Here is a 57,671-nt window from a genome sequence, read left to right on the forward strand (position 1 = left end):
CGGACGGTTTCGGCGTAGAGCCAGACGCCTTCGTCTGCGAGGTCGTCGCGGGCGACGCCGGTGACGGTGGCGTAGCGCAGGGCCATGGACTGGACGGAGCGGGCGACCTTGGTGGGTTCGAAGAGGTCCACGGGGGAGGGTTTGCCGGTGTCGATCTGGCAGAAGTCGCAGCGGCGGGTGCATTCGGAGCCGCCGATCAGGAAGGTCGCTTCCTTGTCTTCCCAGCATTCGAAGATGTTCGGGCAGCCGGCCTCTTCGCAGACGGTGTGCAGGCCTTCTTTTTTGACGAGGTTTTTGAGTTGGACGAATTCCGGGCCCATCTGGACCTTGGCCTTGATCCATTCCGGTTTGCGTTCGACCGGTACTGCCGCGTTGCGCTGCTCGATGCGCAGCAACTTCCGGCCTTCTGGTGCCAAGGTCACAGGAGAGCTCCTTCAGGGGTGTAAACGAGTGCTTCTTCGTGCTTGCGGAATTCTTCCACGAAACGGTCGACGATATCGGCAGGGTCGATCACCCTGCCGGTTTCCAGGGACATGGTGGTGACGCTGGCGTCGGTGATTCCGCACGCGATGATCTGCGCATAGGGGGCGAGATCGTTGTTGCAGTTGATCGCCACGCCGTGCATCGTGACGCCGTCCAGGACACGGATGCCGATTGCGGCGATCTTGCGGTCCGGGCCCTTGTCATCGGCCAGAACCCAGACGCCTGCCCGGCCCTTGACCCGCACGGCTTTGATCCCGTAATCCTCCATGACCGCGATCATGACGGCCTCGAGGCGCTCGACGTAGTCCCGGATGCCGGCACGGTTCTTCAGTTTCAGGATGGGATAGGCAATGAGCTGTCCCGGGCCGTGCCAGGTCAGTTTGCCGCCGCGGTCAACCGCGACGACGGGCGTCCCGTCGAACGGGCGCTCGTGGTCTTCCGTGAGCTTGCCTGCCGTATACACGGCGGCGTGTTCCAGAAGCAGTACGGTGCTGGGTTTCTCGCCGGCAACAACCTTGTTGTGGATTTCGCGTTGGATATCCCAGCCGCGCGTGTAATCGACGAAGTCCGGGGCAAGACCCAGCTGTTGGAACTCAAGAGTCATGCCATCCAGCTTAGACCTCGCCCGGCGTCGTTCCCGATTGTGTGCTTAAGCTCTCACTTCCTGTGGATAACTTCTGCACGTTCGTCCGGGATCGGCTATTGATTGGGTATGGAGGATTTCGCGCAGGCCGGCGGTCCGGCCCCCACAGTGGACGGATACGACGTCGGCCGCTTCCTGGGGCGCGGGGGCGACGCCACCGTGTGGCTCGTGAACGAGCGGGCCACGGGCGCCGAGTACGCCCTGAAGTGCTTTCACCCGGGCAGCGGGCCGGTCGGCGGCGGAGGGAGCGGGCAGGCCACGGAGACGATCGAGGCGATGCGGCGAGAGGTCCGTATCCTCGCGGCGCTTGAACACGAGCACCTCCTGCGGTCCCACGCCGTGCTGCGGCTCGCCGCCCCCGCAGCGGGTCCGGACGTCCATGACGAACTGGCGTTGCTGCTGGAATACGCCGCCGGGGGAGCCCTCGCCGACGTCGTCGCCGGCCGGGGAACGCTGACGGCGGGCGAGACGGTGACCGTGCTGACACCGATCGCCCAGGCGCTGGCGTACCTGCATGCGCGCGGCGTCACCCATGGCGACGTGTCCCCCGGGAACGTGCTGTTCACGGCCCAAGGAAAGCCGCTGCTGGCCGACCTCGGTGTGGGGCGGATGGTGGGCGACGCCGGTGCGGGCACAGAGGCCGGGACCGACGGCTTCCGCGATCCCTCACCGGTGGACGCTGTCAGGGCAGGGCTCCAGCCGGAACGCGACGTCTATTCGCTGGCCGCAATCGGCTGGTACTGCCTGGCCGGGCGGCCCCCGGCGCCGGGGAGCCACAGGCCGCCGCTGCCCTTCCTCGTTCCCGATGTCCCGGCGAGCCTGGCCGCAGCCTTGGAGGCCGGACTCAACGAGGACCGGCGGTTGCGGCCCACAGCCGGCGAGCTGGCCGCGGCGGTCTACCGCAGCGCAGCCGCCGAGGCCGTGGATCTCTCGCTAACCGCCCACCCCACGGTGGCGCCGCAGCTCCTGACCCGCCGTGCCTCGCCCGCGAGTGCCCGCCCGGGCCGGATGGGAAGGACCGGCAGGTGTTTTCCAAGTGGTCGACCCGCCAAGGGTGCGCGGTCCGGCGCACACCAGCGGACGGCGGACGGCGGGACAGGACGCCACGCGGCGGGCACCGGCGGGGCGCGCCACCTGGCTCCGGAAGCGGGCCCGGGGCCGGGCGCGCGGCGGGAAACGGCGGCGCCGTCCGGGCGTCACAGCGTGCCGGCCCTCGGCCTGCGCCGTGACGGACAGCCGCGGAGCAACCGAAATCCGAGGGGCGGGACGTACGCAGCGGGCCGGCGGCGGGATACGGCGCGGGCTGGTGCGGCGATGGTGGCCTTGCTCGCGGTGCTGGGCGTCGGGGCCGTCGTGTCGGCGGTGCTGCGGCCCGCGGTTACGGAACAGCCCACGGCGGGGACCACAGCGCAGACTGCCGAACCGGCCACAGCGCAGGCCACGGCGCAGGCCACGGAACAGTCCGCAGGGGCCGGCGCGGACCCGGCCGCCGCCGTCGTGCCCCGTGAACTCGGGGAGCAGCTGGAGTCCGCCGACCCCGCGGATGCTGTCCGCGGACTGGCCGCGCTCCGCGCGCAGGCCTTCAGTACCGGCAACTTCGCGCTCCTGGACCAGGTCAATGCGCCGTCCTCGCCGGCCGCGGATGCAGACGGCAGGATCGCCGCTGAGCTGGCGGCCACCGGTCACGTCCTGGCCGGGTTTTCGACCGGCCTGATGAGTGTCCGGAATACCCCGGACCGCGCCCCGGGGCGGGCGGTGGTGGCTGTCAGTGCGGCATCGGAGCCCTATCAGGAACGCGATGCCGCAGGGTCAGTGTTGGCCGAGGCCCCCGCCGGGCAGGAAACCCGGGTACGCCTTGTCCTCACCGTTGTCGGCGGCCGCTGGAAAATTGCGGAAATCCTGCCGTCCGGTCCCTGGGACGCAGCGGAGTAGAGGATGCCTTGCGCACCCGCGGCAGCGGAAATCCCGGTGCCCGCCGGGCCGGACCCGAAATGGCGCAGGGTTCCGCAGCCCCGGGGCGCAGTGGTAGCCTCCGTGCGAGGCCGCCCGCCAGGGCCTGAGGACGGGAAGGTGCGCCATGTCGACCACGGTTCCGAAGAAGCAGATGACCGTGATGCAAGCGGCATTCATCGGGGTGGGCTCGATGGTGGGCGCGGGGATCTTCGCGCTGCTGGGAGCGGCGGGTGCGGTCGCCGGATCGGCCGTGTGGGTGTCATTCCTGGTAGCCGGAGCGATCGCCGGCCTGCAGGGCTATTCGTTCGCGAAGCTCGGCGCCACCTACCCTTCGGGCGGCGGCATGCTTGCCTACCTGTCCCGCGGGTTTGGCGAGGGCCACATCACGGGGATCGTATCGTGGCTGTTCTATGTGACCGGGGCGATCGTTGGGGCAATGGTGGCCTCGTCCTTTGGCGGGTATGCCAGCGCAGTCCTCGCCGGCCGCGATCCGGGCTGGGCCAAGGTGTTTGCGGTCCTGCTCATCCTCGTCATGACATTCCTGAACGCAGTTGGCTCCACGGCCGTCGCAAGAGTCCAGTCCGTGATCGTGAAAGTGGTGCTGGCGATCCTGTCCGTGTTCGCGATCGTCACGATCGTGAACTGGAATCCCTCGCTCCTGGCCCCGTCCGGCTACCCCGGTATCCGCGAGATCATCGCGAGTGTGGCGTTGACGTTCTTCGCTTTCCTCGGGTTCGGTGTCATCACTTTCACGGCAAAGGACCTGCCCGATCCGTCGCATCAGCTGCCCCGCGCCATGTACCTCGCGCTGGCAATCGCCACCACGGTGTACGTCGGGGTCTCGCTGGGCGTATTTGGAACCCTCACCGCAGACCAGGTCGTCGAATACGGCGCCACGGCGCTCGCCGAGGCAGCCAAGCCCACGCTGGGCCAGTTCGGATACGTGCTGATGGTGATCACGGCCCTGTTCTCCACTGCGGGTGCCGTGAATGCAAGCCTCTACCCCTCTGTAGGGATGACCCGGCACCTCGCCTCGGTCGGGCAGTTTCCGCCGGTGTTCGGACATTCCCTCGGGCGCCGGCAGGTACCGGTCGGGCTGCTCGTGATGGCCGGCCTCGCTGCTCTCATGGTGGTGGCATTCAACCTGAACAGCATTGCCTCGCTCGGCAGCGCCGTCGCCCTGCTCATTTTCTCTGCGGTCACCGTGGCCCACTTCAGGGTGTACCGGCAGACCGGTGCCAGCCTTCCGGTGCTTATCATCGCCCTGGTGGCGACGCTGGGAACGTTTGTGGTTTTTTGCACCACCACGCTCGTCAATGAACCTGCCACCGCCGCCGCGCTGGTGGCCATCCTCGCACTGGCCCTGATCGTCGATCTGCTGTGGAAACGCAGCCGCAAACGCCCGTCTAGCACCGCGACGGCCTGAAGTAAAGAGGAAATGGAGCCTAGCTTGGCAGAATTGATGGGTCCAAGCTGTAGGCATCGGGCGCATTATGTGATAAGGGGCTGTGGGACATGGTGTACTTTTCGATTCCTCGCCTCGAGCGGCAGAGCACGGGACGGTGCGCCGCCGGGCCCGCGGTGCCTCCTACGGCGGATTCAGGGATGTGGCCGGCGTGAGCGAACAAGCAGCCACTTTGCCCAAGGCGCCGCCAGCCGTGTGGATCTCCTGGGTGGCTCTCGCGCTGATGACCACCAGTTCGGTGGCGAGTCTCCGTGCGGCCCCGACCATGGCCGTCTACGGCCTCGCTTCTGTCTTCCTCTACGTTGTTCCGGCGATCGTCTTCCTGCTGCCGACCTCGCTCGTGTCCGCCGAGCTGGCGTCCGGATGGAAGGGCGGCATCTACAAGTGGGTCGCGACCGGCATCTCCAAGCCGATGGGATTCCTGGCGGTATGGTGCCAGTTCGCGATGACCATCTTCTACTATCCGACGCTGCTGGGATTCGTCGCGAGCACGCTCGCCTACGTCTTCAATCCGGCGCTGGCCAGCAGCGGCGTGTGGACGGCAGTGGTCATTGTGGTGTTCTACTGGGCCGGCGTCTACGTGTCATCCCGGGGAACGAAGGGCGTGGCCGGTTTGGCCGGCGGCGGCCTGATCATTGGCACGCTGATTCCGGGCGCCCTGCTGGTGACGCTGGGTGTCGTATTCCTCGGCCAGGGCAATCCGTCCGCCGCCCCGATGACCGCGGCGAACTTCTTCCCTGAATGGGCCGGGCTGGCCAGCCTGGTGCTGATCGTGAACAACTTCCTGTCCTACAGCGGCATGGAGATGAACGCCGTGCACGTGTCGTCGCTGAAGAACCCGGGCAAGGAGTACCCCAAGTCGATGTTCCTGGCCATGGGACTCGTACTGCTGATCTTCATCCTGCCGGCGCTGGCGATCAGTTGGATCGTCCCGGCGGAAGAGCTCTCGCTGACGGCGGGTGTCATGCAGGCCTTTGACGCGGTGCTGGCCTCGTTCAACATGCAAGGCCTCACGCCCATCCTTGGAATCATGCTGGTCGCCGCCTCCCTCGGCGGCATGCTGACCTGGCTGGCCGGCCCGTCCAAGGGCCTGCTGCTGATCTCGCGGGAGGAAGGCTACCTTCCACCGTTCCTGCAAAAGCTGAACAAGAACGGGATCCAGCAGAACCTCCTGGTCATCCAGGGGCTCATCACCACTGTGATCGCCCTCGGCTATGCACTCATCCCGGATGTCTCCAGTGCGTACTGGATCTTCTCGGTGATCACCACCCAGGTCTACCTGATCATGTACCTGCTGATGTTCGTGGCCGCAATCCGGCTCCGCCGCAATGACCCCGGCCATCCCAGGGGCTACCGGGCGCCCATGCTGGTGGGACTGTGCGGTGTCGGATTCGCAGCCTCCCTGGCCGCCCTGCTTGTCGGGTTTATCCCGCCGTCGCAATTCGGCAACGGCAATCCGGCCGTCTATTTCCTGATCGTCGGCGGCGGCGCGCTGGGGCTCGGCCTGCTTGTGCCGTTCCTCTTCTACAAGATGCGCAAACCGGCGTGGAAGCTGCCCGCGCAAGAAGAGCAGACGGAGGCGGAAAGCTCATGAGCACGCACATGGAGTCCTCAACCAAACGCGGCCGCTCGGTCCTGTACATCGTCTCGGTGATCCTTCTGGTTGTGTTCGCTGTGACCGGCCTGGTGATGTTCCGGCAGGCGAGGCAGACCCAGCAGTCCCTGGCCAAAGCCGACCAGCTGATCGCGGAGATCAACGCGTCCGGGGGAACCGCCCCCTCTCGTGAGCAGATCGCCCGGGTGCTCGGCGACGACGGCGGCGCGGTCTGCGCGAACCCGAATGACGCACTCAGCCGGGCCACGTTCCTGAATCAGATTGCCAACGGCGCCACCGGGCCCGGCTACAGGCCGGTGATCGCGAACGCGCGCATCGCCCAAGGCGAGCTCCAGATCATCAAGGTTTACTGCCCGGACCAGCTGGCCGGATTCCAGCAATTTATTAATAGCCTCAACACCTACAGCACGGGCGGTGCATGAGCGTGGACCTTCGCTCGCGCATCGCCGGGCTGATGCAGGCGGCCCGGGGGGAACTCGCCGAGTTCGTCGCCATCAGGTCCGTGGCCGACCCGCGGCAGTTTCCCCCCGAAGAGTGCGCCAGAGCGGCGCACTGGGTGCTCGACAAATTCGCCGAACTCGGATTTTCGGACGCCCGCCTCGAGCGCACGCCGGATGGCTCGGACGCGGTGGTCGGCTCGCGACCGGGGCCCCGCCCGGACGCGCCCACCGTGCTCCTCTATGCGCACTACGATGTGCAGCCGCCCCTGGACGACGCCGCCTGGCGCACCCCGCCGTTTGAACTCGCCGAGGTGGAGGGCCGCTGGTACGGCCGCGGAGCCGCCGACTGCAAAGGCAACATCCTCGCCCACTTGCTCGCCCTGAGGGCGCTCGGCGACGACGTGCCGGTGAACCTGAAGCTCGTGGTGGAAGGCTCGGAGGAGCAGGGCACCGGCGGGCTCGAAGCGTTCGTGGCGGCCCATCCGGGGATGCTCCGTGCCGACGCCATCCTGGTCTGCGACACCGGCAACGCCGCCGTGGGCGTGCCCGCGGCGACCGTAACACTGCGCGGGATGGTCAACGTGGTGGTGCGGGTGGAGGCTATGGCCTCCGAACTTCACTCCGGAATGTTCGGCGGTGCGGCCCCGGACGCGCTCGCCGCGCTGATCGCGATGCTGGCCTCACTGCGGGACCAGCGAGGCAACACCTCGATCACGGGACTGGACAACACGCAGACTTGGACAGGCGCACCGTATCCGCCCGAGCAGTTCCGCTCGGACGCCGGCGTGCTTGACGGCGTCATGCTGCTGGGTGACGGCAGCGTGTCCGACATGATCTGGGCACGCCCGGCTGTCACCGTGCTGGGCATTGACTGCCCCCAGGTGGTGGGTTCGACGGCGGCGATCGTGCCGCGGGCTGCCGCGCGGCTTAACCTGCGGGTCCCGCCGGGTATGGACTCCGCTGAGGCCCACACGGCGTTGGCCGGGCACCTGAAAGGTGCCGCCCCTTGGGGAGTCCATGTCGAGGTGGAGCTGGAAGCCATGGGGTCGCCGTTCCAGGCGCCGGTCGGTGGCCCCGCCTTCGAAGCCATGAGTGCCGCGATGCGCGAGGCGTACGGCCGGCCCATGACCACCCTGGGGCAAGGAGGGTCGATCCCGCTCTGCAACGTCTTCGCCGACACGTACCCGGAGGCGGAGATCATCCTCCTCGGGGTGGAGGAACCCGCCGCGCTCATCCATGCACCGAACGAGAGCGTCGCCCCGGGAGAAATCAGTGCCTTGGCCGAGTCCTTGGCCTTGTTCTTCCAGAACTACCCGGCCCGGCGCGGCTAGGCGTGCCGCGTCGGCGAGGCCCCTCGAGCAGTCTGTCCGGCACGCTAGTCCCGGCCGCTGACCCATGCCGCGGCCTGCGCCAGGGACGGGTGCTCCCATTCGAATCCGAGGTCGGCCAGGACGGCCGGCTCCAGTCGCTGGCTCGCCAGCAGGAGTTCGTCGGCCAGCCGTGCCATCACCAGGCGGAGCACCGGTGACGGGACCCGAAGCACGGCGGGCCGGTGCAGGGCCCGGGCCAGCTGGGTGACGATCGAGTTCACGTCGGCGGTCTCGGGGGCGCAGAGGTTCACCGGGCCGGCAATGGGCGCGGCAAGAAGGAAGGACAAGGCTCGCGTCACATCCGGCAGCGTGATCCAAGGCCAGAACTGGCGGCCGTTGCCCAGCGGTCCGCCGACGCCCAGCCGCAGCAGCGGCATCAACCGGCCCAGCGCGCCGCCGGAACGGCTCAGGACCACGCCGGTGCGGGGGGTGATGACGCGGACGCCGGCAGGGGCCTCGTGCGCGGCGGCCTCCCAGTCGACGCAGAGCCGGGCCAGGATGCCCGTGCCGGCGGGTGCGTTTTCCCTCAGGACCGCGGGTCCGGCGTCGCCGTAGTAGCCGGACGCCGACTGGCTGAGGAAGACGGACGGCGGCGTATCCATCCGGGCCATCGCGCTCGTGAGGGTCTGCGTCGCCCCCAGCCGGGAGCTGCGGAGCTCCGCAATCCGGCCCTTGGTCCAGGGCCGGTCGCCGATGCCGGCGCCGGAGAGGTTAACTACCGCGTCCGCGCCCTTCAGCGCGGTGTCGTCGATCCTTCCGGCGGCAGGGTCCCACTGGTATTCGGCGGGCGACGCGGGGGGACGCCTGACCAGGGCCGCGACGTCGTGCCCTTCGCTGCGCAGGGTGGTGGACAGGGCGGTTCCGATCAGCCCGGAGGCTCCGGCAACAAGGATTCGCATGATCCATCTCACCACGCCGGGCACGGCGGCGAAACCTTCGCGGGCCGTAAGCGCCGTTGTAGCTATGATCGAACGATGACCCCCTCGAGTTACTTCCGTTTTCCGCATCTGCACGGCGATCTGGTCACCTTCGTGGCCGAGGACGACGTCTGGATTGCACCCGTGGGTGGGGGCCGCGCCTGGCGCGTTTCCTCCCTTCAACTGCCCGCCCGTAACCCCCGTTTCACGCCCGACGGCAAACGCCTGGTGTGGACCGTCATCCAGGGGACCGCCCCGGAGGTGGTCACGGCCAATGTCGACGGCGGCGGGTACCGCCAGCTGAGCTACTTCGGCCACAGCTCCACCCGGGTCAAGGGATTCACTCCCGACGGCGACGTCCTGGTTACCAGCGCGTTCCGGCAGTCGGACGGCCGGCATACCCATGCCTACAGCCTCCCGGTCACCGGGGGCTGGGCCCGCGAACTGCCGTTCGGACCGGTGGAGTCGGTGGCGTTCGGCCCGGTCGTCGGCGACGAACGACCCGTCGTGCTCGCCAGCGTGCTTTCGCGCGAGCCCGCCTGGTGGAAGCGCTACCGCGGCGGCGCGGCCGGCAAGCTGTGGATCGACACCGACGGAAACGGTGAGTACGAAAGGCTCGTCCCGGAGCTGGACGGCAACCTCACGGACCCCCTGTGGGTTAAGGGCCGGATCGCCTTCCTGTCCGATCACGAGGGCTACGGAAACCTCTACTCAGTGCTGCCCAACGGCAGCGACCTGCGGCGCCACACGGACCATGAGGACTTCTACGTGCGCCACGCCGCCACCGACGGCGAACGGATCATCTTCGAATCGGCCGGGGAACTCTGGCTGCTGCCAAACCTCGACGCCGAGGCGGTGCGGCTCGATATCTCCCTGGGCTCGGCCTCGCAGGCGCGCCGTCCTGCCGCGCTGAAGCCCTCGCGCCATCTCGGTGACGTGGTCCCGGACCGCACCGGCGGGTCAAGCGCCGTCGCCTCCCACGGCACCATCCACTGGCTGCGGCACAAGGACGGGCCCTCGCGCGTCCTGGAGGCCACCCCGGGGGTCCGGGCGCGGCTGCCGCGTCCCTTCGGCGAGGGCAGGATCGCCTTTGTTGCGGACCACGACGGGGTGGAAGCCCTCTACCTCAAGGCCATTGCGGCGCCGCTGCCCGGCGCGTCCGCGCACGCCCGGAAAGCGCCCCAGGCCGCCGCGGCGCCGGCAGCCGAGACCCCCGCTGCCGGCATCCCGCTGCCCCGCCCGGTGTCCGCTGCCGCGCTGACCGGACCGGGAGCACCCCGGGCCGTTGCCGCCGAAACCGGACCGGTGGCCGCCGCCGGCACTGAAGCAGCCGACGCCGGACCCGGGGCGGGCACCGTTGCACCCGCCGCCGGGCACGGGATGCCGGCCGCAGAGGCCACCCGGATCGACTTCCCCAAGCCCAGCCGGGCCAGCGCCATCGAGGCCAGCCCGGACGGCCGCTGGCTTGCCGTCGGCACCTCCTTCGGCGAGATCTTCCTGGCCGACACGCAGGCAGGAACGATGTCCCTGCTCAGCAGCATCGGCGAGGGCAGCATCGACGGCTTCAGCTGGTCCCCGGACTCCGCGTGGCTCGGCTGGTCCGAGCCGGTCACGTCGTTCGGCTCCCGCAGCCGGCTGCGGATCGCCAGGATCGACGGCGGTGCCCGGACATCGGTCATTGACGTCACCGACGGCCGGTTCCGCGACGAGTCCCCGTCGTTCACGCCGGACGGGAAGTACCTCGCGTTCCTCTCCAACCGCAGCTTCGACCCGGTCTACGACGGCCACTCGTTCGATCTGTCCTTCCCGAGCCCGATCAAGCCCTACCTGGTGGCCCTGGCGGCCGACACCCCGTCCCCGTTCGGCCCGAGTGTCGACCTGGAGGAAGAGGCCGTGCAGGGATCCGACGCCGGAGACGGAGCCGCCGCGAAGCCGGTTCCCGCGGTGCGGGTCGACGCCGAGGGCCTGGCCCACCGCGTCATCGGCGTCCCCGTGCGGCAGGGTAACTACTCGTCCCTGACTGCCACGGCCGGCGCGCTGCTCTGGCTGGACAGCGAGCTGTCCGGGACCACCGGGGAAGGCCGGGCCAGCCTCGATGACAAGGGCGCCGCGCCGAGCCTGGTCCGCTACGACCTCGCCAAGCGCCGCACCTCCACCCTCGTGGAGGCGCTGGACAGCTACCGGGTCTCCGGCGACGGCGACAAGGTCGTCTTCATCCAGGACAAGCAGATCCGGGTGGCGCCCTCCGGCGCCAAGGCCGATGAGGACTCCGGCCAGCTCGTGAAGGTGGACCTTGGCCGGATCCGGGTGCAGCTGGACCCGCTCAGCGTGTGGGGCCAGGCCTTCGACGAGGCCTGGCGGCTCCAGCGCGACTTCTTCTGGACCGAGGACATGGCCGGACAGGACTGGGACTCCGTCCACGCCCGCTACCGTCCCGTGGTGGAACGGCTCGGCTCCCACGATGACCTCGTGGACCTGCTGTGGGAGCTGCACGGCGAACTCGGCACGTCGCACGCCTACGTCCGCCCGATGGCCGTCAGCGAGAACGGCAGCAGCCCCCAGGGACGCCTCGGCGCAGACCTCGAGTTCACCGGTGACGGCTGGGAAATCACCCGGATCCTGGCGGGGGAGTCCTCCGACCCGCTGGCCACCTCCCCGCTGACCCGGCCCGGTGCGGATGTAAAAACGGGCGACGTGCTGCTGGCCGTCGACGGCGTCGAGCTCACTGAAGCCCTGACCCCCGCGATGCAGCTGGTCGGCGCGGCCGGACGCGCCGTCGAACTGACCGTGCGCAACGGGGCCGGCCACGGAGCCGCCGCGGGCGCCCAGCGCCGGGTCGCGGTGGTTCCGGTCAAGGACGAGGAGCGCCTGCGCTACCAGGACTGGGTCGCCGGCAACCGGCGGACCGTCCGCGAAGCCTCCAACGGCACCTTCGGCTACCTGCACATTCCGGACATGATGGCCAACGGCTGGGCCCAGCTGCACCGCGACCTCGACACCGAGACGGCCCTGGACGGGCTAATCGTCGATGTCCGGCGCAACCGCGGCGGCCACACCTCCCAGCTCGTGGCCGAGCTGATCGGCCGCAAGGTCACCGGTTGGAGCATGCCGCGGGGCGAAAAGCCGCGGACATACCCGCACCACGCACCCCGCGGGCCGGTCATCATCCTGGCCGATGAGTTCGCCGGTTCCGACGGTGACATCATCACGCAGGTCTCCAAGCTGCGCGGGATCGGGCCCGTCATCGGCACCCGCACCTGGGGCGGCGTCGTCGGAATCGACAACCGTTTCGCGCTGGCCGACGGCACGGGCGTGACCCAGCCCCGCTACGCCACGTGGTTCGGCGGCGGCGTCGGCTGGGGCGTGGAAAACTTCGGCGTCACCCCGGACATCGAGGTGACCTTCCCGCCGCATGCCTACGCCGCCGGCACCGACCCGCAGCTGGAATACGGCATCGGGGCGTTGAAGGAAATGATCCAGGAACTGCCCACGGACCGTCCGCCGCTGCGCGAGGGCTACCGCCGCGTCCGGCCCGCGCCGCTGCCGGCCCGGCAGCCGGCCGGCAAGGCGTAGCCCCGGCCCGGAACGCCAAAACGCCGCAAAGCAGAAGGCCCCTTCCTCACCGGTTTCCCGGTGAGGAAGGGGCCTTCTGCGTCGCGCGCCGGTGGCCGCCTCAGGAGGCGAGCGTGGCGTCCAGGGTGATCTCGATGCCGGTCAGGGCGGCGGAGACGGGGCAGCCGGTCTTGGCTTCCTCCGCGATGCGCTGGAAGTCGTCGGCGGAAATTCCGGGGACGCGGGCGTTCAGCGTGAGGTGGCTGCCGGTGATGCCGGTGCCGGGCTGGAAGGTGACGTCGGCCTTGGTGTTGATCTCCTCGGCCGTGCGGCCGGCCTGGGCCAGGGCGTTGCTGAAGGCCATGGAGAAGCAGGCGGAGTGGGCGGCGGCGATGAGCTCTTCGGGGCTGGTCTTGCCTTCGGCTGCCTCGGCGCGGGCCTTCCACGTGACGTCGAAGTTGCCCAGCCCGGAGCTGTCCAGGGTGGTGTTGCCGGCGCCCGTCATCAGGTCGCCATTCCATACAGTGTGTGCGGTGCGTGTTGTTGCCATGTCCACTCCTCGACGTCGTTGTGAATCCGCGATCCCGCCGGTGCGGGACCGCGCCGTGTCCCATCCTAGGGACTCCGTGCCGCCGCCGCACGGGGGTTCCGCTGTCAGAGGATTGTGACAGCTGGGGAGGGTGATACGTGGCGTTGGCGTTAACGACGACGGCGCCGCACCCTTGGCGGGTGCGGCGCCGTCGTGGTCACGCCGGGCCGGTGGGCTACTGCCAGAGCGTCGCGATCGCCACGTTGAGCAGTGCCAGGCCGCCGACGCTGTGCGCCAGGCCCTTGCTGACCGGCTCGCCCTTCTTGTACTTGCGGCTGCCGATGAAGGCGAGGACGGCAACAATCAGGGCAATGACGAACTTGATGCCGAGCTTGGCGTAGTTGGCCTGCATGTCCAGGGCCGGGATCAGTCCCATCATGGCGATACCGGTGAGCAGCTGCAGCACGGCGCCGTCGAACTGGCGGGGGTGGACGGTGGGCTTCTTCATCTGGCCGATCCAGATGCCGACGATCATGGCCGCGCCGACGATGTGCAGGAAGACCAGGATGTCAAAGACGATTTTCATGGCAACAGTCTAGCCAGCAGATTCTACGGAGCGTAGTAGGACCCGCCGGACGCGCAGCCGGGCAATCGGGATGCTTGGAAGCCCGGCAGCGAAAACGGCGGCGGTGCGGGGCCGGTGGTGACCCACCGGTTCCCGCACCGCCGCCGCCGTCGGTGTCCTGCGAACCCCCGCTGCCTGGTGGCTAGAGGCCGAGGTCGGCTTCGAACGCGCCCTCTTCGAGGCGTGCCTTCAGCGTCTGCAGGAAGCGTCCCGCGTCCGCGCCGTCCACCAGGCGGTGGTCGTACGTCAGGGAGAGGTACATCATGGAGCGGATAGCCAGCGAGTCATCGCCGTTCTCGTCCGAGACCACCACGGCGCGCTTGACGATCGCGCCGGTGCCGAGGATCGCGACCTGCGGCTGGTTGATGATCGGGGTGTCGAACAGGGCGCCCACGGAGCCGATGTTCGTGATGCTGAACGTGCCGCCGGAGAGCTCGTCCGGGCCGATCTTGCCATTGCGGGTCCGGTCCGCGACGTCCGCGATCTTGCCCGCCAGCCCGGCGAGGTTGAGGTTGCCGGCGTCTGCGATGACCGGAACCAGCAGGCCCTTGTCCGTGTCCACCGCAATCGCCAGGTGTTCGGCGTTGTGGTAGGTGATCTCCTGCTTGTCCTCGTCGTAGGAGGCGTTGATCTTCGGGTGCTGCTTCAGGGCCTCGGCAACAGCCTTTGCGATGAAGGGCAGGAAGGTCAGCTTCGAGCCGTTCTGGGCCTGGAAGGAGTTCTTGGCCTTGGCGCGCAGCTTGGCGACCTTGGTCATGTCGACCTCGTGCACCTGGGTCAGCTGGGTGGAGATGTCCAGCGACTCGCGCATGCGGCGGGCGATGACCTGGCGGATGCGCGGGGCCTTCTGCACGGTGCCGCGCAGCGAGGACGATGCAGCGGCCGGAGCCGATGCAGCCGGGGCCGAGGCGGCCGGTGCGGAGGCGGCCGGCGCTGCCTTGGCCTCGGCGGCTGCCAGCACATCCTGCTTGCGGATGCGGCCGCCGACGCCGGTGCCGGTCAGGGACGCGATGTCGACGCCCTGCTGGTTGGCAAGCTTGCGGACCAAGGGAGTGACGTAGCCGGATTCGGCCGGGGCTTCGGCCTGCGCCGGAGCGGGGGCTGCAGCCGGTGCCGGGGCCGGTGCCGGAGCGGCGGGGGCTTCCTGCTTCGGTGCTTCCGGTGCGGGGGCCGGTGCCGGAGCGGCGGGCGCTTCCTGCTTCGGTGCTTCCGGTGCCGGTGCCGGTGCGGCAGCGGGCTCAGCCGCGGCGGGTGCGGCAGCACCGGAACCGATCACGGCCAGGACGGACCCGACCTCGGCCGTCTCGTCCTCGTTGACGCGGATCTCCTGGAGGGTGCCGGCCACGGGGGAGGGGATCTCGGTGTCGACCTTGTCGGTGGAAACCTCGAGCAGCGGCTCGTCGACCTCCACGGTGTCACCGATGCTCTTCAGCCAGCGCGTGACGGTGCCTTCGGTGACGCTTTCGCCCAGGGCAGGGAGCGTGACTTCGTGGCCGCCGGCGGCGGGGGCGGCTGCCGGAGCAGCGGCCTCGGCGGCGGGGGCTTCCTCGGCCGGTGCCGCGGCGGGTGCTTCTTCGGCGGGGGCGCCGGCTGCAGCGGAGCCGTCGCCGGAGCCGATACGCACCAGCGGGGCGCCGACTTCGGCGGTCTCGTCCTCGGCGACAAGGATTTCCTCGATCACGCCCGCAATCGGAGAGGGGATTTCGGTGTCTACTTTGTCGGTGGAAACCTCGAGCAGGGGCTCGTCCACCTCTACCCGGTCACCGACCTGCTTGAGCCAGCGGGTGACGGTTCCTTCGGTGACACTCTCACCGAGGGCGGGCAAGTTAACGGATTCAGACATGTCGTCCCCGTTCTCCTTATTGATCTTTAGTGCGGATGATTGCTGCCTTGTTCGAGCTTAGTGCACCCGGAATTTCGGGCCGGGCGCACTAAGCCCGGAGTTTTTTCGGTCGTGCCGGCGGAGCTGCTAGCCGTGGAGGGGCTTGCCCGCCAGCGCCAGGTGCGCCTCACCCAGGGATTCGTTCTGGGTCGGGTGGGCGTGAACCAGCTGGGCGACGTCCTCGGGGTAGGCTTCCCAGTTCACGATCAGCTGGGCCTCGCCGATCTGCTCGCCCATGCGTGCGCCGATCATGTGGACGCCGACGACGGGGCCGTCCTTCTGGCGCACCAGCTTGACGATCCCGCTGGTGCCCAGGATCGAGCTCTTGCCGTTGCCGGCCAGGTTGTATTCCTGGGTTTCGACCTGGTCGTCGCCGAACTTGGCCTTGGCGGCCTTCTCGGTATAGCCGACCGTCGCGATTTCGGGCTCGGCGTAGGTGACCTTGGGGATGTTGACGTCCTCGACCACGACCGGCTTGAGGCCGGCGATTTCCTCGGCAACGAAGATGCCCTGCTGGTAGCCGCGGTGGGCCAGCTGGACGCCGGGGACGATGTCGCCGACGGCGTAGATGTTGCCGACGCCGGTGTGCAGGCGCTCGTTGGTGATGACGAAGCCGCGGTCGATCGTCAGTCCGGCCTCTTCGTAGCCGAGGTTGGCCGTGACCGGGCCGCGGCCGACGGCCACGAGCAGGAGGTCGGCCTCGAACGTCTTGCCGTCGACGAGGGTGACCTTGACGCCGTCGTCGTTCTGCTCGACACCCTGGAAGAAGACGCCGGTGGAGAACTTGATGCCGCGCTTCTTGAAGGCGCGCTCGAAGTTCTTGACGATGGTCGCGTCCTCGTTCGGGACGAGGGACGGCAGGCCTTCGACGATGGTGACGTCGACGCCGAAGGACTTCCAGACGGAGGCGAATTCAACACCGATGACGCCGCCGCCCAGGATGATCGCGCTCTTGGGGATGAAGTCCATGGTGAGGGCTTCGTCGGAGGTGATGACCTTGCCGCCGATTTCCAGGCCCGGCAGCGTGCGGGAGTAGGAGCCCGTGGCGAGGACGATGTTCTTGCCCTTGTACGCGGTGCCGTTCACGACGATGGTGTCGGCGCCCTGGAGCTTGCCTTCGCCCTCGATGACGGTGATGCCCTTCTTGCCCTTGATCAGGCCCTGCAGGCCCTTGAACTTGCCGGCAATGATGCCGTCCTTGTAGGCGTTGACAGCGGTGATGTCGATGCCGTCGAGGGTCACGTTGACGCCGTACTTGGCCGAGTCGCGGGCGTGGTCGGCCAGCTCTGCCGAGTGCAGCAGCGCCTTGGTGGGGATACAGCCGTTGTGCAGGCACGTTCCGCCGAGCTTGGCCTTTTCGATGAGGCCGACGGTGAGGCCAAGCTGGACTGCACGCAGGGCAGTTGCGTAGCCGCCGCTGCCGCCGCCGAGTACCAGGATGTCGAATTCTTGCGCAGTTGCCTGATCGGCCACTTAAACGCTCCCTCGCGTGAACGATGACACGAGAGTACGCATCATCTGGTCTTGGAACTTGCCTGCCGTGATTATGCCAGCGGGCCGGTTCCCTTTCATTTGTGACTACTTGTTGGGTCTACTTCTTTGAGCCAAGGTTCACCTTAGCGAACCACTAATACATGCTCCACCCTGCCGTGGCGTTTGTGGAGCGCTTGTGGCCAGTGTCACGCGGCTTTGTGGCGAGGGCATCAGGGGCCCTGCCACAAAGCCGCGTTATTGCCGGTCCGGCGGCCTGTGCGCTCAGACGGCCTGGGCCAGCAGGTCCTCAACGTAGGCCACGAGCGTGCGGACGGTGCAGCCGGTGCCCTGCTTGTGGTTGTAGCCGTAGGGGCTGCCGTTGTTGAACGAGGGCCCCGCGATATCGATGTGGGCCCACGGGATCTGTTCGCCGTCTTTGCCTTTGCCCACGAATTCGCGCAGGAAGACGGCCGCCGTCATCATGCCGCCGTGTCGTTCGCCGATGTTGGCGATGTCCGCGACCTGCGAGTCGAGGCTGGGGCGGAGCTCTTCGGGCAGCGGCATCGGCCACACGAGCTCGCCGGCGCGGTCCGCGGCGGCCTTGAGCGCGCCCGTGACGGAGTCGGCGCCCATGACGCCGGCGGTCCGGTCGCCCAGGGCGATCAGCTGCGCCCCGGTGAGGGTGGCGACGTCGATGATGGCGTCCGGGAATTCCTGGCTGGCAGCCACAATGCCGTCGGCCATGACCAGCCTGCCCTCGGCGTCGGTGTTGAGGACCTCCACGGTCTTGCCGCCGAAGATGGTCAGGACGTCGGCGGGGCGCTGGGCGGCGCCGGAGGGCATGTTCTCCGCGATGCACAGCCAGGCGGTTGCCTTGACCGGCAGGCCGAGGCCGGCCAGGGCCAGGACGGTGTTCAGGACGACGGCGGCGCCGGCCATGTCGGACTTCATCTCGCCCATGCCGAGGGCGGGCTTGATGGAGATGCCGCCGGTGTCAAAGGTGATGCCCTTGCCGACGAGGGCGATTTTCGCAGTGGCCTTGGCCGGGGCGTATTCAACCTTGACGAGCCGCGGCTGCCGGGTGGAGCCCTTGCCGACGCCGAGGATGCCGCCGAAGCCTTCCTTCTCCAGGCGCTTCTCGTCCCACACGGTCACCTTGACGGGCAGGCCCTTGGCCAGCTCCTTGGCGGCGTCGGCGAAGGTCTCGGGGTAGAGGTGGCTTGGCGGCTGGTTGACCAGCGTGCGGGTCGCGTTGACCGCCCGCCCGATCAGCGCTGCCCGGTCCAGGACAGGCTGCAGGGCCTTGTCCGCGGCGAAGCCGGTGCAGATCGCGACGTTCTTCACCGGGTCCTTGAGTCCGTTCCTGGACGAGCGGAACTCGGTGTAGGAGTAGGCGCCCAGCGCCGCACCTTCGGCGACGGCCGCGACCTCGGCGAGGGTCGTCGTCGGCAGCGCCAAGGTGACGGTGCCGACGCCGGCCAGCTGGCGGACGGCCGAACCCGCGGCCCGGCGCAGCGCCTCTTCCGTCAGGGACGGCGTTGCCGCCTTGTTGGCCGGCAGCTTCCCGACGCCGGCCAGGAGCAGGATGGTTGCCCCGGTTTCCGGCAGGCCGGGGAGGCGGTGGGCCTGGTCCGCGGCGCCGGTGATGCCAAGAACGCTCAGTGACTCCGCCAGGGCTTCAGCGGCCTTGGCCGTCAGCGGGTTATCGAGCAGCACGGGCCCGTCCGGCCCCTGCCCGACGCCGATGACGAGGGCATCGCTGGGGGCCTTCTTCAGATCCCCTGTGACTGCACTAAGTTTGACTTCACTATTCTTGACCACGAGGACAGTCCTCAATTCTCTGTGATGGTTCTCGGTGATTTCGGCAGGAACTGCATGTTTGGCGCCCTGCCGCGGTTCCCGGGCCGCCGTCATTCTTGGGACCCAACCCGGTGTCTGCCAGCAAGCCCTGGGGCCCGTTCCGATCGTAGTCTCTCCGGCGCGCCGGAACTGAATTGAGTGAGACCTGGAGCACACCACCGGCAGGAATTAGCCGGGACGGCCGGGCGTTGTACTCTGTGCGGCGCTGGCGCGCCGGTTGTGCTCCGCCGGCCGTGGGCTCCACGGCTGCCGCGCGGTGAGCACCCTGCGGGCCCGCCGCCATTGTGAAAGGAATACGCCGTGATTGAACGGATTTCCGGCTCCTTGCTGGACGCCCGGTCCCTTTATGTCCGTGACGAGGAGCTGTTTGCCAGCGCCGGGATGCGCGGACTCAACCTCGTCATGGGGTTCACCGGTTTCGCCGACGCCGGCCACGTGGTGCGCCAGATCAGCGCCGAACTGCTGGACTCCCTCGATTCCGAGCTGATCGCCGAGTTCGACGCCGACCAGCTCATCGACTACCGGTCCCGGCGCCCGCAGGTCAGCTTCGTCGAGGACCACCTGCAGGACTACCAGGCGCCGATGCTGGCGCTCCATCGGCTGGTGGATGGCCTGGGCAACCCGTTCCTGCTTCTCTCCGGCTTCGAGCCGGACCTGCAGTGGGAGCGTTTCGCGCGCGCCGTGGTCGGCATCGTGCAGGAACTCGACGTCAACCTCGTCACGTGGATCCATTCGATCCCGATGCCGGTGCCGCACACCAGGCCGGTCGGCGTCACCGTGCACGGCAACCGCCCGGACCTGATCGAGGGCATCTCCGTGTGGAAACCCACCGTCGAGGTGCCGGCGGCCGTCGGCCACATCCTGGAGCTGCGGCTGACCGGCGCGGGCCGCAACGTTGCCGGCTATGTGATCCACGTGCCCCACTACCTGGCCGAGGCCGAATATCCCACGGCTGCCGTGGCCGGACTCGAATACCTGGGCGCGGCGACGTCCCTCATGCTGCCCACCGACCGCCTGCGCGAGGCCGGCCGGGAGGTGGGCCGGCAGATCGCCGAACAGATCGAAGCGTCCGAGGAAGTCCAGCAGGTCGTCTCGCGGCTGGAGACCCGGTACGACGAAAAAGCCGAGGGAACCGTGCGGCGTTCGCTCCTTGCCGATGAAAACGACCAGATCCCCAACGCCGATGCCCTCGGCGCCGCCGTCGAGGCCTATCTGGCCCGTAAAGAACCCGGCGAATAAATACTATTTGTTGACCGTGCGGGCATAATGGGGAGGGTGACCTCACCGCGCGCCTGGCTGATCTGGATCATCGGAGTCTTCGCCTACCTGGTGGCGGTCACCCAGCGCACCTCGTTCGGCGTCGTCGGACTGGAGGCCACTGAGCGGTTCCACGCAAGCGCCGCGGAAATCTCCTTCTTCACGGTCCTGCAGCTGCTGGTCTACGCCGCCCTGCAGATTCCGGTAGGCATCCTCGTGGACCGCTTCGGATCACGCGCCATGCTCGCCGGCGGGGCAGTCCTGATGGGGCTCGGCCAGCTGCAGCTGGCGTTCGCTGAAAACATCCCCGGCGGCGTGCTGGGCCGCGTGCTGGTCGGCGCCGGCGACGCCATGACGTTCATCTCCGTGATCCGGCTGATCCCCTTGTGGTTCGCCCCGGGGCGGGTGCCTCTCCTGACCCAGCTGACCGGCATGTCCGGCCAACTCGGCCAGCTCATCAGCGTCGTGCCGTTCGCGGTGATCCTGCACCTGGCGGGCTGGACTCCCGCTTTCCTGTCGCTGGCCGCCATGTCCGCCCTCGCCGTCGTCCTGGTCCTGGTGCTGCTCCAGGACCTCCCGCCTGGCCATCCCGCCCCGGAACCGTCGCAGGGGCTGCGGGCCACGGGCATCTCGCTCGGGCACGCATGGCGGCAGCCCGGGACCCGGCTCGGACTGTGGAGCCACTTCACGGTCCAGTTCAGCGGCACCGTGTTTGCGATGACATGGGGCTACCCTTTCCTGATTTCCGCCCAGGGCCTGGACCGGGGGACGGTGTCCGCGCTGATGGCTCTGTACGTGGCGTCCGCAATTGCCGCCGGGCCCCTTATGGGCAGCTTCGTTGCCCGCCACCCGCTCCGCCGCTCCACCATGGTCCTGCTGATTTCCGGGGCCACGGCGGTCGCCTGGGCGGCCGTGCTCCTGACGCCGGGGCGTTCCCCGCTGTGGCTGCTGGCCGGTCTCGTAGTGGTGCTGGCCATTGGCGGACCCGGCTCCATGATCGGCTTTGACTTTGCCAGGACGTTCAACCCGGCGCACCGCCTGGGCACCGCCACGGGGATCGTCAACGTGGGCGGCTTCATCGCCGCGCTCGTGTCCATCTACCTGATCGGGCTGGTCCTGGACGTCCTGTACTCGACCGGGTTCTCCCGGGGCGAGCTCTACGGCCTGGATCCGTTCCGGGTGGCCCTCAGTGTGCAGTTCCTCCTGCTGGGTGGGGGAGCCGTCGCCATTCTCACGACCCGGCGGAAGGTCCGGCGCCAGATGGCCGCCCAGGGTGTCACTGTTCCGCCGCTCCTGAAGTCCCTGGCCAAGCAGCGCCGGGTCGTCGCGGAACGCCGCCGCACGCCCTGAGCTGCTGGACGTACTGAGGGGCGGGCCGGGCGTGCTTCCCGCCGGCACTGGTTATCCACATAGCCCGGTCAACCACTAACGCCGGACCTTCAGAGGCACGAAGCTGGCCTCATGACAGATCCCCATCACCTGAAAATTACCGGCCCCGAAGACATCCTGGGCTTCATTCCCCACTCCCTGGGCTACTGGCCCGAAAACAGCCTTGTCGCCATGACGCTGCAAGGCAAGCGGCTCGGAGCTACGCTGCGGGTCGACCTCCCCGGGCCCGGCGGGGCCACCGCCGGCGCCGCGGACGGTGCCCGCAGGAAGGAAGAGGGCCCTTCGGCCCGGGGACGCGCCAGCGCTGTCCGCAAACCCCGACCGGGATCGGGGCAGGACGACACGCTGGCCGGCTACGCCCGGAGCGTCGTGTCCTATCTGCAGGCCGACGACGCCGCCAACGGGACGCTGCTGGCCATCTTCACCGCCGCCGGCCCGACGGGCGCCGGGTCCGGGGACACGGCATGGAGGGGGCTGCTCAAAGAACTCGAGCTCGCCCTCGAGGCGGCCGGGATGCCCGTGCGGGATGCCTGGATTGTGGGCGCCGAGTTCTGGTGCAGCGCCCACTGCAGCGATCCGGAGTGCTGTGCCCCGCCCGGTCGTCCGGTGGAAGAGATCAGGAACAGCAGAATGAATGCCGAGATGGTCTTCCGCGGCAGCAGCGTGGGAGCCGCGCCCGGCGCCGCGGACACCGTGCCGCTGCCGAGGCCGCCGGATCCCGCCGTCCGCGCGGCCGAGTTCGGCTGGACGGCGCAATTTTCCGCGCGGCGCCGGGATCGGGCGCAATTCGCGCAGGTGCTTGACGTCTGGACGTCGGTCATACAGGCAGCGGCGGGTCAGCCGCCGGACCTGCCGCCGGAGCTGAGCGGCTACTTGCGGGCCAGCCTTTGTATTCCGTCATGGCGGGACGCCGTGATCGTGATGGCGGCAGCAGGCCGGGCGGCAGCCGAACGCGGTGCTGAAGACTTCGGCATGTTCGACCCGGATTCCGACGCCGGGAACGGAGCCAGGCCCGGAGCCCGGACCGCGACCAAGCGGCTCGCCGCCCCGGCTATCCCGGACCCGCCCGTCCCTGTTCCGCCGGTCCCGGCCCCGGCTTTCCCGAACCCGGCGGCCCCGGAAGCCCCCGCTCACACGGCAGCACCGGTGTCCGCACCCGATCCGCCCGGTACAACGCCCGGTGAGGGTGCCGGCACGGTCCCGGGCTACGGAGAGGTCTTGCTCGGACTGGCACCGTCAGTCCCGGATTGGGAGATGATGGGCGCGCTCGAGTGCGTCCTGAGGGGGTTGGGCAACCCCGACGGAGGAGAAGCAACGGCCGCCGCCGTGACGGTGCGTGGCTGGATCGAATGGTGCCGTGGCCGGGGCTCGTACGCCGATGCCCTCTACCGGCAGGTCCTGCAGGGCCGCCCGGGCTACAGGCTGGCGGAACTGCTCGCCGAGCTGGGCCGGCGCGGCACCCTCTGCGGCTGGGCGGCCAGGCGGGAGGCGGCCTGGCAAAAATTTGCACCCGACGCGGCGTGAGAATCCGCCGCAATATGGGTGGACCGTCGCCACGAAAGGCGCCGGAAGGCAAAAGCGTGAGACACTAGTTGCCGAGACCCGGTTGGGTCCGTGTATCAAGTGCCTGCAATGTGCCTCGGAATCGGGGAACATTCCGGCCGCCCCAGCAGTTCTACTAAGTGGCTCTGCTGGGCGTGGTTGCACCTGATGTGACACACGGACTTGACAGGGTCATAGTGGTGTTGCCCGTATGGCGATCCGCAGACCGCAGCTAGAAAGGTTTTCAGTGACCCCGTCTTCCGCGAAGAAGGAACCCGCCGACCAGGCCGAAATGTCCCCCGAGGAGAAGAAGGCGGCGACCAGCGCCAAGCGCGCCGCCACGCGTGCAGCCAACAAGGCTGCCTCCGCCGGGGGTGGCGCCGTAACCGGAGCCGCCAAGCCTGAGCCCAAGAAGCGCGGGCCGAAGCCCGGCGCCAAAGCGGCGGCTGAAGCCGCCGGCAAGTCAGCCAGTGACCATGACGACGATGACGATGTCGAGGTCGACGAGGACCTTGACGACATCACCCCCGATGCCGCCGAGCTCAGCGATGACGCCGAAGGCGAAGCTGAAGGGGAGGACGTCCCTGAGAAGGCCGCAGCGGCCACCGGCTCCGGCTTTGTGTACTCCGACGCCGACGACGACGACGCCCCCGTGCAGCAGGTCATGTCCGCCGGCGCTACCGCCGACCCCGTCAAGGATTACCTGAAGCAGATCGGCAAGGTCGCCCTGCTGAACGCAGAGCAGGAAGTGGACCTGGCCCTGCGGATTGAGGCCGGCCTGTTCGCCGAGGAGAAGATCGCGGCCGACGACGGCACGATGGATCCGAAGCTCAAGCGCGAGCTCGAATTCGTCATCCACGACGGCAAGCGCGCCAAGAACCACCTGCTCGAGGCCAACCTTCGCCTCGTGGTCTCGCTGGCCAAGCGCTACACCGGCCGCGGCATGCTGTTCCTGGACCTGATCCAGGAAGGCAACCTGGGCCTGATCCGTGCGGTCGAGAAGTTCGATTACACCAAGGGCTTCAAGTTCTCCACCTACGCCACGTGGTGGATCCGCCAGGCGATCACCCGTGCCATGGCCGATCAGGCCCGCACTATCCGCATCCCGGTGCACATGGTGGAAGTCATCAACAAACTGGCCCGTGTCCAGCGCCAGATGCTGCAGGACCTTGGCCGCGAACCCACGCCCGAGGAGCTTGCCCTCGAGCTGGACATGACCCCGGAAAAGGTCGTCGAAGTCCAGAAGTACGGCCGCGAGCCCATCTCGCTGCACACCCCCCTCGGCGAGGACGGCGACTCCGAGTTCGGTGACCTCATCGAAGACTCCGAAGCCGTTGTGCCCGCGGATGCCGTGAGCTTCACCCTGCTGCAGGAACAGTTGCACTCGGTGCTGGACACGTTGTCCGAGCGCGAAGCCGGCGTGGTCGCCATGCGCTTCGGCCTCACCGACGGACAGCCGAAGACTTTAGACGAAATCGGCAAGGTCTACGGTGTGACGCGCGAGCGCATCCGCCAGATCGAATCCAAGACCATGTCCAAGCTGCGTCACCCGTCGCGCTCCCAGGTCCTGCGCGACTATCTGGACTAAGCCCCAAGCACACCACAACGCGGGGTCATTTCCCGCCCATCCGGACCATCGGAATGGGCGGGAAATGACCCCGCGTTGGTTTTACGTCGGTGTTAACAGCAGCAGGGCCCCTTCCGATGAATTCGGAAGGGGCCCTGCTTGGTGGTCTCTGGTCGCTGGGACCGGCGCGGCCTAGTCGACCGGAACCGGAGCCTTCTCGTGAAGGCGGTCGGTCTCGTCGTGCCAGTCTGAGCTGAGCGGCTTGAGGGTCGGTTCTACGGCGCGCGCGTGGTGGCCGCAGAAAAGAAGCTCGCCGCCGGAGGCTCCGAGAACAACCCGGACATATGCCTGTGCTCCGCAACGGTCGCAACGGTCTGCGGCGGTCAGTGTGCGGTCCGCAACTGCTGTTGTCATGTTCGGCCTCCTTAGTAGATCGGTATACCTATATAACCAGCATTCGTGGCCAAACCATGGCAGGGATGGCTCACTTTCGCTGTCCGCGTATCACGTCTCAGTAACGGCGGAGCCCCGGAGGGCCGCTGCGGGGAGTGGCAAACCGGCGACGGCGCAGAACCCGACTAACCTAGGAGGAGCGTCAAATACTGTGACGGCCCGCGGCGCAGGCTGCAGGGCCCGTCCCGATCCCTAAGGAGTTCACGGCCCGTGGCACCCAGTTCTGATTACACCGCCCGGCACCTTTCCGTGCTGGAGGGCCTCGAGGCCGTCCGTAAGCGCCCGGGCATGTACATCGGCTCCACGGACTCCCGCGGACTCATGCACTGCCTCTGGGAGATCATCGACAACTCGGTGGACGAGGCCCTCGCCGGATTCGGCCACGACATCAAAATCATCCTGCACGCGGACAATTCAGTGGAAATCCACGACGACGGCCGCGGCATCCCCGTGGACGTCGAACCGAAAACCGGGCTCACCGGGGTCGAGGTCGTCTTCACCAAGCTGCATGCCGGCGGCAAGTTCGGCGGCGGCTCCTACACGGCGTCGGGCGGTCTGCACGGCGTGGGCGCCTCCGTGGTGAACGCCCTGTCCGCCCGGCTCGACGTCGAGGTGGACCGCGGCGGCAAGGTCTACAAGATGTCGTTCCGCCGGGGTGAGCCGGGCCGGTTCAAGGATCCGGGCACCAAGCCCGACCCGGGTGCCGCCTTTGAACCGTTCGTGGACGGCTCGGTGCTCGACGTCGTCGGCAAGGCCAAGCGCGGAGTCACCGGAACCCGGATCCGTTACTGGGCCGACCGGCAGATCTTCACGCCCGACGCCAAATTCTCCTACGAAGACCTCACCGGGCGCGCCCGGCAGACCTCGTTCCTGGTTCCGGGCCTCAAGCTCACGGTCCGGGACGAACGCCGGGTGCCCGGCACTCCCGGCGAATCCGGACCGCATGAAGAGGTGTTCCACCACGACGGCGGCATCTCCGAGTTTGTCGACTTCCTCGCCGCCGACCCCGCAGTCACCGACATCTGGCGCCTGCACGGAGCCGGAAAGTTCAAGGAAACGGTGCCCGTGCTCGACGACCGCGGCCACAGCCAGCTCGCCGAGGTCGAACGCGACTGCGAAGTCGACGTCGCCCTGCGCTGGGGGATCGGCTACGACAGCACGGTCCGCAGCTTCGTCAACATCATTTCCACGCCCAAGGGCGGCACCCACCAGTCCGGCTTCGAACAGGCCCTGCTCAAAACCTTCCGCAAGGCCGTGGAAACCAATGCCCGCAAGCTCAAAGCAGGCAACGACAAAATCGAAAAAGACGACATCTTCGCCGGGCTCACGGCCGTCCTGACCGTCCGGCTCGCCGAACCGCAGTTCGAAGGCCAGACCAAGGAGATCCTGGGCACGTCGGCGGTGCGGGCGATCGTGGCCAAGGTGGTGGAGCACGAGATTACGGCGAAGCTGAACTCCTCCAACCGCAACGACAAGGCCCAGTCCGCTCTGCTGCTGGAGAAGGTCGTCAGCGAGATGAAGTCCCGCATCTCGGCCCGCGTCCACAAGGAAACCCAGCGCCGCAAGAACGCGCTGGAAACTTCCTCGATGCCCACCAAACTGGCCGACTGCCGCACGGACGACGTCGCCCGCTCCGAACTGTTCATCGTCGAAGGCGACTCCGCGCTTGGCACCGCCAAGCTCGCGCGTTCCTCCGATTTCCAGGCACTCCTGCCGATCCGCGGCAAGATCCTCAACGTCCAGAAGGCATCCGTGGGGGACATGCTCTCCAACGCCGAGTGCGCGGCCCTGATCCAGGTGGTGGGCGCCGGATCGGGCCGGACCTTCGACATCAGTGCGGCCCGGTACGGCAAGGTGATCCTGATGACCGACGCCGACGTCGACGGCGCCCACATCCGCACGCTGCTCCTGACGCTCTTCTTCCGCTACATGCGCCCGATGATCGACGAGGGCCGCGTCTTCGCCGCCGTCCCGCCGTTGCACCGGGTGGAGGTCATCAACGCCGGCCAGAAGGCCAACGAAATGATCTATACCTACTCCGAAGCCGAACTCCATGTCCTGCTGGCGCGGCTCGCCAAGGAAGGCAAGCGCTACAAGGAACCGATCCAGCGCTACAAGGGCCTGGGCGAGATGGACGCCGAACAGCTGGCCGAAACCACCATGGACCCGCGGCACCGGACACTGCGCAAGGTCGGAATCGAGAACGCCAAACAGGCCGAGGAAATCTTCGACCTCCTCATGGGCTCAGACGTGGCGCCGCGCAAGGACTTCATCGTCGCCGGCGCCGCAAGCCTGGACCGGGAACGCATCGACGCCTGACCTCCGGCGGGGAGACCCAACCTCTCCCCAAGGTGTATCCGATAGTTTCGTCTCACCGATGTGGGCACCAACGCCCCGGTTTCGGATCCGCAGCCGAAGTCCAGGAGACCCCTATGAAGCAACGCCGGAATATCCGCCGCGCGGCCATCGCCGCCTCGATCGGATTGGCGGCCGGCTTTGCGCCGCCCGCCCTTGCTGACAACGGTACAAACACGGCACCCTTGCGTGCCGCCGTGTCGGCCACGAACATCATGAACCACCTCGCGTCCCTCCAATCCATCGCCAACGCCAACGGCGGCACCCGCGCCGCCAGCACCCCGGGCTATGAAGCCTCCGCCGCGTACATTGAAAGCAAACTGCGCGCCGCCGGCTACAGTCCGGTCCGCCAGCAGTTCACGTACGACCGCTACGACTTCACCTCGGCGTCACTGGAGCGCGTCTCGCCCAATCCCACGTCGTACACCTACGGCGACGGGTTCCTGGACATGTCCTACTCGGGTGCCGGCGAAGTCACCGCCGCGCTGACCGCCGTCGATATCAACCTGGCCGGCGACCGCGCCTCGACCAGCGGGTGCGAAGCGGGCGACTTCGCCGGGTTTGCTCCGGGAAACATCGCGCTGATCCAGCGCGGCACCTGCACGTTCCGGATCAAGGTCGACAATGCGGCCGCGGCCGGGGCCTCCGGGGTGATCGTTTTCAACCAGGGGAACGTGGTCCCGGGAGATGACCGGTTCGGCCTGTTCGGGGGCACCCTTGACCTGCCCCAGGCTGCCATCCCCGCCGTCAGCACCGGCTTCGCCACCGGCGCCGAACTCGCCGGGCTCAGCAACGTGGTGATGCACCTCGCCGTCGACGCCGCCGTGAAGCCGATCAGCTCCTTCAACATCCTGGCCGACACGTCGGGCCGGGCCGACCGCACCGTGGTGGCGGGCGCGCACCTGGACTCGGTGGCCGAGGGCCCCGGCATCAACGACAACGGTTCGGGATCGGCCGCGATCCTCGAAACCGCAGTCCAGATGAAGGCCCTGGGCACCGTACCGGTCAACCGGGTCCGCTTCGCCTTCTGGGGCGGGGAAGAGGACGGCCTGATCGGTTCCGGGTACTACGCCTCCCAGCTCACGGCCCGCCAGGTCAAGGAGCACGCGGTGAACCTCAACTTCGACATGGTCGGCTCGCCCAACTTCGTCCGCTATGTCTACGACGGCGACGGCTCCGCTTTCGGGGTGAAGGGTCCCAACGGCTCCGCCCTGGTGGAGAAGGTCTTCCTGGACTACTTCAAGTCCCAGAACCTGCCGGTCGTTGCCACGGAGTTCGACGGACGGTCCGACTACGCCGGCTTCATCGACAGCGGCATCCCGGCCGGCGGACTGTTCACGGGCGCCGAGGGGCTTAAGACGGCCGGGGAAGCGGCAGTCTTTGGCGGAACGGCCGGAGAGCCCTACGACGCCTGCTACCACGAAGCCTGCGACACCATCAACAACGTCAACACCACTGTGCTGGAGCAGATGGCCGACGCGATTGCCCATTCGACCCTCACCTTTGCCATGACCACCTCGGCTGTCAACGGCACGGCCAAGGGCAACGGGGCCGGCAACGTGGACCTCGAATACAAGGCCAACAAGCTGCTCAAGTAGTCCGGGAGGACGGCCTTAGCCGAGCAGGCCCGGGACCAGGAGCAGGGCGGTGGGCACGGCCAGCAGCAGCACGCAGGCGGCCAGGACGGCGGCGCGCAGTGCCTCCGGAAGCGGCGGCTGCGGCGAGAGCAGGCGGCTGACGCGTGACGCCGTCGTACCGGCCGAGCCGGTGCCTCCCGTCGCTCCGGGCTGGCCCGGGTCGGTGTCGGGCAGGCCGGGTTCGCCGAAGGCCAGGCGCGTGGCCGGGGCGCCAGGGGAGCCGCTGGCCACTATGGCAATCGCCTTGATGAGGGTGGCTTTGCTTTCGGTCTTGAGGGCGACGTCGTCGGCGAGCATTTCGATCAGGGAGTTGACCGATTCCTGGGCCAGCTTCGTGGTGGGAAGCCACGGCAGGGCCTGGCGCCAAGCGGCGAAGGCCCAGAGCAGAAGGTGGTGGCGCTGGCTCAGGTGGGCGTTCTCGTGAATCAGCACGGCGCGCAGTTCAGCAGGTTCCAGCGCCGCCATCAGCCCGTCGGAGAGGACAGTGACGGAGCGGGCACCGCCGGGCAGGCAATAGGCCACGGGCGAGTCGACGTTGAGGACCACGGTGCCCGGGCCGTCAGCGGACGGGGAGGCAAGCAGGTCCAGCAGCTCGCGGTGGCGCCGGCGCTGCCGCTGGATCTTGTAGTAGGTCAGCAGCAGGGTGAACACGAGGTGGGCGGTCAGCAGGGCCGCGGCTGAGAGGGCGAAGATATGCCAGAAGCCCAGCTCCGTGGTGGGGGCATTGTTGAAAACCATCCCCGCCAGGGCGCGCAGGCCGGACAACAGGTTGTCGCCGATCGGTTCGAGCCCGTAGACCAGCATGGCGCCGATCATCGACAAGCCGCCGGCCAGGGCGATGGCCTGCCACAACAACATGGCCGTGAATGGGGAGCGCGCCGGCCACTGGGCACGCGAAAGGAGGATAGGAACCGGCCACGCCAGTACTATCGCCAGGACCGCCAGAAAATATGAGGTCCAGAACATCGGGCGCTAGCTGCGCCCCAACAGTTTGCGCAGGGTCTCTGCCTCGGTGTCCGTGACGGAACCGATGAAACGGGCCAGCACGGCCTCGCGGTCCGGAGCGGAGCCGAGGACCTCATGCATCAGTTCCGCGGTGTGGTCCGCGCGGCTGGACACGGCCTGGTAGCGGTGCGGCCGGGTGCCGCGTTCGCGCTCCACCAGGCCCTTGCGCTCAAGGCGGGACAGTACGGTCAGCACGGTGGTGACCGCGAGGTCCTTGCCCTCATGGCCGGCGGTGCCGTCCTGCGGCCGGGTGCTCTGTGCGAGCAGATCGCGCAGGGTGTTGGCGGTCGCAGCTTCCTGGCTTGCCCAGAGCAGGTCCATCACTGCCCGTTCCAGTTCTCCGAGACTTGCCATTCCGTTCGTCCTTCTACGCTGCCGCTCCGGCGTCATGCTGTGAAAAAGCTGGTGCCTGCCGGGGCGGTTTATGTGGATACTTCGTTTATAAATCTACCGGGTTTTGCAGATTCTTTCTACATGGAGTAGAACACGGCGGCCCGGCGTGTCGCGCGACAGTGCCGCAGGGGCCCGGATTGGCCGGCCGGGGGCTGTGGCGCCACCATTGCGGGCCATGACGCGCCGTGGGAGTCTGGGTTACGAGTACGCCGCCATGTGTTCTACACTCTGTAGAAGTATCACTTCTACGCTACGTAGAAGTTGCTCGAACCTAGCAAAAGTAGGGACTGCCTTGGACGCCTTGGAAATCGCACGCTGGCAATTCGGAATCACCACGGTCTACCACTTCATGATGGTGCCGCTCACGATCGGCCTGGGCCTGGTGGTGGCCGTGATCCAGACGCTCTGGTACCGCACCGGCAAGCCGGAGTACCTCCGGATGACCAAGTTCTGGGGCAAGCTGTTCCTGATCAACTTCATCATGGGCGTCGCCACCGGCATCGTGCAGGAATTCCAGTTCGGCATGGCCTGGAGCGAATACAGCCGCTTCGTCGGTGACGTGTTCGGCGCCCCGCTGGCCATGGAAGCGCTCCTGGCCTTCTTCGTCGAGTCGACGTTCCTGGGCCTGTGGATCTTCGGCTGGAAGCAGCTCAAGCCTGCCCTCCACCTGGCCTGCCTGTGGATCGCCGTCATCGGCTCCGTCTTCTCGGCCTACTTCATCATTGTGGCCAACAGCTGGATGCAGCACCCGGTCGGCGTCGAAATGGTCAACGGCCGGCCGGTCATGACCGATGCCTGGGCCGTGTTCACCAACAACACCGCACTCGTCGCCGTGCCGCACACCCTCTTCGGTGCCCTCGCCGTCGCGGGTGCCTTCCTCCTCGGCATCGCCTGGTACCACCTGTGGCGCCGCCGCCACGACGGCATCGACACGATCGGCGCCGACGGCAAGGTAGTTCCGGGCGAGGCAGCCGGCATCCCCGGACGCGACCGTACCGACCACACCGTCTGGATCCGCTCGCTGCGGATCGGCGCCGTCGTCGCCATGATCTCCTTCGCCGGCACCGCCGTCACCGGCGACCTGCAGGGCAAGCTGATGTTCGAACAGCAGCCCATGAAGATGGCCGCCGCCGAGGCAGCCTGCCACGACGGCACCGGCTTCTCGGTCCTCAGCGTCGGCAACCTTGGATCCAAGAACTGTGACGACATCGTGGCCGTGATCGAAGTCCCCGGCATCCTGTCCTTCCTGGCGAAGGGCGACTTCACCACCGAGGTCAAGGGCGTCAACAGCCTGCTCGATGAGTACCAGGCCAAGTACGGCAGCACCCTGCCGGACAACCCCATCTACGGGGACCGTGCCGGCCAGCCAATCCAGTACGTCCCCGTCATGGAAGTCACCTACTGGGGCTTCCGGATGATGATCGGCTTCGGCGGGATCGCCGCCCTCGCCGCCCTCGTGGCGCTCTGGGCCACGCGCAAGGGCACCGTGCCGGCCTCCCGCGGCCTCATGCGCCTGGCCGTGTTCGGCATCCTCGCGCCGTTCGGCGCCAACGCCGCAGGCTGGATCTTCACCGAGATGGGCCGCCAGCCGTTCGTCGTCGCCCCGAACCCGGACCCCAGCGGCATCGACCAGGTCTTCATGTTCACCGCCGCAGCCGTCTCACCCGGGGTTTCCGCCGGCGAAATCCTGACCTCGCTCGTGGTCCTGACCGCGATCTACGCCGTGCTGCTGGTGGTCGAGGTCAAACTCCTGGTCAAGTACATCCGCGGCGGCGTGGTGGCAGCCATGCCGGAACTCGCGCACGCCCCGGCCGGCAAGTCCGACGACGGCACGCCGCCGGGCGGTACACCGGGCAAGCCCGAGGGCGACGACGTCCTGGCCTTCGCCTACTAAGCGCCGGCTCCGCAAACCCACCTATCCAGCAACCCCACACGTAGAAGCGCAGAGGATTCTCAGCATGGAACTGCTACCCACCATCTGGTTCATTGCCATCGCGGTGCTGTGGACGGGCTATCTCTTTCTCGAGGGCTTCGACCTCGGCGTCGGCATGCTGATGAAGGGGTTCGCCCGCAACAACACAGAACGCCGAGTCCTGATCAACACGATCGGCCCGGTCTGGGACGGCAACGAAGTCTGGCTCCTGACCGCCGGCGGGGCCACCTTCGCGGCCTTCCCGCTGTGGTACGCCTCCTTGTTCTCCGCGCTGTACCTGCCGCTCCTGCTGGTCCTCGTGGCGCTCATCTTCCGTGCGGTCGCCTTTGAATACCGGGGCAAGGTGGACAACCCCCGGTGGCGTGCCCGGTGGGACTGGGCCATTTCGGCAGGCTCCTTCGTCGCGGCCTTCGGTGTCGGCGCCGCCCTGGCGCTGACCACCACCGGCCTGCCGGTTGACGCCAACGGGGACCGCGTAGGCGGCCCGTTTGCCTGGTTCAGCGGCTACGCCGTCCTCGGCGGCCTCGCCGTCGTCGGGTTCTCCCTCCTGCACGGGCTGGGCTTCCTGGCGCTGAAGACCGACGGCGAGGTCCGCCACCGTGCGCGGGCATGGTTTGTCCGGCTCCTGCCCGTTCTGCTGTTGCCGATCGCGGGCTGGGCGGTGAGCCTGCAGCTGCTCAGCGGCGAAGCGTGGACCATGGCCGCCGTCGTCGCCGCCGTCGTGGCGGCCGTGCTGGCCTGGAATTTCGCCCGCAAGGGCGCCGAAGGCCGCGCCTTCGTGTCGCTGGGTGCCTTCCTCCTGCTCGGCAGCGCCGCCATCTTCGGTGCCGCCTTCCCGGTGGTGCTGCCCTCCACCCTGGATCCGGCGTTCAACCTGACCATCTACAACGCCTCGTCCTCGGACTACACGCTGGGCCTGATGAGCATCGTGGCCTGCATCGGCCTGCCGCTGGTCCTGGCCTACCAGGCCTGGACGTACTGGGTGTTCCGGCGCCGGGTCAGCGCGGCCCACATCCCCGAGGCCCACAGCTTCCTGCCCGCGATTGCCGCCAAAGCCCTGGCACCCAAGGACTAACCGACTGATGAGAACCTTCCCCGCCGGCCCCGCAACCCGTTCCGCGCTCTACCTGCTGGGCCTGCTGGCCGCCCTGAAGGCCCTGTCGCTCGTTCTGATGGGTCAGGCCGTCGCATCGATGCTTGCCGGGCTGGCGGCGCAGGACCCTGCCTGGGCGGGGCAGCTCGCGCTGGGGGCCGCCGGGGCCGTGCTCCGGTCAGTGACCGTGTGGGCCCAGTCGGTGGCCTCGCGCCGGGCGGCGCTCGGCGTGAAGGAGGAGTTGCGCTCGCAGTTGCTGGCAAAGGCGCTCAGGACCGGGACGCGGACGGCCGGGCCCGCGGACGGCGGCCTCGCCGTCCTGGCCACCCGGGGGCTGGATGCCCTGGATAGCTACTACACCCAGTACCTGCCCGCACTCGTGAACTGCGCCGCCATCCCGCTGCTGCTGGGGGCGCGCATCCTGTTCGCGGACTGGATCAGCGCGGTGGTGATCGTCCTGACCGTCCCGCTGGTGCCCCTGTTCATGGTGCTGATCGGCCGGTACACCCAGGACCGGGTCCGGGAAGCCCAGTCGGCGCTGGCCAGGCTGTCCGGCCACATGCTCGAACTCGCCAAGGGCCTGCCCGTCCTGGTCGGCCTGGGCCGGGCAACTGCCCAGCGCAAGGCACTGGAGGACATGTCCGAGGAATACCGTTCCCGGACCATGGGCACGCTGCGCACGGCCTTCCTCTCAGCCCTGGCCCTGGAACTCATCGCGACGATTTCCGTGGCCGTGGTTGCCGTGTTCATCGGCGTCCGCCTGGTGCACGGCGACATGGCGCTCGAAGCCGGGCTCCTGGCGCTGATCCTGGCTCCGGACTGCTACCTGCCGCTCCGGGAGCTCGGCACCGCGCACCACGCGAGCGACGACGGCCGGGCCGCGCTCGCCGAGACCACCGCGGTGCTCGCCGAACCGGGCGCCGAGCCGCTCGTCCCGGCCCGGGCCATGGCACGGACCACCGGGCGGGACACCGCTGCTGCCGGGGCCGGTCTTCCGCACGTCACAGCCGCCGGTCTTCCCGACGTCACCGCGGACGGCTTGACGGTCCGCTTCCGCGGACGCACGGACGCCGCCGTCGGCCCGATCAGCTTCACCGCCGCCGCCGGCCGGATCACGGCCCTGGACGGGCCCAGCGGTGCGGGCAAGAGCACCATCCTCGGTGTCCTCGCCGGGACCGTCGGGACCGGCGCGGGAACCGAGGTTACCGGGCGGATCGGCGGATTTACGACGGCGGAGCTCGCCTGGGTGCCGCAGCACCCCGTCATGGTGGCCCCGACAGCGCTGGACGAGGTCCGCTTGTACTTGGGCGCAGACGACGATCCGGCTGCGCGGGGGTGCCTGGCAGCGGTGGCGGCGGGTCACCTCGCGGACAAGCACCCGGCCGAGCTGAGCCCGGGGGAGCTGCGGCGCGTGGCGCTGGCGCGTGGGCTGGCAAGAATCGAGGCCGGCGCCACCGTGCTGCTCCTCGATGAACCGACCGCCCACCTGGACCGTGAGTCGGCCACCGTGGTCAGCCGGGCACTCTCCGGCCTCCGGGGCCGCGTCACCGTATTGCTCGTGGCGCACGACCGGCAGACGCGGGAGCTGGCCGACGAGCTCGTCGCGGTCGCGCCGCACAGCCGGTACAACAGCATCCCGGAGCCGGAACCCGTCGTGCCGGCGCCGTCGACCGCCGCGGCCGCGGTCCCGGCCCCTGTCCCGGTGTCGGGAACAGGGGTCCCCGCGCGGCATGCCACAGCCAAAGCGTCCGCCCCGGCACCTTCACCGGCGCCCGCACCGATTACGGCACTCCTGCGAGGTCTGCTGGCTCCCGTCGCAGGCCGCTTCACGGCCGCCGGAGCCGTGGGGACCCTGGCGGCGCTGTTCGCCGTCGCCCTCGCCGGACTGTCCGGCTGGCTGATCATCCGCGCCAGTGAACAGCCGCCCATTCTGTACCTGCTCACCGCGATCGTCGGCGTGAGGTTCTTCGGCGTCGGCAGGGCGGCGCTGCGGTACGCCGAGCGGCTGCTGCTGCACGACGCCGTGTTCGCCGCCCTGACCAGGCTACGCGGCCGGCTCTGGGAGTCGCTGAGCCGCCGCGCCCTGTCGCTGCGTCGGCTCCTGCAGGGCGGCAACGTCCTGGGAACGGTGGTGGACGACGTCGACACGGTCCGGGATCTCCTGCCCCGCGTCGTGCTGCCGCCGGTGATCGCAGCCGCTGTCGCCGCGGCGGCGATGATCGGGGTTAGTGTGCTGCTCCCGGCGGCGCTTCCCGCCGTCGTAACTTCCGCGATCCTGAGCATTGTCATCGCCCCGGCGCTGGCGTTGGCGGCCGACCGCATGTCCGCAGGCACGGAACAGCGCCTCCGCTCCGGCGTGCTGCGGGATGTCGCCGCAGCCCTGGATGCCCGTGCAGAACTTCACGTCAACGGCGTGACTGGTCCCGTGCTTGGTGCGATCGGGAAGGCCGACCGGTCCGCCACCGCCGCCTCCCAGCGTCAGGCGTGGGCCGAAGGCCTCGGCCAGTCCCTGACGGTCCTCGCCTGCGCCGGCGCGGCGCTGGCCAGCGCCGTCCTGGCCGCGCCGCAGGTTCTTGGCGGTGCGGTCCAGCCGGCGACGGTCGCCGTCGTCGTCCTGGCACAGCTCGCCCTCGTGGAACCGTATGCGGCCATCACGACGGCGGTGCGGCAGTACCCGGCGCTGCGTGCAGTGCTGCGGCGCATCGATGAGGCCGGCGTCCTGGAACCGGGGACGCGGCGGGACCAGGAAGGTCCCGAGACGGCGACCGGCGGACTGGTGCACATTGCGGGGCTGCCAGGCGGCAGGCCCGGCATCGAGCTGGCCGATCTCGCCGCGGCGTGGCCAGGCGGCGGCAACGTCTTCACCGGTCTCACGGCCACGGCCGCCCCGGGACGCTGGCTGGCCGTCACCGGTGCCTCCGGCTCCGGAAAATCCACCTTGCTCGCCGTGATCCTGGGTTTCCTCCCGGCCGCCGGCGGCCAGCTGTTCCTGAGCGGCCGGGCAGCGTGGTGCCCGCAGGAGGCGCATCTGTTCGACTCCACCATCCGCGGCAATCTTCTGCTGGGCCGGCCGGAGCAGCCGGCGGCGGGCCGTGGCGGCGTGGGCGGGGAGGAGCAGATGCACGCGGCGCTCAACGCCGTGGGGCTTGGACCGGTGATGGCCCGCCTCGAGCACGGACTGGACACCCGGATCGGGCCGGGCGGGGCGTTCCTCAGCGGCGGGGAGCGCCAGCGGCTCGCCGTTGCGCGGACGCTCATGACCGGGGCGGATGTCATCCTGCTTGACGAACCGACGGCGCACCTTGATGCGGAGGCGGGGCGGCTGATGCTCGCCCAGCTGAGGGACGGTCTGCAGGACCGGACCGTGGTCCTCGTGACACACAATCCGGACGACATCGACCCGGCCGATCACCGCCTGGACCTCGATGCCGCGGCTGCTTCCGGCGAGGGACCGGCCCCGGCGGCGGTGCTGGCGCTCGGGTAAGGCGGCCGTTAGCCTGTTGCAATGAACCGACTCGGTGAGCCACAGCCCCGGCCCGCGCTCGATCCGCGGCTCAGCTGGCGGGCGCCGGAACAGCGCGACCTGGAGGCCTGGGCGGCATTGATCGCCCGCACGGCCGCCGTCGAGCAACCCGTCTGGTTCGAGCGCCGCGCGGACCTGGAACAAATCATGGAGTCGAAGAACAACCCGGTGGCGGCGAACGCCATCCTCGGCATCGACCCGGATGGTGTCGCACGGGCGTACGCCCGGATCACCAAGAACCAGGACGGTGACAAGGCCACCGGGTACGGCTGCGTCGATCCCGAATGGCAAGGGAGCGGGATCGGCACCGGGCTGCTGGGCTGGATGGAGGACCGCACGCGGGAGCGCTTCGCCGAGGACGCCGGGGGTGCGGCGGGTTCCATGGGCGAGCCGGCGGCGGCAACGGCGACGATACAGGCGTCGCGCCCGAAACTGCGGCTCTACATGGAGCAGCAGCACCAGCACCAGGCGGCCCTGTTCGCCGAATCCGGCTACAGCGTCGTCCGCTACTACAACGAGATGCACCGGCCGCTGGGCCAGGACCTGCCGGCCGTGGTCCTGGATCCCGGGCTGGAGTTGGTGACCTTCGGCCCGGAGCTGCATGAGCCCGTCCGGCTGGCCCACAATGCGGCCTTTCAGGACCACTGGGGCAGCGAACCGCGGGATGAAGAGGGCTGGGGATTCGTCGTGAACGATCCCCAGGCCCGCCCGGACCTCAGCGGAGTGGTGCTGGAGAGGGCCACGGGAATGGTGGCGGGCTATCAGCTCGCCACGCACGACGCCGAGGCGGCCCTGACGCGCGGCGTCCGCGAGGGCTACACGGAGCTCCTCGGGGTGAGGCGGGAGTTCCGTGGCCGGGGCATCGCGCAGGCGCTGCTCTCTGATGCCATGCGCCGCTTCGCCGCTGCGGGCATGGACGTGGCGTCCCTGGACGTCGATTCGGAAAACCCGACCGGCGCCCTGGCCCTCTACGTCAAGATGGGGTACGCCCCGGTAAACCGGAGCATGGCATGGGACAAGGAGCTCCCGCCGGCTGCGGGGTGTGGCCTGTCACCGGTGCCGGCTGCAGCCGGACATGCCGTGCAGTTCAGGGCCGCACTGGCCTCAGGCATGGCATAGACTTCCGGCATGGGACTAATAATCACACTACTTATTATTTGGCTGATTCTTTCGATTCTCGGCTTCGCCGTGAAGGGCTTGTTGTGGCTGGCCATCATCGGCCTGGTGCTGCTGGTGGCAACCGCGGTCTGGGGCTGGGTGAAGCGGAAGGCCAGGGCCTGACGCGGGTGGTTTGATCTCAAGCGGCGGCGGCCGGTTCCTCACGGGGCCGGCCGCCGTTTTGTTTTGCCGTTCTGCTTGCCGTTCTGCTTGCCGGGCGTCGTGCCGCCGGGACAGCGAAGCTGAGGGCGCGCGTGCCGTCAGCCGTCTACATCGTGGAGGTGATGGACGACGTCGTGCAGGAAGTACTGTGCAAAAGTCAGGACGGTGAACACCGAGCCGTTGCTCCTCGTGCCCTTGCGGTTCCAGTCGTCTTCAGTGACGCGGGCGAACGACGCGGCAATCTGCTCGCCCTCTGCAGTCAGTTCGGCACCGACCTCGGCCGGGTCGGAGTTGGCGTAGTCCTTTTCGACTGCTGTCCGGTCCTGGTCCCAGTCATCGAAGCGGGCGTCGTCCTCGGTCAGCATGAGCTGCAGGCGGTGATCGAAGAGTGTGAAGACGTCGCGGACGTGGCAGGCGTACTCAAGAACGGACCAGGTGGATTCGTCGGGCCGTTCCGCCGCGTCCGGCCGGCGGAGCGCGGCACGCCAGCGGGGGAGCATGCTGATGACGATTCCAGGCACGGTGGCCGGCGTTGCCACCGACGCATCAAAACCGCACTCGGGGCACGGCTGTGAGAGGACCCAGGTCCAGTCTTTTGTATCCGGGATGATAGGCATGCCTGCAGTGTAGGTGCATTTGTGCTCCGCCCGGCACCTCCGTCCATGATGGCGTCATCCCCGGCGTTGCATGGGGGCGAAAAAGTCAGACCCCCTTGCGAGACTGTTGCTATGGAAGCCGGCAGGGATTTCATAGCGTTCGGGCAGGACGTGCAGGGCACGGACTGTTGTCGGGGCGCGGGCGGGGCCGGGCTGGCCGGGCCTGCCGGGCGGTCCGGGGCCGGGGCGAAGAATGTCAGACCCCCTTGCCAGACTGTGGGTATGGAAGCCGGCAGGGATTTCATACCGTTTGGGCAGGTCGTGGAGGGCACGGACCGTGACTGTTGCAGCGGCGCGGGCGGCGCCGGCCTGGCTGATGCCGGGGCGGCCGGGGTTTCCGGGGTGGGCGGTGTGCTGGCCGGGGTCCGGCAGTTGTGTGCGGGTGTGGTGGAGGATTCGGCGCTGTGGGATTTGGGGGCGGCGTCGGACTTTGCCGGCGGGGTCGAGGAGATCTCGCGCGCGGTGGAGTATTTGCAGCTGGTCGCGGCGTCGGCGGTGGACCGGGCCCGGACGCAGTCCGCCGCGGCCGCGGCGCCGGGCATGTCATGGACCACGGGCTGGCGCGACGAGGACCCGGCCTCCGACGAGAACTCCGGAACCACGGCACCCGTGCCCGTGGAACCACCGTCGGCCGCGGCCACGGGATCGGATGACGGGTATCGGAACACGGTGGAGTTTTTGCGGGCGCGGCTGCGGATCGGGGCAGCGGAAGCCCGGGGCCGGTTGGCGCTGGGCGCGGGCGTGCTGCCCCGGCAGGGCCTGGCCGGGCGGAGCGAGGCGGCCGTGCACGCCGAGCTCGGGGCCGCGGTTGCGGCCGGCGCGGTGGGGTCCCGGGCCGCGGCGGTCATCGAGGCCGCGCTGGGCCGGGTCCGGCATGTGGGCGACGCGGCGGCCGCGGCCCGGATGGAGCATGCCCTGACCCGCACGGCGGCGGAGAACGACACGGATTTCCTGGCCCGGGTCGCGCGGAGCTGGGCCGAGGCGATGGACCAGGACGGGGCCGAGCCCTCCGAGGAGCTGCTGCGCCAGCGCCAGGGCGCGTTTATCCGCCGGCAGCGCAACGGGCTGCATCATCTGGAGATTTTCGCGACGGCCGAGCAGTTCGAACAGCTCGTCACCGTGATGAACACCGCCACCAACCCCCGCACCGGCACCGGCAGCGGGACAGGGGCCGGCCACGGGGCCATGAATGCTCCCGCAGCGGACACACCCGAGGATGCCGGCCACGGGTCCGAGCCGGCCACTGACGGTCCGGCCGGACCGGCCGCGGTCCAGGAACCGGCTCAGGACTGGGCACCCGCCGCGACGGGCGGTGCGGGGTGGGAGACCGGGCCGGCCGCCGGTGCGGGCTGGATCGTCGGCCCGGCGGCCGTCTCGGCCAGCGATACCCGTGCCGGCGTCGTGTCGACCAGTGCGGCCGGGGCTACCGGGGACGAGTTCGTTTCCGACCCCGGGCCCGGTTATGGTTTCGGTCCCGTGCCTGATCCCGGACCCGGGGATCATCGGGCCGAGGCCGGGGACACCGGGGCCGGGGGCCTGGATCGGAGGACCCGGGCACAGAAACAGCTCGACGGCCTGGTCGGGGCCTGCCAGATCTCCCTCGCCGCCGGCACCCTGCCCGCCTCGGGCGGTCTGCGCCCGCAGGTCATGGTCACCATCGACTATCGGGACCTGCTGGCCCGGCTCGGCAACGGCACGGGCACTACGTCGGATTCCGCAGCCCCCGCAGGTACCGCAACCGACTGCCCTGTGCATATGGCGGGCACCGTGGATGTGGCCGGCACCGTAGATATGGCGGGCACTGTGGATATGGCGGGCACTGTGGGTGCGGCCGGTTCGGGACGGCGCACCGGGGGTCTGCCGGGGACCGGGTCGCTGCTGTTCACCGGCCCGGTCACCGACTCGACCATCCGCAAGATCGCCTGCGACGCGGACATCATCCCGGTCCTGCTCGGCACCGCAGACCGGGTCCTGGACATCGGCCGCGCCTCCCGGATCTTCCCGCCCCACATCCGCAAGGCCCTGATCGCCCGGGACCAGGGCTGCGCGTTCCCCGGCTGCACCATCCCCGCCTCCTGGTGCGAGGCCCACCACATCGACTACTGGTCCCGCGGCGGCAGCACCGGCACCGAAAACGGCACCCTGCTCTGCTCCCACCACCACCACCTGATCCACAAAGAACACTGGACCATCCGCGTCCGCGCCGGCATCCCCTGGTTCATCCCGCCACCCCACATCGACCCCGCCCAAACACCCCGACGCAACAACTACTTCCACCCCGCCCGGCTCGATCCCGCCGCATGACTCTGGCCCGTGCCTGAATCAACGTCCGAGTCGAGTCAAAGGACCGCCACAGATACGCGTTGCTCGAGGTTTGACGGGCGCGGATTTCCGGCTCCCAAATCCGCAGCCGAAATCCGGCTCCGGTACCCAGTTACGCGCGTTCGCCGGAGGAGTAAGATTCCTTCCGGGGGGCGGGCCTGGAAAGAGAATAGCCATGCTCAAGGATTGGCAAGTTAGTGCTGTGCTGCCGGCCGCGGATCTTGCCCGCGCGCGTGCTTTCTACCGTGACAAGCTGGGACTCGAACCCGACAATCCGGATGCCGACGACAATCTGATGTACACATGTGGCGGCGGAACCCGGTTTCTCCTGTACCAGACTCCCAATGCGGGCAGTGCGAAAAACACGCAGATCGGATGGGCCGTAGACGACCTTCCGGCCGCCGTCGCGGAACTTCGGGCCAAGGGCGTCGTTTTCGAAGAATACGATTTCCCGGGCCTGAAAACTGAGGACGGCATTGCCTCCACTCCGGATGGGAGTACGGCCGCCTGGTTCCTCGATACCGAAGGCAACATCCTGAGTTTGAACCACATGGCGTAGGCGCCCCGCACTGACTGCGATCAAGTCGGTGCCGGGTGGCCGGCTGCCGGTAAAGAAATGACGAGCCCGGTGGGGCGGCGTAAATGCGACTCCACCGGGCTCTGCACGTTCAGTCGGCGAGGGTCGGCACACCACTGCCAGGACCGTCACAGGACCACGGCCCATGCCGGCGGCGGCACCTCGAATGCGAAATGTCGCGCCGAGTTGCGCCCATTCGCCACAAATGGCCGCAAAGCGGGGCAGTTTAGCGGCCATACGTGACGAATGGACCGCCGAACGGACAGACGAACGGGTGAGTCCCGCCCGGCCCCCTCGGGAGAGCCGCGGCCCTGCACTCTTCTACTCGGGAGCGACTCAAGCCGCGGCACCGCCACGTTCCGGCTTGCCGGTCAGGCCCGCCCATTCGCCACAAATGGCCGCAATGTCGCGCCGAGTCGCGCCCATTCGCCACAAATGGCCGCAAAGTCGGGCAGTTTAGCGGCCATACGTGACGAATGAACGAACCGACGAGTTGACGAACGGACACCCTAACGGAAGAGCCCCGCCCGGACCCATTGGGACGAGCCGAGGCCCTGCGCCCTATTCCTCGGCAGCGGCCTCCGGAGCCACGTCGGCCTCGGCAGCCCAGGCCATGCTGGGGCCGATGGCGTCGATTGCCTGGGACAGCGGGATTCCGGAGCCGTCGCGCCGTCCGTGCTCGCCCGGGAGTGAGCGTGCCACGCCGGCGAGGGACGATGCCTTGGCCGGACCGTGGCCGGCCCAGCCGAGGAGCAGGGTGTCCTCGCCCTTGAGGAAACGGTGGGCGCGCACACCGGCCGTCGCCCGGCCCTTGGACGGGTATTCGGCCAGCGCGGTGACCTTCGCAGCCCCGGGAGCGGTGCCCGGCAGGGCCCCTTCCGTGCCGGCAATGGTCACAACCACGGCGGCAGCGTCAGCGGGGCTGGCCGTTCCGAAGAACAGGACCCGGTCCCCGGCTGCCAGTTTGATCCCGGCCATGCCGCCGGCGGTGCGGCCCTGCGGGCGGACGGCGGAGGCGCTGAAGCGCAGCAGCTGGGCCTGCCGGGTGATGAAGACGAGGTCGACGTCGTCGGACCCGGCGGGCGCAACGCCAACCACGGTGTCCTTGTCCTTGAGGGCAATCACTTCCCAGTCCTCGCGGTTCAGCGGATAGTCCGGCTGCACCCGCTTGACCACGCCCTGGGCGGTCCCGATGGCGAGGACGTGGTCCAGCGGCGCGAAGGCCACCAGCGATTCTCCCTTCAGGAGCGTGATGAAGTCCTTGGCCGGCACGCCGCCGGCCATGTTCGGCGTTCCCGACGTCGGCGGCAGCACGGGCATGTCCATGACCTGCAGGCGCAGCATGCGGCCCTGCGACGTCACTGCGGCGATCTCACCGCGGGCCGAGGACTTGACCACGGAGGAGAAGACGTCGTGCCGGGTCCGGGGCCCGGCTTCGGCCAGGCTTTCCTGGTTGGCGGTGCGGGCGATCTGCCCGGAAGCGGTGAGGATCGCCCAGCAGGGATCGTCCGCGATCTCCAGGGCCAGCGGGGCCGCCTTGCCCTTGGCGCCGGCCACCGCGCCGGCAGCGGCCACGGTGGGGGAGACGGCCTCGGATTCCAGCAGGACGGTGCGGCGCGGGGTGCCGTATTTCTCCGCGATCTCACCGAGCTCGTCCGAGACGAGGGCGCGGAGCAGTTCGGGCGAGCCCAGGATGGCCTCGAGTTCGGCGATCTCCCGGCGGAGCTCCTCCTGCTCCTTCTCCAGTTCGATCCGCGAGAACTTGGTCAGCTGCCGCAGCCGCAGTTCCAGGATGTAGTTGGCCTGGACCTCGGAGAGGTCGTAGATAGACATCAGCCGGGTCCGCGCCGCGGCGGCCTCGTCGGAGGACCGGATGATCTGGATGACCTCGTCGATGTCCACGATCGCGACCAACAGGCCTTCGACCAGGTGCAGGCGGTCCTTCTTCTTCCCCAGCCGGAAGGAGGTGCGGCGGCGCACCACGTTGATCCGGTGGTCCACGTAAACCGAGAGCAGCTGGAGCAGCCCCAGGGTCTGCGGCTGGCCGTCCACCAGAGTGACGTTGTTGATGCCGAAGGAATCTTCCATCGGGGTGAAGCGGTAGAGCTGCTGCAGGACGGCGTTGGGATTGAACCCGTTCTTGAGTTCAATGACCAGGCGGAGGCCGTGCTTGCGGTCCGTGAGGTCCACGATGTCGCTGATGCCGGTGAGTTTCTTGCCGTTGACGGCGTCCTTGATCTTCTCGATCACCTTCTCCGGCCCCACCATGTACGGCAGTTCCGTGACCACCAGGCCGGTGCGGCGGGCTGAGAGCTGCTCGATATCCACCTTCGCCCGGGTCTTGAAGGAGCCGCGGCCCGTGGCATAGGCGTCGCGGATGCCGTCCAGGCCCACGATCCGGCCGCCGGTCGGCAGGTCGGGGCCGGGGACAAACTTCATGACGTCCTCGAGCGTGGCGTCCGGGTTCGCGATCAGGTGCCGTGCGGCGGCGATGACTTCCACCAGGTTGTGCGGGGCCATGTTCGTGGCCATGCCGACGGCGATGCCCGTGGCGCCGTTGACCAGCAGGTTGGGGAACGCGGCCGGCAGCACGTCCGGCTGGGTCAGCTGGTTGTCGTAGTTGGGAACGAAGTCGACGACGTCCTCGTCGAGGTGGTCGGTGAGGGTCAGGGCCGCGGCAGCGAGCCGGGCCTCGGTGTACCGGGGCGCCGCCGGACCGTCGTCGAGCGAGCCGAAGTTGCCGTGCCCGTCGATCAGCGGCAGCCGCAGGGAGAAGTCCTGGGCCATGCGCACCATGGCGTCGTAGATCGCGGCGTCGCCGTGCGGGTGCAGCTTGCCCATGACCTCGCCCACCACGCGGGCGCTCTTGACGTGACCGCGGTCCGGGCGGAGCCCCATGTCGCTCATCATGTAAAGGATGCGCCGCTGCACGGGCTTCAGTCCGTCACGGGCGTCCGGGAGGGCCCGCGAATAGATGACTGAATAGGCGTACTCGAGGAACGAGCCTTCCATCTCGGAGGTGACATCGATATCGACGATGTTCTCAACGAAATTTCCTGCGGAATCTTGGCTGGCGTCCCCTGCCGGGGGCGTGGTTTGGCGGCGGGCCATGGGGCTGGTGGGTCCTTCTGAGGGGTGCTGAACGGGTACTGCGTAAGTTTATGACTAGGCTAAGCCTATGGTGGATCAGCCCTCTGACGGCGTATATCCGGAATATTGGGAAGCCGATGTTGTCCTGCGCGACGGCGGCACAGCGCATCTGCGCCCCATCCACCCCTCCGACGCGGACGCTGTCCAGGCCTTCCACGTGGGCCAATCCCAGAAGTCCATCTACATGCGGTTTTTCGCCTTCAAGTCCCGCCTGACCAGCAAGGAACTCAAACGGTTCACCGAGGTGGACTACAAGGACCGGGTGGCCCTGGTGATCACCATAGGCGGGGAAATCCTGGGGATCGGCCGCTACGACCGGCTCGACGACCCCGCGGAGGCCGAGGTCGCCTTCAACATCGCCGATGCCCACCAGGGCCGCGGGATCGGCTCCATCCTGTTGGAGCACCTCGCGGCCGCCGCCCGGGAAAACGGGATCCGCAAGTTCAGCGCCGAAGTGCTTCCCGAGAACCGCAAGATGCTCGCGGTGTTTTCCGACGCCGGCTATGACGTCAAGCGGCACTTCGACGACGGCGTCGTCAGCCTGGAATTCAACATCGACCCCACGGAGAAGTCCCGGGCCGTGATGGAATCCCGGGAGCACCGCGCCGAGGCGCGTAGCATCCAGGAACTGCTCGCCCCGTCCTCCGTGGCCGTCATCGGGGCCAGCCGCAAATGGGGAACAGTCGGCTACCAGCTGCTGGAGCACATCATCGAAGGCGGCTTCACCGGGCCCGTCTACGCCATCAACCCTGAAGCCCTCGAACTGGCCGGGATGCTCTCCTTCGCCCGGCTCTCCGAAGTGCCGGGCCCGGTCAAGCTGGCCATCATCGCCGTCCCGTACGACGAAGTCCCCAAAGTGGTCCAGGAGTGCGGCGCTGCCGGGGTGAAGGGGATTGTGGTGGCCACCGCAGGGTACGCGGACGACGGCGAACGCGGCCTGGCCCGGCAGCGCGAACTCGTGCGCGAGGCCCGTGCCAACGGGATGCGCGTGATCGGGCCGGCCTCGCTGGGCATCGTCAACACCAACCCGGCGGTGTCGCTCAACGCCTCGATGGCGCCCGCACTGGCCCGCCGCGGCGGCCTGGGCCTCTTCAGCCAGTCGGCCGCGATCGGAGTTTCCCTCTACGCCGCCTCCAGCCGCCGCCGCGTGGGCATCTCGACGTTTCTCTCCGCCGGGAACCGCGCCGACGTCTCCGGCAACGACCTCATGCAGTACTGGGAGGACGACGCCGACACCACCGCCGTCGGCCTGTACCTGGAATCGATCGGCAACCCGCGCAAGTTCTCCCGGCTGGCCCGCCGCCTGGCCCGGACCAAGCCCGTGATCGTCGCCAAATCCGATGCCATGGGACTGAACCTCCCGCCGGGCCATGCCGTCCGCACCACCCAGGCGCCGGCCGAGGCGTTGGATGCCATGATGCGCCAGGCCGGCGTGATCCGGGTCGAGACCATCGAAGAGCTCATGGACGTCGCCCAGATCGTGTCGAGCCAGCCGCTGCCCAAAGGCCCCGGCATCGCCGTCTTCAGCAATTCCCGCGCACTGGGCAAGGTGGTGGCGGACAGTGCCGCGGTCCAGGGCCTCGGGGTGGAAAGGATCGTCGCGGACGTCGACCTCGATGCCGGCATGTCCCGCGCGCTGCCGGCCCTGCGCCGGAGCCTGCAGGAAACCCTGACCTCGGATGCCGTCCACGCGGTGGTCGTGGCGCTCCTTCCGGCGCGCGGGCTCACGGTCGAGAAGATCGCCGGAGTGCTGGCGGAGTGTTCCGCGGCGGCCGGCAAGCCTGTGGTCGCCGCCTTCAGCGGAATCCTTGATCCGTCCATCTATGTGGAGGGCATGGTGGGCGCGGAGCCCGAGCAACCCCACCAGCCCCTCCTGACGCCGCCGGTTCCTTGCTACTCCAACCCGGGCGCGGCGGTGGCGGCTCTGTCCGCCGTCGTGCGATACGCCCAGTGGCTGGACCGGGACCAGGGCTTGTTCGTCGAACCGGAGGGCTGCCGCCCGGAGGCGGCCAGGGCGGACCTGGAACAGCTGCTGCGCAACGTGGGCGGCGAACAGCTCGTTCGGCTGGACCAGGACACGGCCGCACGGCTGCTGGGCCACTACGGAATCCGCGTGGTTCCGTCGGTCGGGTTCAAGACGCCCGAGGAAGCCGTGGCGGCAGCCGAGCTGCTCGGCTGGCCGGTGGTGCTCAAGACCACGGACCCGGCACTGCGGCACCGGCTGGACCTGGGCGGGGTGCGGCTGGACATCCGGGACGCCGATTCGCTGCGGCGCAACGTGCTGGAGATGCGCAAGTCGCTGGAGCGCTATGGCTCACCGTCCCTGGAGGTGCAGACCATGGTGCCGGTGGGGCAGGCCTGCACGTTCCGTGCCATTGAAGACCCGCTGCTGGGCCCGGTGATCTCCTTCGGCCTCGCCGGCGACGCCGTGAACCTGCTCGACGACTGGGCCCACCGGGTCCCGCCGCTGTCCGGCTCCGACGTACACGATTTCATCCGGGCGCCCCGGGCCTCCAGGAAGCTGTTCGGCTACCAGGGGTTGCCCGCCGTCGACGTTGCGGCGCTGGAGGACCTCGCGGCCCGGCTCACCCGGCTCAAGGACAACCATCCGGAGGTGGCGCTGGTCCACTTCAACCCCGTGCTTGCCGGGCCCGACGGCGCCTCCATCCTGGCCGCCGACGTCCGGATCGCCAATGCCGCCCAGCGCACGGACACCGCCCGCCGCGCGATGCGCAGCTAGGCCGGCAGTTAGCAAGTCCCCAGCCGATCTGTGAAAATGGAGATCATGAGTTCCCTGCCTCCAACACCCAAGCCGCTGGCGACCGCCCCCGGACGCCAGGCCGCGCACCACCACGGACTCCATGACCACAGTGCGCAGGGCCAGAGCCTGGAAGGGGCGCTGCAGCAGGCCGGCTTCTACCCGCGGCTCGTGGCCGACGTCGTCGCCGACGCCTTGGACGGCCGCGACTGCGTGGCCCACCTCGTCCACCTGGAGACGCACTTCGACCGGGCTGAAGTCCGGCGCCACATCACGGTCCTGGTGCTGACGGAGGACATGTTGGTGATCACCCACGTTGACGACCAGCAACTTGATGAAGCCGGCGAACAGACTGTCGCCCAGGTGTCCACCGAGTCCGTCCCCGTGACGCAGATCGGCTCGGTGGTCCTGAGCTACGTCTACGCCCAGCCGCAGGACTACAAGCCCTCCGACCCCGTGCGCGAGTTGACGCTGTCGATCGCCTGGTCCGGAGGCCAGCGCCTCGACATGGGCCCGGCCACCTGCGGGGACCCGCAGTGCGAGGCCGACCACGGCTACAGCGGCACGATTGCGCAGGAGGACATCGTCCTGCGGATCAGCGCCGAGGCCGACGGCCTGCAGGCCGTGCAGGACGCCAAGCTGTTCGCCCGGGCACTGCGCGCCGTGAACACCGGTTCCGCCGCGCCGGTCCAGCACATCGGGCCAGGCCTGCCGCCACGGCCCCGGATGGGCGTTTTCTCCAACCGGCTCAGCCGCGGCCACCAGCGCTGACATGGCTCACGTCCGTGAGCCGGAACTGACTGCGACCGCCCCGGTGCCCGCCGCCGTCGCCGCGTCACCGCTTCCGCCCGCCCCGGCCTATGGCCGCCGCTCCATCGCCGAGGTCCTCACCAGCGCCGCGGCAAGCCTCGGCGTTCCGGGATTCAAGAACACCCTGCACCTTCCGGCCGCCCAAAAAGTGTGTGTGGTGCTGGCTGACGGGCTGGGCCGCAACCTCCTGAAGCAGAAGACCGCCCACACGCCGTTCCTGCGCTCAGTCCTGCAGGCTGACCAGGGCAAGGTGCCCGTGTCGTTGGACTCGGCCTTCCCGTCCACCACCGCGGCCTCGCTGGCGAGCTTCGGCACCGGACTCCCGGCGGGCCAGCACGGCCTGGTGGGCTACGACGTCCTCGACCCGGACCAGGACAGGGTTGTGAACATGCTCGGCAACTGGGACGCCGACGTCGACCCGCACGAATGGCAGCCGTTCCCCACCGTCTTTGAACGGGCCGCCGGGCATGTTGACGTGACGACGGTCAGCCTCCCGCAGTTCAGCAACTCGTCGATGACCCAGGCGGCGCTGCGCGGCGGCCGGTTCAGCACCGGAACGACCTCGCACGCCCGGACCGGGGCGGCCGCCGGGGCCATGGCCGGTGCCGGGGCCGCACTGATGTACTTCTACGTCAATGCACTCGACAAGGCCGGCCACCGGCACGGCTGCCAGTCACCGCAATGGGAGCACCAGCTCGAGGAACTCGACGCCACAGTGCGGCGGCTCAACGCGGCGCTCCCGCCCGGCACCACGGTGCTGCTGACGGCGGACCATGGCATGGTGGATGTGCCCGAATCCCAGCGGATCGACTACTCCGCGGAGCCGGCCCTGCTCGCAGGGGTGCGGCACACGGCCGGCGAACCGCGGATGGTCCACCTGTACCTTGAGGACGGAACGGACGACGCCGCCCGGAGCCGGCTGCTGGAAAACTGGCGGTCGCGCTTTGGCGAGAGGATCTGGGCCTTCACCCGTCAGGAGGCGATCGCCGGCGGCCTGTTCGGTGACGTGCGCGCCGAAGTCGCCCCGCGGATCGGCGACGTCATGATTGCGGCCCGGGACTCCCTGGCGCTCTACGACATGCGGCGGGTCCGGCCGACGGCCCTGGAGGTTGTGGGCCAGCACGGATCGCTGACGAAGGCGGAGCGCGAAGTGCCGCTGCTGTGCTTCACCGCCGACGGCAGTAAAGCGCCGCGCCGCTAGGGCCGCCGCCGGGCGGTCGCCGGTTATTGGTCGTTTCGGGTACCGAAGACGATTTCGTCCCAGCTGGGCACGCTTGATCTTTTCGGCTTGGCCGGTTGGCGTTCCGGCTGGTCCGTGCCGCCGTCGTTCCGGGCAGCGCCCTGGGCCTCGCGCTGCTGCCGGCGGGAGCTTCCGCCGCCGATCAGTTCGTCCAGGCCCGGGCTGGCGGTCGGGTTCTTGACGACCGGGCGCAGCTGTGAAGCCGCGATGGTGACTTCCCGGGTCTCCGTGCTGACGCCGTCATGCAGTTTCAGGACGTCGTCCTCCTCCGGCAGTCGCGGCGCCAGGGTCAGGCGGGACAGCATGGAGGGCCGGCCGTCGCGGCGGCGCGTGAATGGATCAGTTTCCGATGCGGCCGCATCCGAGGCCGTGGCGGCAGGCTGGGCGGTCCCGGTGTAGTCCGCTTCGGCGTCGTTTGCCTCTGCGCCCAGAGTGACGGTCTCCGCATCGGCTCCCGCCGGAACCTCGTGCGCCGCCGGCGCGTCATGGGATTCGGCGTGGTCAGGATCCTCGGCGTCGTCGTCCGAACCTTCGGCCAGGTCGGCGGCCCTGGGGTGGGCGGCCGGAATGCCCGAGGCCATGAGCATGGCGAGGGCATCGTCCGCGTCCTCATCCACCCCGATCCGGTGTCCCCGCCGGGAGCGGAGCATGTCCAGCAGCCCGTCAGCGTCCTGCTCCTGGTGGATCCGGTCCTGCTGCAGCAACATCTGGTGGATGATGCTGTGCTGGCCGGTGGCCGTGCGGGCCGCGGCTTCGGCGTCGGTTTCAAAATCAAAGGGCCGGTCGGAGACGGCGGTCAGCCGGCGCGTGGGCACGGGGCCCTCGAGCGGCTCAAGCTCGCTCAGCTGCTGGGCCCACCGGTTGGCATTGTGGAGGGACTTCCGGGCGGGGTGGAAGGTCCACATCGCCGGCGGCTCCTCGCCGATCCCGGTCGGTCCGCCAGGTTTGGGCTCGAAGCGGGCCACCACGTTCCAACTCCCGTCGGGACGCCGCCAGGAGTCCCATTCCAGCGTTGAGGGTTCCACGCCGTGGGCCCGGAGGCGGTGCTCAACCATGTCGCTGAGGGACGCCGGATTGTCGCCGAAGACGGACCGGTAGATGTCGTGGCCAGGGGCGGGGGCGGCGACTTCGACCTTGCGTGCCTGCTCGGCAATGTATTCGCGTTCGGCGAGAACGGGTCCTTCATAGCGCTGGACCTTCTCCAGCGGGATACCGGAAAGTTCCGCCACTTCCGCGGCGGTGGCTCCGTTGCGGATCCTGGTCTGGATGTCGCGCGGGGACATGGCAATGGGGGACGCGGCCGCGCTGGACGCGGCCTTCGCCGCCGTCCGGCTGGCTGCCACCCGCAGTGCTTCATCGATCGGCAGCTGGAACATCTCGCCGCCGGTGCCACTCAACAGGAGATGTGCTCCGTCGTCGTGGACGCCTACAAGCCGTAGATCCTGCATACAAATCCTCCACCCTGGCATTACTAACAATCGAAACTCTGCCACCAGCGGGACGGATTTCGGGTTAGGACGTCTGGCGCGCCGTGATATTCCGCGACTTTCCGCCGGTTTTGCCTGGGCCGGGGAAGATGCCGGGAGGATCGGACCGGCGGGCTCTGGCGTTCGGCAGCCGCTTAAGCAAAAATGGCCGACACCGGGCACAAAAACCGCATGTCCGGCGTTGACATCGGTGAACCGCTCCGGAGCCCAGGGTTACCGCCCGGCAGGGCCATCCGGCAACGGCGAACCAATCGAGCGAATGCGGAGTGTGAGCAACAAATAATGGCGACTGATTACGACGCGCCGCGCAAGACTGAAGAGGACCTCAGCGAGGATTCCATCGAGGCCCTGAAGACGCGGCGTACGGAGAAGCCTTCCGCTGTGGTGGATGAAGACGAATCCGACCTCGCCGAAGGCTACGAACTTCCCGGCGCTGATTTGTCCGGGGAGGAACTGCTGGTGCGTGTCCTGCCCGCCCAGGCGGACGAATTCACCTGTGCTTCGTGCTTCCTGGTCCGCCACCGCTCGCAGATTGCCCGCGAAAAGGACGGCCTCAAATACTGCAAGGAGTGCGAAGGGTAGGCAGCTGCGTCAGGAACTGAGCGCGGCGATCAACTGCTCCGGATGGCGGGTGGACGTCAGCCAGTAGGGGGTGCGGTCCGAGGGGTCATCAATCTCGATGCGGACCACCGGATCCACCCAGCCGCGGATGCACAAATAGGCCAGACCGTTCAGGCGGGTACCTCGTTCCGCCGTCGCTTCCTTGCCCCGGAACGCTGTCACCTTGCCCAGGTACCCCCGTTCGATCGTGGCCCTGCCGACCTGCAGTGTCGCCGTCGTGACGGTGATGGACGGGGTGGACACCACCAGCAGGACCGAGATGATCACGAACAGCACGATCGCGGCGGTGATGCCGGCCCAGATGCTGATGGGTGCCAGCATGAGGATTCCCGCGCTTGAGAGCCCTGCAGACACCAGCCAGATCCAGGGGTTCGGCCAGAGCTTCTCGGCGTAAAGAACAGTAGGGCCGCTCGGGGCGCTCTTGGGGGCAGGCGCAGCTGCGCTGGAATCGGGCATGAGCCAAGCTTTCCACTTTTCGCGGGCTATTTCATCTTGGCGGCAACCGGGGCGAGAATGGCCTCGTGCGGACCCTTCGACCCCGTGGCGACGGCGCCACGATGAACACCGCCGCGCGGAAGATCCAGCGCATCTACCTGACGCTGACGCTGGGCAATACGCTGGCGGCCTCATTCATCTGGGGCATCAACACGCTCTTCCTGCTCGACGCCGGCCTGAACAACCTGGAGGCCTTTGCCGCCAACGCCTTCTTCACGGCCGGTATGGTGCTCTTCGAGGTGCCGACCGGGGTGGTGGCCGACGGCTGGGGGCGCCGCGTATCGTTCCTGCTGGGCACTGTGACACTGGCCGGAGCAACCTACCTGTACTACCTGCTCTGGCAGCTTTCCGCCCCGTTCTGGGCCTGGGCTGTCGTGTCCGTTCTGCTCGGCCTGGGCTACACGTTCTTTTCGGGTGCCGTGGAAGCCTGGCTCGTCGACGCACTGACGTTCTCCGGGTACGACGGCGGGCTGGAGGCGGTGCTCGGGCGCGGTCTGATGGTGTCCGGCGTCGCGATGCTCGCCGGGTCGGTGGCCGGCGGCGTGATCGCGCAGGCCACCAACCTTGGCGTGCCGTTCCTGCTGCGGGTGGGCGTGCTTTTGGCGATGTTCGCCGTGGCCTTCTGGCTCATGCACGACGTCGGGTTCACCCCCCAGCGCTCGCCCCATGCCCTCCGGGCCGTCCGTGCGGTGCTGTCCGCCTCGATTGAGAACGGATTGAAGAACCCGCCGGTGCGCTATGTGATGCTGGCCGCGCCCTTCACGGCCGGCGTCGGGATTTACGTCTTCTACGCGTTGCAGCCGTACCTGCTCGAACTCTTCGGCGACCCTCATGCCTACTCCGTGGCGGGTCTCGCGGCGGCCATCGTCGCCGGAACGCAGGTGGTTGGCGGCTGGCTGGCACCCCATGTCCGGAGCCTCGTCCGCAAACGCACCACCGTGCTGATCGCCAGCAGCCTGGTGAGCGCAGCCGTCCTGGTCCTGCTGGGGTTCACCCGGATCTTCTGGGTGGCGCTGCTGCTGCTGGCGTTCTGGGCCCTCGTGACCTCAGCGGCCACCCCGGTGCGCCAGGCCTACGTGAACGACATGATCGCCTCGAAGCAGCGGGCCACGGTGCTCAGCTTCGACTCGCTCATGGCCTCGAGCGGCGGCGTGGTGGTGCAGCCGCTGCTCGGCCGGGCAGCGGACATATACGGATACCCCGCGTCGCTGGCGATCGGCGGCGTGACCGGGCTGATTTCGGTGCCGTTCCTGCTGGCCAGCCGCCGGCAGCGGGCGCGGGCCGACCAAGCCGGCGCTCCGGCTGGCAATAGCTGACAACGGCTGGCAACGGCTGGGAACGTCCGCTCTCAGTCCGGCTCGATCGTGCCCGGCTCAATGGTGCCCGGCTCAATGGTGACAGTGCCGGCGTCGCCGTCGACCGTGATCCGCTGCCCGCTGCTTAGCCGCTGGGTGGCCACCCCGGTGCCGAGTACGGCCGGGATGCCGTATTCCCGGGCCACAATGGAGCTGTGGCTCAACGGCCCGCCGACGTCGGTGACCACGGCCGAGGCCATCGCGAACAGGGAGGTCCAGGCAGGGGTGGTGATCCGGGCAACCAGCGCGTCTCCCGGCTCCATCCGGGCGAAATCCGCCGGGCCGCCCAGGACGCGGGCGGGGGCACTGACCCGGCCCGAGCTGGCGCCGATGCCCTTGATGACGTTCCCGGCCTGGTCCTGCGGGCCGGCCGGCATCATGGACCCGAAGGCCCGTTCCATCCACCGGCTCTCCGGAAGCATCTGCGGGGCGGCTGCCCTTCTCTGGCCCCGCCACAGCATTTTGCGCTCTTCGACGGCGCCGGCCAGGGCGGGCCGGCCGGCGCCGGTAATGGCCACGCCCGCCGGTCCCGCGACATTCCCGGCCGTGCGGTTGCCGGCCGCTTGCCCTGCTCCGGGCGCGGCGAGGCCGAACCCGACGGCGCTTCGCAGTTCCTCGTGACGGACCCAGAACACGTCGGCCGGTTCCGCGATGACCGCAGAGGCAACCAGCCGCTGCCCCAATTCGAACAGCACCCGCCGCAGCAGGGGCCAGGCCAGGCCGACGTCGGCCAGGGCATCTTCGCGGACCGGGGCGGCGTGCTGGGCCCACCGGAGCAACCGGTTGAACGCGGCCCCGCGCTTGGGTGCGAGCCTGGCGAGCACGCGGCCGGTTTCATCGTCCCGGCGGGCGGCCGCGAGCCGCTGGCGCTCGTGCGGGTCGTTGCCTTGTCCGCGCAGGTAAAACTTCACCGTCTCCAGCAGGGGCGAGGGATCGTCGGCCGGGACCGGGCTGAGGAAGTCCAGATTGTAGACGGCGTGGCCGAACCGGCCCAGGTGCTCCTGGAAACGGTCATGCCACTGCTGCCAGAGGGCCGGGTCCGCGCCGGAGGGCGGGAGCCCGGTCCGCTGCGAGTGGACGAGTTCCGGTGTTGGTGTGTCCAGGAGGACCCGGGCAAGCGCGGGAACGCCCCGCGCCCAGGCAGCGAGATCGTACAGCGACTTCTCCGCGCGGATGGGTTCGCTGTCAAAGCCGAGGAGGAATGTCTGGGCCGCCGGATCGCCGTCGCGCCGGACCAGCTTGTCGTAGTACGTCCGGAAGCAGATTTCGGACGTCGCGGCGACCGGAATGATCGACTGCACGGCCGTGTAGTACACGGTCCCCGCGTCCAGCAGTGCCTGCACGCCGTCGAGCAGTTCTGCCCCGGAGAGTTCCGCGACGGGCCGTGCCGACCACTCCCTGATTACCTGCTCGTAGCGCGGGTGCGAATATTCCCGCCAGCCGGCCACGCCCATGTGAGCCTGGCCGCGGACCAGCGCGCGCATCGCGGCCAGCGACTTGCCCGTCACCCGCCACAGGGCGGAATTCCTGTAGTAGTAATACGCGTAGCCGTTGATGGTGGGCAGCCCCACGTCGTCTTCGCGCAGCACGTCCTTGCCGATTGCCCCGGCCATCAACGCCCGCAGCGAGCGGGACACGGAACCGTCAATGAGGTCGGCGAACAGCGGCGAGAGCGGGTCCGGCATTTGTTCGACAATGCTCGCCCGGAAGTAGAGTCCCTTGGGGCGGGGCACCGGCCAGGCGTCCGGGGTGTCCGCGGTCGGCTCGGGCAGTGCGGTGACAGGACGCGACTGCAGGATGAAGAACTCGCCGCCGGCCCGCGCCCACTCGATGTCCTGCGGCGCTGCGAAGAAGCCCTCGATCCGTGACCCGAGGCCAGCCAGTAAGGACGCGGCGGAGTCGTCCAGGACGGGCTGGCGGCGGCGCCCGGCCGACACCGGCTGCTCCCGGGTGCCGTGGTCCGCGGAGACGGTCATGACTTCCTTGTCGGCCGTCCGGCGGGACACCACGCGGCCCGTCCCCGTCTCGACCACGACGTCATCCGTGGAAACCGTCCCGCTGACCACGGACTCGCCCAGGCCCCACGCGGCACTGATCACGATCTGGTCGCGGCGACCGTTGGCCGGGTTGGCAGTAAACATGACCCCGGCTGCCTCGGCGTCGACCATTCGTTGGATCACGACGGCAAGGCGCACCGAGTCCGGGCCGATGCCTGCCCGGGCCCGGTAGGCCATGGCGCGCGCGGTCCACAGCGACGCCCAGCAATCGGTGACGGCCGCGGCCAGGTCCGCTGCCCCGCGGACGTTGAGGTAGGTTTCCTGCTGCCCGGCGAAGCTGGCCGAGGCGAGGTCCTCGGCCGTGGCGGACGAGCGCACGGCCACGGCCGGATCCGTGCCGCCAAGCTGCCCGTAGGCGGCGGCGAGCTCGGCGGAGATCCCCGCCGGCATGGTGCCGCCGGTGAACAGGGCCCGGATCCGCTGAGAGGCGGCCTCGTAGTCCCGGGGCGCCGCCTGCGGGGACAAGGCGGCCCGCTCACGGATGCCGGCTCCGAGGTGATTTGCCGCCACGAACTCCGCGTAGGCGGCCGTGGTCAGGACGAACCCCGGCGGAACCGGGAGTCCGGCCTGAACGAGGCCGCCCAGTCCGACGCCCTTGCCGCCGGCGATGGCGACGTCGCCTTGTCCCACATCGCCGAAGTTCCTGATGTAGGTCATGACCGTGCGTCCTTCCTGCCCGGCAGCCGTGCGGCCGTCAGTGAACCTGGTTCCCAACATACTGGCACCGCCTGCGGGAAGTGGCCATAGCTGCGCCGGCCCGGGCAGCTAGGACGTTGTTCGCTGCTGGCGTTAGAGTGAGGGACTGTGACTGAAGAAAACACCACCGTCGACGTTGCCGCACCGGCGGCCAGTGACGCTGAGTACGGAACGCCCACCCTGACGGTTCAGCTGAAAATGCTCGACGACGGGCTCGAACCGCCGTCCTACGCGCACCCGGGGGATGCCGGCGCGGACCTTCGTGCCCGCGAGGACGTCGTGCTTGCACCGGGGGAGCGCCGCCTTGTTCCGACCGGGGTTTCGATTGCGCTCCCGAACGGCTTCGTGGCGCTGATCCACCCCCGCTCCGGCCTTGCCACGAAGCACGGACTGACCGTGGTGAACGCCCCCGGCACGGTGGACGCCGGCTACCGCGGTGAAATCGCGGTGACCCTGCTGAATACGGACCGCGACGAGGCCATTGAGCTGCGCCGCGGCGATAGAATTGCACAGATGGTCATTCAGCGCGTGGAGTACGCCCGGTTCCTCCCCGTTGAGGAGCTGGACGGCTCGGTCCGCGGCGGCGGCGGCTTCGGCTCCACCGGCGGCTTCGGCCAACCGGCCTGAAGCCACGGGCCCGGCCGCTGGAATGATCCGGGAATTGGCAGTGCCGCGGAAAGCACTGCAACAACATGAGCGGTGCAAATTCAAGCGGTGCAAAGACGCAAGCGGTGCAAAAACAACTGAGCCGGCGGCTGCCGGAAAGCGGCGCGTGCGGGCAGGAACCCGGACGGCGCCTGGCGGCGGCACAGGATCACAACTAAGGAGACAACCCCATGGTTTTTGGGCGCGGCAGGAAAGCCAAGCAGGAACAGCTGAGCGAGCCGGACACGGCGCGGGACGCTGTGGGCGGGGACGCCTTTGCTGACGGCGCCGTGGCGGCGGCCGGCGGCGCCAAGACCTCGGGCCGGGCGGCAACGGGTCCCTTCGACGTCTCGGAAATCGACGACCAGGACGGCTATGTTGACCTTGGTGCGCTGCTGATCGCCCCCAGCGAGGGGCTCCAGCTCCGCCTGGAGGTCGAAGAGGCCACCCAGCGCGTCGTGGCCGTCACGCTGGACCTGGCCGGTTCCAGCCTGCAGCTCCAGGCGTTCGCCGCTCCCCGCTCAGAGG

The 57,671-nt window shown here is 68.7% G+C and carries 41 protein-coding genes and 1 pseudogene (1 of these 42 running past the window's edge); 26 read left to right on the forward strand and 16 right to left on the reverse strand.

Annotation, left to right across the window (positions count from 1 at the left end; all coding sequences use genetic code 11):
* Nucleotides 1–422, reverse strand: a pseudogene (locus CFN17_RS14980) (lipoyl synthase); the annotation flags it as partial.
* A complete protein-coding gene (gene lipB / locus CFN17_RS14985) occupies nucleotides 419–1,087 on the reverse strand; it encodes a lipoyl(octanoyl) transferase LipB (protein WP_208748550.1) in 669 nt (222 codons plus the stop codon). The pseudogene CFN17_RS14980 and the gene lipB, both read right to left, overlap by 4 nt.
* A gap of 108 nt (nucleotides 1,088–1,195) precedes the next feature.
* Here lipB and CFN17_RS14990 point away from each other — a divergent pair, with 108 nt between their 5' ends.
* The 5 genes from CFN17_RS14990 to CFN17_RS15010 all read left to right on the forward strand — a co-directional run bounded on the left by CFN17_RS14990 (nucleotide 1,196) and on the right by CFN17_RS15010 (nucleotide 7,930).
* Nucleotides 1,196–3,058 (forward strand): serine/threonine-protein kinase, encoded by a 1,863-nt coding sequence (locus CFN17_RS14990; RefSeq protein WP_208748551.1) that lies wholly within the window; start codon nucleotides 1,196–1,198, stop codon nucleotides 3,056–3,058.
* A 145-nt stretch (nucleotides 3,059–3,203) separates the two neighbouring features.
* Complete coding sequence (locus CFN17_RS14995) at nucleotides 3,204–4,505, forward strand: APC family permease (RefSeq protein WP_208748552.1); 1,302 nt, start codon at nucleotides 3,204–3,206, stop codon at nucleotides 4,503–4,505.
* 190 nt (nucleotides 4,506–4,695) lie between these two features.
* Nucleotides 4,696–6,138 (forward strand): APC family permease, encoded by a 1,443-nt coding sequence (locus tag CFN17_RS15000; protein ID WP_208748553.1) that lies wholly within the window; start codon nucleotides 4,696–4,698, stop codon nucleotides 6,136–6,138.
* A complete protein-coding gene (locus CFN17_RS15005; protein ID WP_208748554.1) occupies nucleotides 6,135–6,581 on the forward strand; it encodes a hypothetical protein in 447 nt (148 codons plus the stop codon). The genes CFN17_RS15000 and CFN17_RS15005 overlap by 4 nt, the downstream gene beginning before the upstream one ends.
* Entirely contained in the window at nucleotides 6,578–7,930 is a 1,353-nt protein-coding gene (locus CFN17_RS15010; RefSeq protein ID WP_261792214.1) for a dipeptidase, read from the forward strand. The genes CFN17_RS15005 and CFN17_RS15010 overlap by 4 nt, the downstream gene beginning before the upstream one ends.
* Nucleotides 7,931–7,974: 44 nt before the next feature.
* Here the strand turns inward: CFN17_RS15010 and CFN17_RS15015 are convergent, their stop codons facing one another.
* Nucleotides 7,975–8,868, reverse strand: a complete 894-nt coding sequence (locus CFN17_RS15015) for a TIGR01777 family oxidoreductase (protein WP_208748555.1) — start codon at nucleotides 8,866–8,868, stop codon at nucleotides 7,975–7,977.
* Between the two features lie 75 nt (nucleotides 8,869–8,943).
* On the opposite strand from CFN17_RS15015, the gene CFN17_RS15020 reads away from it, so the two are divergent.
* The gene (locus CFN17_RS15020) at nucleotides 8,944–12,459 is read left to right on the forward strand and encodes a S41 family peptidase (protein WP_208748556.1); all 3,516 of its coding nucleotides are present in this window, start codon (nucleotides 8,944–8,946) and stop codon (nucleotides 12,457–12,459) included.
* 100 nt (nucleotides 12,460–12,559) lie between these two features.
* Here the strand turns inward: CFN17_RS15020 and CFN17_RS15025 are convergent, their stop codons facing one another.
* From CFN17_RS15025 to CFN17_RS15045, 5 genes are all read right to left on the reverse strand, one after another.
* Entirely contained in the window at nucleotides 12,560–12,988 is a 429-nt protein-coding gene (locus CFN17_RS15025; protein ID WP_208748557.1) for an OsmC family protein, read from the reverse strand.
* A gap of 214 nt (nucleotides 12,989–13,202) precedes the next feature.
* Nucleotides 13,203–13,553 (reverse strand): hypothetical protein, encoded by a 351-nt coding sequence (locus CFN17_RS15030; protein ID WP_208748558.1) that lies wholly within the window; start codon nucleotides 13,551–13,553, stop codon nucleotides 13,203–13,205.
* Nucleotides 13,554–13,734: 181 nt separating this feature from the next.
* Nucleotides 13,735–15,435, reverse strand: coding sequence for a 2-oxoglutarate dehydrogenase, E2 component, dihydrolipoamide succinyltransferase (sucB, locus tag CFN17_RS15035; RefSeq protein WP_208748559.1), 1,701 nt, complete (start codon nucleotides 15,433–15,435; stop codon nucleotides 13,735–13,737).
* 126 nt (nucleotides 15,436–15,561) lie between these two features.
* Nucleotides 15,562–16,947, reverse strand: coding sequence for a dihydrolipoyl dehydrogenase (gene lpdA / locus CFN17_RS15040; protein ID WP_208748560.1), 1,386 nt, complete (start codon nucleotides 16,945–16,947; stop codon nucleotides 15,562–15,564).
* A 282-nt stretch (nucleotides 16,948–17,229) separates the two neighbouring features.
* A complete protein-coding gene (locus CFN17_RS15045) occupies nucleotides 17,230–18,768 on the reverse strand; it encodes a leucyl aminopeptidase (RefSeq protein ID WP_208748561.1) in 1,539 nt (512 codons plus the stop codon).
* Nucleotides 18,769–19,107: 339 nt separating this feature from the next.
* On the opposite strand from CFN17_RS15045, the gene CFN17_RS15050 reads away from it, so the two are divergent.
* From CFN17_RS15050 to CFN17_RS15065, 4 genes are all read left to right on the forward strand, one after another.
* Nucleotides 19,108–20,046: a proteasome assembly chaperone family protein gene (locus CFN17_RS15050; protein ID WP_208748562.1), complete on the forward strand. Its 939-nt coding sequence runs from the start codon at nucleotides 19,108–19,110 to the stop codon at nucleotides 20,044–20,046.
* Between the two features lie 36 nt (nucleotides 20,047–20,082).
* Nucleotides 20,083–21,414, forward strand: coding sequence for a nitrate/nitrite transporter (locus tag CFN17_RS15055; protein ID WP_208748563.1), 1,332 nt, complete (start codon nucleotides 20,083–20,085; stop codon nucleotides 21,412–21,414).
* A 111-nt stretch (nucleotides 21,415–21,525) separates the two neighbouring features.
* A complete protein-coding gene (locus CFN17_RS15060; RefSeq protein ID WP_208748564.1) occupies nucleotides 21,526–22,977 on the forward strand; it encodes a DUF4192 family protein in 1,452 nt (483 codons plus the stop codon).
* Between the two features lie 265 nt (nucleotides 22,978–23,242).
* The gene (locus CFN17_RS15065) at nucleotides 23,243–24,583 is read left to right on the forward strand and encodes an RNA polymerase sigma factor (RefSeq protein ID WP_208748565.1); all 1,341 of its coding nucleotides are present in this window, start codon (nucleotides 23,243–23,245) and stop codon (nucleotides 24,581–24,583) included.
* Nucleotides 24,584–24,754: 171 nt separating this feature from the next.
* Here the strand turns inward: CFN17_RS15065 and CFN17_RS15070 are convergent, their stop codons facing one another.
* The gene (locus tag CFN17_RS15070) at nucleotides 24,755–24,976 is read right to left on the reverse strand and encodes a hypothetical protein (RefSeq protein ID WP_208748566.1); all 222 of its coding nucleotides are present in this window, start codon (nucleotides 24,974–24,976) and stop codon (nucleotides 24,755–24,757) included.
* Between the two features lie 249 nt (nucleotides 24,977–25,225).
* Between CFN17_RS15070 and CFN17_RS15075 the strand changes: the two genes are divergently transcribed.
* Complete coding sequence (locus tag CFN17_RS15075; RefSeq protein WP_208748567.1) at nucleotides 25,226–27,334, forward strand: type IIA DNA topoisomerase subunit B; 2,109 nt, start codon at nucleotides 25,226–25,228, stop codon at nucleotides 27,332–27,334.
* 113 nt (nucleotides 27,335–27,447) lie between these two features.
* Complete coding sequence (locus CFN17_RS15080) at nucleotides 27,448–28,968, forward strand: M28 family peptidase (protein WP_208748568.1); 1,521 nt, start codon at nucleotides 27,448–27,450, stop codon at nucleotides 28,966–28,968.
* Between the two features lie 15 nt (nucleotides 28,969–28,983).
* Here CFN17_RS15080 and CFN17_RS15085 read toward each other — a convergent pair whose 3' ends face one another.
* Nucleotides 28,984–29,973: a M56 family metallopeptidase gene (locus tag CFN17_RS15085; RefSeq protein WP_208748569.1), complete on the reverse strand. Its 990-nt coding sequence runs from the start codon at nucleotides 29,971–29,973 to the stop codon at nucleotides 28,984–28,986.
* A gap of 6 nt (nucleotides 29,974–29,979) precedes the next feature.
* Nucleotides 29,980–30,366 carry a BlaI/MecI/CopY family transcriptional regulator gene (locus tag CFN17_RS15090; protein ID WP_208748570.1) on the reverse strand — a complete coding sequence of 129 codons (387 nt, stop codon included), beginning with the start codon at nucleotides 30,364–30,366 and terminating at the stop codon, nucleotides 29,980–29,982.
* Between the two features lie 331 nt (nucleotides 30,367–30,697).
* Here CFN17_RS15090 and CFN17_RS15095 point away from each other — a divergent pair, with 331 nt between their 5' ends.
* The 5 genes from CFN17_RS15095 to CFN17_RS15115 all read left to right on the forward strand — a co-directional run bounded on the left by CFN17_RS15095 (nucleotide 30,698) and on the right by CFN17_RS15115 (nucleotide 38,235).
* Nucleotides 30,698–32,299 (forward strand): cytochrome ubiquinol oxidase subunit I, encoded by a 1,602-nt coding sequence (locus CFN17_RS15095; protein WP_208748571.1) that lies wholly within the window; start codon nucleotides 30,698–30,700, stop codon nucleotides 32,297–32,299.
* Nucleotides 32,300–32,363: 64 nt separating this feature from the next.
* Nucleotides 32,364–33,413 (forward strand): cytochrome d ubiquinol oxidase subunit II, encoded by a 1,050-nt coding sequence (gene cydB, locus CFN17_RS15100; RefSeq protein ID WP_208748572.1) that lies wholly within the window; start codon nucleotides 32,364–32,366, stop codon nucleotides 33,411–33,413.
* Between the two features lie 7 nt (nucleotides 33,414–33,420).
* Complete coding sequence (cydD, locus tag CFN17_RS15105) at nucleotides 33,421–36,915, forward strand: thiol reductant ABC exporter subunit CydD (RefSeq protein ID WP_261792215.1); 3,495 nt, start codon at nucleotides 33,421–33,423, stop codon at nucleotides 36,913–36,915.
* Between the two features lie 21 nt (nucleotides 36,916–36,936).
* Nucleotides 36,937–38,073: a GNAT family N-acetyltransferase gene (locus CFN17_RS15110; protein WP_208748573.1), complete on the forward strand. Its 1,137-nt coding sequence runs from the start codon at nucleotides 36,937–36,939 to the stop codon at nucleotides 38,071–38,073.
* A 9-nt stretch (nucleotides 38,074–38,082) separates the two neighbouring features.
* Nucleotides 38,083–38,235: an LPXTG cell wall anchor domain-containing protein gene (locus tag CFN17_RS15115; RefSeq protein ID WP_208748574.1), complete on the forward strand. Its 153-nt coding sequence runs from the start codon at nucleotides 38,083–38,085 to the stop codon at nucleotides 38,233–38,235.
* 137 nt (nucleotides 38,236–38,372) lie between these two features.
* Here CFN17_RS15115 and CFN17_RS15120 read toward each other — a convergent pair whose 3' ends face one another.
* On the reverse strand, nucleotides 38,373–38,891 hold the full coding sequence (locus CFN17_RS15120) for a DinB family protein (protein WP_208748575.1): 519 nt from the start codon (nucleotides 38,889–38,891) through the stop codon (nucleotides 38,373–38,375).
* A 261-nt stretch (nucleotides 38,892–39,152) separates the two neighbouring features.
* Here CFN17_RS15120 and CFN17_RS19995 point away from each other — a divergent pair, with 261 nt between their 5' ends.
* Both CFN17_RS19995 and CFN17_RS15130 read left to right on the forward strand, forming a co-directional pair.
* Nucleotides 39,153–41,234: an HNH endonuclease gene (locus CFN17_RS19995; RefSeq protein WP_208748576.1), complete on the forward strand. Its 2,082-nt coding sequence runs from the start codon at nucleotides 39,153–39,155 to the stop codon at nucleotides 41,232–41,234.
* A 193-nt stretch (nucleotides 41,235–41,427) separates the two neighbouring features.
* Nucleotides 41,428–41,811: a VOC family protein gene (locus CFN17_RS15130; RefSeq protein WP_208748577.1), complete on the forward strand. Its 384-nt coding sequence runs from the start codon at nucleotides 41,428–41,430 to the stop codon at nucleotides 41,809–41,811.
* A gap of 579 nt (nucleotides 41,812–42,390) precedes the next feature.
* On the opposite strand, the gene CFN17_RS15135 is transcribed toward CFN17_RS15130, so the two are convergent.
* Nucleotides 42,391–44,940: a DNA topoisomerase (ATP-hydrolyzing) subunit A gene (locus CFN17_RS15135; RefSeq protein ID WP_208748578.1), complete on the reverse strand. Its 2,550-nt coding sequence runs from the start codon at nucleotides 44,938–44,940 to the stop codon at nucleotides 42,391–42,393.
* Nucleotides 44,941–45,007: 67 nt separating this feature from the next.
* Here CFN17_RS15135 and CFN17_RS15140 point away from each other — a divergent pair, with 67 nt between their 5' ends.
* Genes CFN17_RS15140 through CFN17_RS15150 form a run of 3 tightly spaced genes read left to right on the forward strand, consistent with a single transcriptional unit; the run spans nucleotide 45,008 to nucleotide 49,748 of the window.
* A complete protein-coding gene (locus tag CFN17_RS15140; RefSeq protein ID WP_208748579.1) occupies nucleotides 45,008–47,719 on the forward strand; it encodes a GNAT family N-acetyltransferase in 2,712 nt (903 codons plus the stop codon).
* Nucleotides 47,720–47,764: 45 nt separating this feature from the next.
* Nucleotides 47,765–48,508, forward strand: coding sequence for a DUF5998 family protein (locus tag CFN17_RS15145; RefSeq protein ID WP_208748580.1), 744 nt, complete (start codon nucleotides 47,765–47,767; stop codon nucleotides 48,506–48,508).
* Nucleotide 48,509: 1 nt separating this feature from the next.
* Nucleotides 48,510–49,748, forward strand: coding sequence for an alkaline phosphatase family protein (locus CFN17_RS15150; protein ID WP_208748581.1), 1,239 nt, complete (start codon nucleotides 48,510–48,512; stop codon nucleotides 49,746–49,748).
* A 23-nt stretch (nucleotides 49,749–49,771) separates the two neighbouring features.
* Here the strand turns inward: CFN17_RS15150 and sepH are convergent, their stop codons facing one another.
* On the reverse strand, nucleotides 49,772–51,235 hold the full coding sequence (gene sepH, locus CFN17_RS15155; protein WP_208748582.1) for a septation protein SepH: 1,464 nt from the start codon (nucleotides 51,233–51,235) through the stop codon (nucleotides 49,772–49,774).
* 321 nt (nucleotides 51,236–51,556) lie between these two features.
* Between sepH and CFN17_RS15160 the strand changes: the two genes are divergently transcribed.
* The gene (locus tag CFN17_RS15160; RefSeq protein WP_208748583.1) at nucleotides 51,557–51,856 is read left to right on the forward strand and encodes a DUF4193 domain-containing protein; all 300 of its coding nucleotides are present in this window, start codon (nucleotides 51,557–51,559) and stop codon (nucleotides 51,854–51,856) included.
* 9 nt (nucleotides 51,857–51,865) lie between these two features.
* Here CFN17_RS15160 and CFN17_RS15165 read toward each other — a convergent pair whose 3' ends face one another.
* Nucleotides 51,866–52,351, reverse strand: a complete 486-nt coding sequence (locus CFN17_RS15165; RefSeq protein WP_208748584.1) for a DUF3093 domain-containing protein — start codon at nucleotides 52,349–52,351, stop codon at nucleotides 51,866–51,868.
* A 101-nt stretch (nucleotides 52,352–52,452) separates the two neighbouring features.
* On the opposite strand from CFN17_RS15165, the gene CFN17_RS15170 reads away from it, so the two are divergent.
* Nucleotides 52,453–53,706, forward strand: coding sequence for an MFS transporter (locus CFN17_RS15170; RefSeq protein ID WP_208751521.1), 1,254 nt, complete (start codon nucleotides 52,453–52,455; stop codon nucleotides 53,704–53,706).
* 32 nt (nucleotides 53,707–53,738) lie between these two features.
* Here the strand turns inward: CFN17_RS15170 and CFN17_RS15175 are convergent, their stop codons facing one another.
* On the reverse strand, nucleotides 53,739–56,459 hold the full coding sequence (locus CFN17_RS15175; protein ID WP_208748585.1) for a PEP/pyruvate-binding domain-containing protein: 2,721 nt from the start codon (nucleotides 56,457–56,459) through the stop codon (nucleotides 53,739–53,741).
* 147 nt (nucleotides 56,460–56,606) lie between these two features.
* Here CFN17_RS15175 and dut point away from each other — a divergent pair, with 147 nt between their 5' ends.
* Both dut and CFN17_RS15185 read left to right on the forward strand, forming a co-directional pair.
* Nucleotides 56,607–57,125 (forward strand): dUTP diphosphatase, encoded by a 519-nt coding sequence (gene dut, locus CFN17_RS15180; RefSeq protein ID WP_208748586.1) that lies wholly within the window; start codon nucleotides 56,607–56,609, stop codon nucleotides 57,123–57,125.
* Between the two features lie 209 nt (nucleotides 57,126–57,334).
* Nucleotides 57,335–57,671, forward strand: the 5' portion of a protein-coding gene (locus CFN17_RS15185; RefSeq protein ID WP_208748587.1) for a DUF3710 domain-containing protein. 404 nt of this gene lie beyond the right edge of the window; 337 of the gene's 741 nt are visible here — the first part of the coding sequence; the start codon lies at nucleotides 57,335–57,337; its stop codon lies off the right edge, out of view.

It is taken from the genome of Arthrobacter sp. PM3 (genome assembly GCF_003352915.1).
Lineage (GTDB): Bacteria > Actinomycetota > Actinomycetes > Actinomycetales > Micrococcaceae > Arthrobacter.

Coding starts and splice junctions, on each gene's coding strand:
- lipB (WP_208748550.1), bottom strand. CDS start 1,087: ATGACTCTTGAGTTCCAACAGCTGGGTCTTGCCCCGGACTTCGTCGAT.
- CFN17_RS14990 (WP_208748551.1), top strand. CDS start 1,196: ATGGAGGATTTCGCGCAGGCCGGCGGTCCGGCCCCCACAGTGGACGGA.
- CFN17_RS14995 (WP_208748552.1), top strand. CDS start 3,204: ATGTCGACCACGGTTCCGAAGAAGCAGATGACCGTGATGCAAGCGGCA.
- CFN17_RS15005 (WP_208748554.1), top strand. CDS start 6,135: ATGAGCACGCACATGGAGTCCTCAACCAAACGCGGCCGCTCGGTCCTG.
- CFN17_RS15010 (WP_261792214.1), top strand. CDS start 6,578: ATGAGCGTGGACCTTCGCTCGCGCATCGCCGGGCTGATGCAGGCGGCC.
- CFN17_RS15015 (WP_208748555.1), bottom strand. CDS start 8,868: ATGCGAATCCTTGTTGCCGGAGCCTCCGGGCTGATCGGAACCGCCCTG.
- CFN17_RS15020 (WP_208748556.1), top strand. CDS start 8,944: ATGACCCCCTCGAGTTACTTCCGTTTTCCGCATCTGCACGGCGATCTG.
- CFN17_RS15025 (WP_208748557.1), bottom strand. CDS start 12,988: ATGGCAACAACACGCACCGCACACACTGTATGGAATGGCGACCTGATG.
- CFN17_RS15030 (WP_208748558.1), bottom strand. CDS start 13,553: ATGAAAATCGTCTTTGACATCCTGGTCTTCCTGCACATCGTCGGCGCG.
- sucB (WP_208748559.1), bottom strand. CDS start 15,435: ATGTCTGAATCCGTTAACTTGCCCGCCCTCGGTGAGAGTGTCACCGAA.
- CFN17_RS15060 (WP_208748564.1), top strand. CDS start 21,526: ATGACAGATCCCCATCACCTGAAAATTACCGGCCCCGAAGACATCCTG.
- CFN17_RS15070 (WP_208748566.1), bottom strand. CDS start 24,976: ATGACAACAGCAGTTGCGGACCGCACACTGACCGCCGCAGACCGTTGC.
- CFN17_RS15080 (WP_208748568.1), top strand. CDS start 27,448: ATGAAGCAACGCCGGAATATCCGCCGCGCGGCCATCGCCGCCTCGATC.
- CFN17_RS15085 (WP_208748569.1), bottom strand. CDS start 29,973: ATGTTCTGGACCTCATATTTTCTGGCGGTCCTGGCGATAGTACTGGCG.
- CFN17_RS15090 (WP_208748570.1), bottom strand. CDS start 30,366: ATGGCAAGTCTCGGAGAACTGGAACGGGCAGTGATGGACCTGCTCTGG.
- cydB (WP_208748572.1), top strand. CDS start 32,364: ATGGAACTGCTACCCACCATCTGGTTCATTGCCATCGCGGTGCTGTGG.
- cydD (WP_261792215.1), top strand. CDS start 33,421: ATGAGAACCTTCCCCGCCGGCCCCGCAACCCGTTCCGCGCTCTACCTG.
- CFN17_RS15110 (WP_208748573.1), top strand. CDS start 36,937: ATGAACCGACTCGGTGAGCCACAGCCCCGGCCCGCGCTCGATCCGCGG.
- CFN17_RS15115 (WP_208748574.1), top strand. CDS start 38,083: ATGGGACTAATAATCACACTACTTATTATTTGGCTGATTCTTTCGATT.
- CFN17_RS15120 (WP_208748575.1), bottom strand. CDS start 38,891: ATGCCTATCATCCCGGATACAAAAGACTGGACCTGGGTCCTCTCACAG.
- CFN17_RS19995 (WP_208748576.1), top strand. CDS start 39,153: ATGGAAGCCGGCAGGGATTTCATACCGTTTGGGCAGGTCGTGGAGGGC.
- CFN17_RS15130 (WP_208748577.1), top strand. CDS start 41,428: ATGCTCAAGGATTGGCAAGTTAGTGCTGTGCTGCCGGCCGCGGATCTT.
- CFN17_RS15135 (WP_208748578.1), bottom strand. CDS start 44,940: ATGGCCCGCCGCCAAACCACGCCCCCGGCAGGGGACGCCAGCCAAGAT.
- CFN17_RS15140 (WP_208748579.1), top strand. CDS start 45,008: ATGGTGGATCAGCCCTCTGACGGCGTATATCCGGAATATTGGGAAGCC.
- CFN17_RS15145 (WP_208748580.1), top strand. CDS start 47,765: ATGAGTTCCCTGCCTCCAACACCCAAGCCGCTGGCGACCGCCCCCGGA.
- CFN17_RS15150 (WP_208748581.1), top strand. CDS start 48,510: ATGGCTCACGTCCGTGAGCCGGAACTGACTGCGACCGCCCCGGTGCCC.
- sepH (WP_208748582.1), bottom strand. CDS start 51,235: ATGCAGGATCTACGGCTTGTAGGCGTCCACGACGACGGAGCACATCTC.
- CFN17_RS15160 (WP_208748583.1), top strand. CDS start 51,557: ATGGCGACTGATTACGACGCGCCGCGCAAGACTGAAGAGGACCTCAGC.
- CFN17_RS15165 (WP_208748584.1), bottom strand. CDS start 52,351: ATGCCCGATTCCAGCGCAGCTGCGCCTGCCCCCAAGAGCGCCCCGAGC.
- CFN17_RS15170 (WP_208751521.1), top strand. CDS start 52,453: ATGAACACCGCCGCGCGGAAGATCCAGCGCATCTACCTGACGCTGACG.
- CFN17_RS15175 (WP_208748585.1), bottom strand. CDS start 56,459: ATGACCTACATCAGGAACTTCGGCGATGTGGGACAAGGCGACGTCGCC.